The 57,671-nt window shown below is 71.5% G+C and carries 51 protein-coding genes and 1 riboswitch (2 of these 52 running past the window's edge); of the genes, 43 read left to right on the top strand and 8 right to left on the bottom strand.

Translation table 11 applies throughout. The annotated features are described in order from the left end of the window. The 13 genes from alaS to nusB all read left to right on the top strand — a co-directional run. Nucleotides 1-497, top strand: the final stretch of a protein-coding gene (gene alaS, locus ACTMTU_RS22415) for an alanine--tRNA ligase (RefSeq protein WP_441265289.1). It extends 2,173 nt beyond the left edge of the window; 497 of the gene's 2,670 nt are visible here — the last part of the coding sequence; its start codon lies off the left edge, out of view; the stop codon is at nt 495-497. Between the two features lie 17 nt (nt 498-514). Then, a complete protein-coding gene (gene ruvX, locus ACTMTU_RS22410; protein ID WP_441265288.1) occupies nt 515-979 on the top strand; it encodes a Holliday junction resolvase RuvX in 465 nt (154 codons plus the stop codon). Nucleotides 980-1,081: 102 nt separating this feature from the next. Next, nucleotides 1,082-2,890, top strand: coding sequence for an endolytic transglycosylase MltG (gene mltG, locus ACTMTU_RS22405; RefSeq protein WP_441265287.1), 1,809 nt, complete (start codon nt 1,082-1,084; stop codon nt 2,888-2,890). Next, nucleotides 2,890-3,717 (top strand): shikimate dehydrogenase, encoded by an 828-nt coding sequence (locus tag ACTMTU_RS22400; protein WP_441265286.1) that lies wholly within the window; start codon nt 2,890-2,892, stop codon nt 3,715-3,717. Before mltG ends, ACTMTU_RS22400 begins: the two co-directional genes overlap by 1 nt. Nucleotides 3,718-3,768: 51 nt before the next feature. Further along, on the top strand, nt 3,769-4,149 hold the full coding sequence (locus ACTMTU_RS22395) for a hypothetical protein (protein ID WP_441265285.1): 381 nt from the start codon (nt 3,769-3,771) through the stop codon (nt 4,147-4,149). 175 nt (nt 4,150-4,324) lie between these two features. Next, complete coding sequence (aroC, locus tag ACTMTU_RS22390) at nt 4,325-5,509, top strand: chorismate synthase (protein WP_441265284.1); 1,185 nt, start codon at nt 4,325-4,327, stop codon at nt 5,507-5,509. Beyond that, complete coding sequence (locus ACTMTU_RS22385; protein WP_441265283.1) at nt 5,506-6,021, top strand: shikimate kinase; 516 nt, start codon at nt 5,506-5,508, stop codon at nt 6,019-6,021. Before aroC ends, ACTMTU_RS22385 begins: the two co-directional genes overlap by 4 nt. Then, nucleotides 6,018-7,112, top strand: coding sequence for a 3-dehydroquinate synthase (gene aroB, locus ACTMTU_RS22380; RefSeq protein ID WP_441265282.1), 1,095 nt, complete (start codon nt 6,018-6,020; stop codon nt 7,110-7,112). Before ACTMTU_RS22385 ends, aroB begins: the two co-directional genes overlap by 4 nt. Then, on the top strand, nt 7,109-7,549 hold the full coding sequence (locus ACTMTU_RS22375; protein ID WP_441265281.1) for a type II 3-dehydroquinate dehydratase: 441 nt from the start codon (nt 7,109-7,111) through the stop codon (nt 7,547-7,549). The genes aroB and ACTMTU_RS22375 overlap by 4 nt, the downstream gene beginning before the upstream one ends. Before the next feature lie 169 nt (nt 7,550-7,718). Next, a complete protein-coding gene (locus ACTMTU_RS22370) occupies nt 7,719-8,597 on the top strand; it encodes a Pro-rich N-terminal domain-containing protein (protein WP_441265280.1) in 879 nt (292 codons plus the stop codon). A gap of 473 nt (nt 8,598-9,070) precedes the next feature. Further along, nucleotides 9,071-10,177, top strand: coding sequence for an aminopeptidase P family protein (locus ACTMTU_RS22365; protein ID WP_441265279.1), 1,107 nt, complete (start codon nt 9,071-9,073; stop codon nt 10,175-10,177). Between the two features lie 61 nt (nt 10,178-10,238). Beyond that, on the top strand, nt 10,239-10,805 hold the full coding sequence (gene efp, locus ACTMTU_RS22360) for an elongation factor P (protein WP_005319856.1): 567 nt from the start codon (nt 10,239-10,241) through the stop codon (nt 10,803-10,805). A gap of 2 nt (nt 10,806-10,807) precedes the next feature. Next, nucleotides 10,808-11,236 carry a transcription antitermination factor NusB gene (gene nusB, locus ACTMTU_RS22355; protein WP_441265278.1) on the top strand — a complete coding sequence of 143 codons (429 nt, stop codon included), beginning with the start codon at nt 10,808-10,810 and terminating at the stop codon, nt 11,234-11,236. Between the two features lie 360 nt (nt 11,237-11,596). On the opposite strand, the gene bldD is transcribed toward nusB, so the two are convergent. Further along, on the bottom strand, nt 11,597-12,097 hold the full coding sequence (bldD, locus tag ACTMTU_RS22350; protein WP_005319862.1) for a transcriptional regulator BldD: 501 nt from the start codon (nt 12,095-12,097) through the stop codon (nt 11,597-11,599). Between the two features lie 231 nt (nt 12,098-12,328). On the opposite strand from bldD, the gene pyrR reads away from it, so the two are divergent. The 14 genes from pyrR (at nt 12,329) to ACTMTU_RS22280 (ending at nt 29,135) form a co-directional block, all read left to right on the top strand. After that, nucleotides 12,329-12,907: a bifunctional pyr operon transcriptional regulator/uracil phosphoribosyltransferase PyrR gene (pyrR, locus tag ACTMTU_RS22345; protein WP_441265277.1), complete on the top strand. Its 579-nt coding sequence runs from the start codon at nt 12,329-12,331 to the stop codon at nt 12,905-12,907. A gap of 89 nt (nt 12,908-12,996) precedes the next feature. Further along, complete coding sequence (locus ACTMTU_RS22340; protein ID WP_189473620.1) at nt 12,997-13,980, top strand: aspartate carbamoyltransferase catalytic subunit; 984 nt, start codon at nt 12,997-12,999, stop codon at nt 13,978-13,980. Between the two features lie 4 nt (nt 13,981-13,984). Next, on the top strand, nt 13,985-15,271 hold the full coding sequence (locus tag ACTMTU_RS22335) for a dihydroorotase (RefSeq protein ID WP_364594303.1): 1,287 nt from the start codon (nt 13,985-13,987) through the stop codon (nt 15,269-15,271). An 11-nt stretch (nt 15,272-15,282) separates the two neighbouring features. Continuing rightward, on the top strand, nt 15,283-15,834 hold the full coding sequence (locus ACTMTU_RS22330; RefSeq protein WP_441265415.1) for a PH-like domain-containing protein: 552 nt from the start codon (nt 15,283-15,285) through the stop codon (nt 15,832-15,834). Beyond that, nucleotides 15,831-16,979 (top strand): glutamine-hydrolyzing carbamoyl-phosphate synthase small subunit, encoded by a 1,149-nt coding sequence (gene carA, locus ACTMTU_RS22325; RefSeq protein WP_441265276.1) that lies wholly within the window; start codon nt 15,831-15,833, stop codon nt 16,977-16,979. The genes ACTMTU_RS22330 and carA overlap by 4 nt, the downstream gene beginning before the upstream one ends. After that, nucleotides 16,972-20,280 carry a carbamoyl-phosphate synthase large subunit gene (carB, locus tag ACTMTU_RS22320; RefSeq protein ID WP_441265275.1) on the top strand — a complete coding sequence of 1,103 codons (3,309 nt, stop codon included), beginning with the start codon at nt 16,972-16,974 and terminating at the stop codon, nt 20,278-20,280. The genes carA and carB overlap by 8 nt, the downstream gene beginning before the upstream one ends. Before the next feature lie 58 nt (nt 20,281-20,338). Beyond that, on the top strand, nt 20,339-21,448 hold the full coding sequence (locus tag ACTMTU_RS22315; RefSeq protein WP_441265274.1) for a quinone-dependent dihydroorotate dehydrogenase: 1,110 nt from the start codon (nt 20,339-20,341) through the stop codon (nt 21,446-21,448). Further along, nucleotides 21,445-22,287, top strand: coding sequence for an orotidine-5'-phosphate decarboxylase (gene pyrF / locus ACTMTU_RS22310; protein ID WP_441265273.1), 843 nt, complete (start codon nt 21,445-21,447; stop codon nt 22,285-22,287). The genes ACTMTU_RS22315 and pyrF overlap by 4 nt, the downstream gene beginning before the upstream one ends. Nucleotides 22,288-22,684: 397 nt before the next feature. Then, entirely contained in the window at nt 22,685-23,008 is a 324-nt protein-coding gene (locus ACTMTU_RS22305) for an integration host factor (protein ID WP_005319887.1), read from the top strand. A 38-nt stretch (nt 23,009-23,046) separates the two neighbouring features. Then, nucleotides 23,047-23,610, top strand: coding sequence for a guanylate kinase (gmk, locus tag ACTMTU_RS22300; RefSeq protein WP_159693867.1), 564 nt, complete (start codon nt 23,047-23,049; stop codon nt 23,608-23,610). Nucleotides 23,611-23,652: 42 nt separating this feature from the next. Next, nucleotides 23,653-23,925, top strand: a complete 273-nt coding sequence (gene rpoZ / locus ACTMTU_RS22295) for a DNA-directed RNA polymerase subunit omega (protein ID WP_005319902.1) — start codon at nt 23,653-23,655, stop codon at nt 23,923-23,925. A 159-nt stretch (nt 23,926-24,084) separates the two neighbouring features. Then, the gene (gene coaBC / locus ACTMTU_RS22290; protein ID WP_441265272.1) at nt 24,085-25,320 is read left to right on the top strand and encodes a bifunctional phosphopantothenoylcysteine decarboxylase/phosphopantothenate--cysteine ligase CoaBC; all 1,236 of its coding nucleotides are present in this window, start codon (nt 24,085-24,087) and stop codon (nt 25,318-25,320) included. Between the two features lie 291 nt (nt 25,321-25,611). Continuing rightward, nucleotides 25,612-26,820, top strand: coding sequence for a methionine adenosyltransferase (gene metK, locus ACTMTU_RS22285; protein WP_441265271.1), 1,209 nt, complete (start codon nt 25,612-25,614; stop codon nt 26,818-26,820). A gap of 179 nt (nt 26,821-26,999) precedes the next feature. Then, nucleotides 27,000-29,135, top strand: coding sequence for a primosomal protein N' (locus ACTMTU_RS22280; protein WP_441265270.1), 2,136 nt, complete (start codon nt 27,000-27,002; stop codon nt 29,133-29,135). A 612-nt stretch (nt 29,136-29,747) separates the two neighbouring features. On the opposite strand, the gene ACTMTU_RS22275 is transcribed toward ACTMTU_RS22280, so the two are convergent. Continuing rightward, complete coding sequence (locus ACTMTU_RS22275) at nt 29,748-30,245, bottom strand: hypothetical protein (protein ID WP_441265269.1); 498 nt, start codon at nt 30,243-30,245, stop codon at nt 29,748-29,750. A gap of 229 nt (nt 30,246-30,474) precedes the next feature. Here ACTMTU_RS22275 and fmt point away from each other — a divergent pair, with 229 nt between their 5' ends. Next, nucleotides 30,475-31,419 carry a methionyl-tRNA formyltransferase gene (gene fmt / locus ACTMTU_RS22270; RefSeq protein ID WP_441265268.1) on the top strand — a complete coding sequence of 315 codons (945 nt, stop codon included), beginning with the start codon at nt 30,475-30,477 and terminating at the stop codon, nt 31,417-31,419. Between the two features lie 34 nt (nt 31,420-31,453). Continuing rightward, nucleotides 31,454-32,887 (top strand): RsmB/NOP family class I SAM-dependent RNA methyltransferase, encoded by a 1,434-nt coding sequence (locus ACTMTU_RS22265; RefSeq protein ID WP_441265267.1) that lies wholly within the window; start codon nt 31,454-31,456, stop codon nt 32,885-32,887. Between the two features lie 22 nt (nt 32,888-32,909). Here ACTMTU_RS22265 and ACTMTU_RS22260 read toward each other — a convergent pair whose 3' ends face one another. After that, nucleotides 32,910-35,060 carry an MMPL family transporter gene (locus ACTMTU_RS22260; protein ID WP_441265266.1) on the bottom strand — a complete coding sequence of 717 codons (2,151 nt, stop codon included), beginning with the start codon at nt 35,058-35,060 and terminating at the stop codon, nt 32,910-32,912. Between the two features lie 137 nt (nt 35,061-35,197). Here ACTMTU_RS22260 and rpe point away from each other — a divergent pair, with 137 nt between their 5' ends. The 4 genes from rpe to ACTMTU_RS22240 all read left to right on the top strand — a co-directional run bounded on the left by rpe (nt 35,198) and on the right by ACTMTU_RS22240 (nt 39,680). Continuing rightward, the gene (gene rpe, locus ACTMTU_RS22255) at nt 35,198-35,884 is read left to right on the top strand and encodes a ribulose-phosphate 3-epimerase (protein WP_441265265.1); all 687 of its coding nucleotides are present in this window, start codon (nt 35,198-35,200) and stop codon (nt 35,882-35,884) included. Nucleotides 35,885-35,994: 110 nt separating this feature from the next. Next, nucleotides 35,995-37,038, top strand: coding sequence for a sugar-binding transcriptional regulator (locus ACTMTU_RS22250; protein WP_005319937.1), 1,044 nt, complete (start codon nt 35,995-35,997; stop codon nt 37,036-37,038). A gap of 181 nt (nt 37,039-37,219) precedes the next feature. Next, nucleotides 37,220-38,662, top strand: coding sequence for a GuaB1 family IMP dehydrogenase-related protein (locus ACTMTU_RS22245; protein ID WP_189473635.1), 1,443 nt, complete (start codon nt 37,220-37,222; stop codon nt 38,660-38,662). 142 nt (nt 38,663-38,804) lie between these two features. Next, entirely contained in the window at nt 38,805-39,680 is an 876-nt protein-coding gene (locus ACTMTU_RS22240) for an RNA polymerase sigma factor SigF (protein ID WP_441265264.1), read from the top strand. Nucleotides 39,681-39,977: 297 nt separating this feature from the next. On the opposite strand, the gene ACTMTU_RS22235 is transcribed toward ACTMTU_RS22240, so the two are convergent. Beyond that, nucleotides 39,978-40,379: an ATP-binding protein gene (locus ACTMTU_RS22235; protein ID WP_441265263.1), complete on the bottom strand. Its 402-nt coding sequence runs from the start codon at nt 40,377-40,379 to the stop codon at nt 39,978-39,980. A gap of 367 nt (nt 40,380-40,746) precedes the next feature. Between ACTMTU_RS22235 and ACTMTU_RS22230 the strand changes: the two genes are divergently transcribed. The 4 genes from ACTMTU_RS22230 (at nt 40,747) to ACTMTU_RS22215 (ending at nt 45,624) form a co-directional block, all read left to right on the top strand. Next, on the top strand, nt 40,747-42,201 hold the full coding sequence (locus ACTMTU_RS22230; RefSeq protein ID WP_441265262.1) for an amino acid permease: 1,455 nt from the start codon (nt 40,747-40,749) through the stop codon (nt 42,199-42,201). Between the two features lie 94 nt (nt 42,202-42,295). Then, nucleotides 42,296-42,748 (top strand): Lrp/AsnC family transcriptional regulator, encoded by a 453-nt coding sequence (locus tag ACTMTU_RS22225; protein ID WP_005319952.1) that lies wholly within the window; start codon nt 42,296-42,298, stop codon nt 42,746-42,748. A gap of 292 nt (nt 42,749-43,040) precedes the next feature. Beyond that, entirely contained in the window at nt 43,041-43,862 is an 822-nt protein-coding gene (locus tag ACTMTU_RS22220) for a carbon-nitrogen hydrolase family protein (protein WP_441265261.1), read from the top strand. A 64-nt stretch (nt 43,863-43,926) separates the two neighbouring features. Continuing rightward, complete coding sequence (locus ACTMTU_RS22215; RefSeq protein ID WP_441265260.1) at nt 43,927-45,624, top strand: flavin monoamine oxidase family protein; 1,698 nt, start codon at nt 43,927-43,929, stop codon at nt 45,622-45,624. Nucleotides 45,625-45,634: 10 nt separating this feature from the next. Here the strand turns inward: ACTMTU_RS22215 and ACTMTU_RS22210 are convergent, their stop codons facing one another. Continuing rightward, nucleotides 45,635-46,339, bottom strand: coding sequence for a DUF5995 family protein (locus tag ACTMTU_RS22210; protein WP_441265259.1), 705 nt, complete (start codon nt 46,337-46,339; stop codon nt 45,635-45,637). Between the two features lie 82 nt (nt 46,340-46,421). Next, a complete protein-coding gene (locus tag ACTMTU_RS22205) occupies nt 46,422-47,858 on the bottom strand; it encodes a uracil-xanthine permease family protein (RefSeq protein ID WP_441265258.1) in 1,437 nt (478 codons plus the stop codon). Nucleotides 47,859-47,988: 130 nt separating this feature from the next. On the opposite strand from ACTMTU_RS22205, the gene ACTMTU_RS22200 reads away from it, so the two are divergent. After that, complete coding sequence (locus ACTMTU_RS22200) at nt 47,989-48,465, top strand: acyl-CoA thioesterase (protein WP_441265257.1); 477 nt, start codon at nt 47,989-47,991, stop codon at nt 48,463-48,465. On the opposite strand, the gene ACTMTU_RS22195 is transcribed toward ACTMTU_RS22200, so the two are convergent. Then, nucleotides 48,425-49,648 (bottom strand): MFS transporter, encoded by a 1,224-nt coding sequence (locus ACTMTU_RS22195; protein WP_441265256.1) that lies wholly within the window; start codon nt 49,646-49,648, stop codon nt 48,425-48,427. The genes ACTMTU_RS22200 and ACTMTU_RS22195 overlap by 41 nt on opposite strands. A gap of 88 nt (nt 49,649-49,736) precedes the next feature. On the opposite strand from ACTMTU_RS22195, the gene ACTMTU_RS22190 reads away from it, so the two are divergent. Further along, entirely contained in the window at nt 49,737-50,882 is a 1,146-nt protein-coding gene (locus ACTMTU_RS22190; RefSeq protein WP_441265255.1) for an ROK family transcriptional regulator, read from the top strand. 236 nt (nt 50,883-51,118) lie between these two features. On the opposite strand, the gene ACTMTU_RS22185 is transcribed toward ACTMTU_RS22190, so the two are convergent. Further along, nucleotides 51,119-53,488 carry a chitinase C-terminal domain-containing protein gene (locus ACTMTU_RS22185; protein ID WP_441265254.1) on the bottom strand — a complete coding sequence of 790 codons (2,370 nt, stop codon included), beginning with the start codon at nt 53,486-53,488 and terminating at the stop codon, nt 51,119-51,121. Between the two features lie 265 nt (nt 53,489-53,753). Beyond that, nucleotides 53,754-53,884, top strand: a riboswitch (FMN riboswitch). 155 nt (nt 53,885-54,039) lie between these two features. On the opposite strand from ACTMTU_RS22185, the gene ribD reads away from it, so the two are divergent. The 4 genes in view from ribD to ACTMTU_RS22165 are tightly spaced (at most 5 nt apart) and all read left to right on the top strand, a layout consistent with a single transcriptional unit that may run on beyond the window. After that, nucleotides 54,040-55,131: a bifunctional diaminohydroxyphosphoribosylaminopyrimidine deaminase/5-amino-6-(5-phosphoribosylamino)uracil reductase RibD gene (ribD, locus tag ACTMTU_RS22180; protein WP_441265253.1), complete on the top strand. Its 1,092-nt coding sequence runs from the start codon at nt 54,040-54,042 to the stop codon at nt 55,129-55,131. Then, nucleotides 55,132-55,740 (top strand): riboflavin synthase, encoded by a 609-nt coding sequence (locus ACTMTU_RS22175; RefSeq protein ID WP_441265252.1) that lies wholly within the window; start codon nt 55,132-55,134, stop codon nt 55,738-55,740. It abuts the gene before it with no gap. A gap of 5 nt (nt 55,741-55,745) precedes the next feature. Then, nucleotides 55,746-56,390: a nicotinamide mononucleotide transporter family protein gene (locus ACTMTU_RS22170; RefSeq protein ID WP_441265414.1), complete on the top strand. Its 645-nt coding sequence runs from the start codon at nt 55,746-55,748 to the stop codon at nt 56,388-56,390. Beyond that, nucleotides 56,387-57,671, top strand: the 5' portion of a protein-coding gene (locus ACTMTU_RS22165; protein ID WP_441265251.1) for a bifunctional 3,4-dihydroxy-2-butanone-4-phosphate synthase/GTP cyclohydrolase II. The gene runs 56 nt beyond the window's last position; 1,285 of the gene's 1,341 nt are visible here — the first part of the coding sequence; its start codon is at nt 56,387-56,389; its stop codon lies beyond the right edge, outside the window. The genes ACTMTU_RS22170 and ACTMTU_RS22165 overlap by 4 nt, the downstream gene beginning before the upstream one ends.

Raw genomic sequence — 57,671 nt, 5'->3', positions numbered from 1 at the left:
AGCTCCAGGAGCTGGTCAAGGGCCGCTCCGAGGAGCTGCCGGAGAAGATCGCCGCCATGCTCGGCAAGCTGAAGGACGCCGAGAAGGAGATCGAGAAGTTCCGCGCGGAGAAGGTGCTCGGCGCCGCCGCCGGGCTCGCCGAGGGCGCCAAGGACGTCCGCGGCGTCGCCCTCGTCACGGGCACCGTCCCGGACGGCACGTCCGCCGACGACCTGCGCAAGCTGGTCCTCGACGTGCGCGGCCGCATCCCGGGCGACCGTCCGGCCGTCGTGGCCGTCTTCACGACAGCAGGCGGCCGTCCGCTCACGGTCATCGCCACCAACGAAGCCGCCCGCGAGCGCGGCCTCAAGGCCGGCGACCTGGTCCGCGCCGCCGCCAAGACGCTGGGCGGCGGCGGAGGCGGCAAGCCGGACGTCGCCCAGGGCGGCGGCCAGAACCCGGACGCCATCGGTGACGCCGTGGCCGCCGTCGAGCGCCTCGTCGCCGAGACCGCGTGACCGAGGACAGGCCACAGATGCGCCGCGGACGTCGCCTCGCGATCGACGTCGGGGACGCCCGGATCGGGGTCGCCTCGTGCGACCCCGACGGGCTCCTCGCCACGCCGGTGGAGACCGTGCCGGGACGTGACGTCCCGGCCGCCCACCGGCGGCTGCGCCAGCTGGTGGAGGAGTACGAGCCGATCGAGGTCGTGGTCGGCCTGCCCCGCTCGCTCAGCGGACGGGAGGGGCCGGCGGCCAAGAAGATCCGGAGCTTCGCGCAGACACTCGCACAGGGCGTCAATCCGGTGCCCGTCCGGTTGGTCGACGAGAGGATGACCACAGTGACGGCCACTCAGGGACTGCGTGCTTCGGGCGTGAAGTCCAAAAAGGGCAGGTCCGTCATCGATCAGGCTGCCGCTGTGGTGATCCTTCAGAACGCTCTGGAGTCCGAACGGGCGTCAGGCAATGCCCCGGGAGAGGGCGTCGAACCGATTGTCTGATCGCGATACGGTAACGTTCCGCGCGATGCGGCGGTGTTCGAACAGCCGCCGCACAGAAAAGAGGCGGAACGTTCCGCGCCGTCTCGCGGCCCTAGGGGATCGATGACTGAGTATGGCCGGGGCCCCGGCTCCGAACCGTGGCACCCTGAGGACCCTTTGTACGGGGATCAGGGGTGGGGAGGACAGCAGCCCGCGGCCGGTCATGCTCCGCACGCCGGCGATCAGCAGCAGTACCCGCAGGCGCAGCAGGGCCAGTACGACACGGGGCAGGGCCAGTACACCCAGGGCCAGTACGACACCGGGCAGGGCCAGTACGCCCAGGGCCAGTACGACACGGGGCAGGGCCAGTACGACACCGGCCAGGGCCAGTACCACACGGGGCAGGGCCAGTACGCCCAGGGCCAGTACGACACCGGCCAGGGCCAGTACCACGACCCGTACCAGCAGGGCGGTCAGCAGCAGTACCAGGACCCGTACCAGCAGCCACAGCAGCACCACGACGGCGGCGGCTGGGACACCGGTCAGCACTCCGCGGCGCCGTACGGCTCCGACCCGTCGGCCACCTACGGCGGCGAGCCCGCCGGGTACGCCACCCGCCAGGAAGCCGACTACTACGGCACGCCCGACGCCTACCCGCCGCCGCAGCCGCCCGGCCGGCGCCGCGCGGAGCCCGAGCCGGCCACCGACTGGGACGCCGAAGCCGCACAGGAGGAGACCCACCCCTTCTTCACCGGCGACGACAGCCGCGACGAGGACGACGGCCACGACGAAGAGGCGCGGGGCGGCGAAGGCGGCGGGCGCGACCGCCGTGGCAAGGGGACCAAGAAGAAGGGCAGCCGCAACGGCCTGGCATGCCTGGTGGTCGCCGCGGTCCTCGTGGGCGGCCTCGGGACCGTCGGCTACTTCGGCTACCAGTTCCTTCAGGGCCAGTTCGGTGAGCCGGAGGACTTCGAGGGCACCGGTATCGCCGCGACCGTCGAGGTGACGATCCCCCAGGGCGCCACGGGCAGCGAGATCGGGAACATCCTCAAGGAACTCGGCGTGGTCAAGAGCGTCGATGCGTTCGTCTCCGCTCAGGCCAAGAATCCCAAGGGCGGCACCATCCAGGACGGCGTCTACGTCCTGAAGAAGGAGCAGTCGGCCAAGAGCGCGGTCGAGTCGATGCTCAACCCCGCCAGCCGCAACAACCTGACTATCCCCGAGGGCACCCGCAACGCCGCCGTCTACACGTCGATAGACAAGAAACTCAACCTCAAGCCGGGAACGACGGAGTCGGTCGCGGAGGCCAAGGCCGACAGTCTCGGGCTGCCCGACTGGGCGAAGAACCACAAGGACGTCAAGGACCCGCTCGAGGGCTTCCTCTTCCCTGCCGCCTACCCGGTCTCGAAGGGCGACAAGCCGGAGGCGATCCTCAAGAAGATGGTCGCCCGTGCCAACCAGGAGTACGAGAAGGCCGGCCTCGAGTCCAAGGCGAAGGGCCTCGGCCTCGAGAACCCGTGGGAGCTGCTCACGCTGGCCAGCCTGGTCCAGGTCGAGGGCAAGACGCACGACGACTTCCGCAAGATGTCCGAGGTCATCTACAACCGTCTCAAGCCCGAGAACACCGAGACGAACCAACTGCTCCAGTTCGACTCCGCCTTCAACTACCTCAAGGGTCAGAGCAAGATCGACATCTCTGAGGACGAGATCAACAGCAACCAGGACCCGTACAACACGTACACCCAGAGGGGTCTGACCCCGGGGCCCATCAGCAACCCGGGCAACGAGGCCCTGACGGCGGCCCTCAACCCGACGGACGACGGCTGGCTGTACTTCGTGGCCACGGACGGCATGAACAAGACCGAGTTCGCGAAGACGCTCGCCGAGCACCAGAAGCTGGTGGACAAGTTCAACGACTCGCGGGGCAACTGATGGCGCCGCCCCGCCGGGCGGCCGTCCTCGGCTCGCCCATCGCGCACTCGCTGTCCCCGGTGCTGCACCGCGCCGCGTACGCCGAACTCGGCCTCGACGACTGGTCCTACGACCGGTTCGAGGTCGACGAGGCCGCCCTGCCGGACTTCGTCGCGGAGCTCGACGCGTCATGGGCCGGCCTGTCGCTGACGATGCCGCTCAAGCGGGCGATCATCCCGCTGCTCGACGGGATCAGTGACACCGCTGCTTCCGTCGAGGCCGTCAACACCGTGGTGTTCACCGACGACGGCCGCCGGGTCGGCGACAACACCGACATCCCCGGCATGATCGCGGCGCTGCGCGAGCGAGGCGTCGAGACTGTGGACTCCGCCGCGATCCTCGGCGCCGGGGCCACCGCCTCCTCCGCGGTCGCCGCCCTGGCGCGTGTCTGCACCGGCCCGGTGACGGCGTACGTGCGCAGCGAGACGCGGGCCGCCGAGATGCGCGGCTGGGGCGAGCGACTGGGCGTGGACGTCCGCACCGCCGACTGGTCGGCGGCGGCCGAGGCACTGCACGCGCCCCTCGTGATCGCCACCACGCCTGCCGGCACGACCGACGCCCTCGCCGCCGAGGTCCCGAGCGCGCCCGGCACCCTCTTCGACGTGCTGTACGACCCGTGGCCGACGGCCCTGGCGGCTGCCTGGTCGGGCAACGGCGGCGGGGTGGTGGGTGGACTCGACCTCCTGGTGCACCAGGCGGTGTTCCAGGTCGAGCAGATGACGGGCCGTTCACCCGCGCCGCTACGGGCGATGCGTACCGCTGGTGAAGACGCGCTCCGAGCCCGCTAGGATCGGCGCGTTCGATCAGGGGCACGTCAACAGCACAGGGGGAGCCCGGCCATGGAAACCGGTCAGCCGCAGGCGTCGATCGCCAAGAACATCTTCGAGGGCATCGTCTCGTTCCTGCCCGACTGGCTGCAGATCCCGATCATCTGCCTGATCATCCTGCTGGTCCTCCTCGGCTGGGTGTCCTCGATCCGCAAGAAGATCGCCCGGCGCCGCGCCGCGCGCAACCCTCAGCCCGTGCCCGTGGCACCCGGCAACCAGGGCAGCGGTGCTGACTTCCTCGGCCCGTACGCCCCTGCCCAGCAGGCCCCGCAGCAGCCCAGCGGCGCCGCGTTTCTCGGCCCGTACGCCCCTGCCCAGCAGGCCCCGCAGCAGCCCAGCGGTGCCGACTACCTGGGGGCGTACGCGCCCCAGCAGCGCCGCGACGGCGTCTGACCGGCTCGGGACCGGCTGTCCACGGGCGTCCGCCAGGTGGACCGGTGGCCGGGAGCGGGGTGCGGACGTGGGAGGATCGAGGGAGGCGGGCCAGGGCCGCGCCTCCCCGGCCGCTGCCGGGAGGTTTCCCCAGGCCGCGCCGTCGCAGTTCCACGCGCGAGCATGAGGAGCACCGTTGAGCAGGTTGCGTTGGCTGACCGCGGGCGAGTCGCACGGACCCGCACTGGTGGCGACGCTGGAGGGTCTTCCCGCCGGTGTGCCGATCACCACCGACATGGTGGCGGACCACCTCGCGAGGCGGCGCCTCGGTTACGGTCGCGGTGCCCGGATGAAGTTCGAACGCGACGAAGTCACCTTCATCGGCGGCGTGCGCCACGGACTGACCATGGGCTCGCCGGTGGCGGTCATGGTCGGCAACACCGAGTGGCCGAAGTGGGAGAAGGTCATGGCGGCCGACCCCGTCGATCCCGACGAGCTCGCCCAGCTGGCCCGTAACGCACCCCTGACACGGCCCCGGCCCGGTCACGCCGACCTCGCCGGCATGCAGAAGTACGCGCTCGAAGAGGCCCGCCCGATCCTGGAGCGCGCGAGCGCCCGTGAGACCGCGGCGCGGGTCGCCCTGGGCGCGGTGGCCCGTTCGTACCTGAAGGAGACGACGGGCATCGAGATCGTCTCCCACGTGGTCGAGCTGGCCGCGGCCAAGGCCCCGTACGGTGTCGTTCCCGTCCCCGCCGACGAGGAGCGCCTCGACGCCGACCCGGTCCGCTGCCTGGACGCCGACGCGAGCAAGGCGATGGTCGCCGAGATCGACCAGGCCCACAAGGACGGCGACACCCTCGGCGGCGTGGTGGAGGTCCTCGCGTACAACGTGCCGGTCGGCCTCGGCTCGCACGTCCACTGGGACCGCAGGCTCGACGCGCGTCTCGCCGCGGCCCTCATGGGCATCCAGGCCATCAAGGGCGTCGAGGTCGGCGACGGCTTCGAGCTCGCCCGAGTACCCGGCTCCAAGGCGCACGACGAGATCGTGCCCACCGACGAGGGCATCCGCCGCACGTCCGGCCGGTCCGGCGGCACCGAGGGCGGCATGTCCACCGGTGAGCTGCTGCGCGTCCGCGCCGCGATGAAACCCATCGCGACCGTGCCGCGCGCCCTGCGGACCATCGACGTGGAGACCGGCGAGCCCGCGGCCGCCCACCACCAGCGTTCCGATGTCTGCGCGGTGCCCGCCGCGGGGATCGTCGCCGAGGCGATGGTGGCGCTGGTCCTCGCCGACGCCGTCGCCGAGAAGTTCGGTGGCGACAGCGTCACGGAGACCCGCCGCAACGTCCGCTCGTACCTCGACAACCTGCACATCCGATGAGCGCCCCGCTGATCGTCCTCGTCGGGCCGATGGGCTCGGGCAAGTCCACGGTCGGCGAGCTGCTCGCCGGCCGGCTCGGCGTGGCCTTCCGGGACACCGACGCGGACATCGTCGCCGCCGAGGGCCGCGAGATCTCCGACATCTTCGTCGAGGACGGCGAGGACCACTTCCGTGACCTCGAGCGCGCGGCCGTCCGGTCCGCCCTCGCGGAGCACCCGGGCGTGCTCGCCCTCGGGGGCGGCGCGATCCTCGACGAGGGGACCCGCGCGCTGCTCACCGGCCTGCCCGTCGCCTACCTGTCGATGGACGTGGAGGAGGCGGTGAAGCGCGTCGGGCTGAACACGGCCCGCCCGCTGCTCGCCGTCAACCCCCGCCGGCAGTGGCGCGAGCTGATGGACGCCCGCCGGCCTCTCTACAACGAAGTGGCCCGCGTCGTCGTGGCCACCGACGACCGCACGCCCGAAGAGGTCGCGCAGGCGGTCCTCGACGCACTGGAGCTGAAGGACGCATGACTGACCAGGCAGTGACCCGTATCCAGGTCGGCGGAACGGCCGGTACGGACCCGTACGAGGTGCTGGTCGGCCGGCAGCTGCTCGGCGAACTGCCGGGCCTGATCGGGACCAGGGCCCAGCGGGTGGCGGTGCTCCACCCCGAGGCGCTCGCGGAGACCGGTGAGGCGCTGCGCGCGGACCTCGCGGACCAGGGCTACGAGGCCGTCGCGATCCAGGTGCCGAACGCGGAGGAGGCCAAGACCGTCGAGGTCGCGGCGTACTGCTGGAAGGCGCTCGGCCAGACCGGTTTCACCCGCACCGACGTCATCGTCGGCGTCGGCGGCGGCGCCACGACCGACCTCGCCGGGTTCGTCGCGGCGAGCTGGCTGCGCGGCGTGCGCTGGATCGCCGTCCCGACGACCGTGCTCGGCATGGTGGACGCGGCCGTCGGCGGCAAGACCGGTATCAACACCGCGGAGGGCAAGAACCTCGTCGGCGCGTTCCACCCGCCGGCCGGTGTGCTGTGCGACCTGGCGGCGCTCGACTCGCTGCCGGTCAACGACTACGTCAGCGGCATGGCGGAGATCATCAAGGCCGGCTTCATCGCCGACCCGGTCATCCTCGACCTCGTCGAGGCCGACCCGCAGGGCGCCCGCACGCCCGCCGGTCCGCACACGGCCGAGCTGATCGTGCGCTCCATCCAGGTCAAGGCCGACGTCGTCTCCAGCGACCTCAAGGAGTCCGGACTCCGCGAGATCCTGAACTACGGGCACACCCTGGCGCACGCCATCGAGAAGAACGAGCGCTACAAGTGGCGGCACGGCGCGGCCGTCTCCGTCGGCATGGTCTTCGCCGCGGAACTCGGCCGTCTCGCCGGACGGCTGGACGACGCCACCGCCGACCGGCACCGCACGGTCCTCGAGTCCGTCGGGCTCCCACTGACCTACCGCGGCGACCAGTGGCCCAAGCTGCTGGAGACCATGAAGGTCGACAAGAAGTCCCGCGGCAACCTGCTGCGCTTCATCGTCCTCGACGGCCTGGCCAAGCCGACCGTGCTCGAAGGCCCCGACCCGGCCGTCCTGCTCGCCGCCTACGGCGAGGTCTCCGCGTGACCCGCCGGGTGCTCGTGCTCAACGGCCCCAACCTCGGCCGCCTCGGCTCCCGCGAGCCGGACGTCTACGGCGCGACCTCCTACGCCGGTCTGGTGGAAACCTGCCGGGCCCTCGGCAAGGAGCTCGGCTTCGACGTCGACGTACGCGAGACGAACGACGAGGGCGAGATGATCCGCTGGCTGCACGAGGCCGCGGACGGTTCAATTCCGGTCGTTCTGAACCCCGGTGCCTTCACGCACTACTCGTACGGGATGCGCGACGCCGCCGCCCAGCGCACGGCCCCGCTCATCGAGGTGCACATCTCCAACCCGTACACCCGCGAGGCCTTCCGCCACACCTCCGTGGTGGCCGCGGTCGCCAGCGGCACGGTGGCCGGCTTCGGCATCGGCTCCTACCGGCTCGCGCTGCGCGCGCTGGCGGAGGAACTCGACGGCTGACGCGCCGCCGCGTGGAGCAGGGCACTTCGAGCCGCCCTGGGCCGTTGTCGCTACGGCGGCCGGGCCCGGTCGCACATCCGAGCGGCACCGGGAGGGTACCGTTCGGTAGCACGACGGCCGTGTCGGCCGTCCGACAGAGCGTCAGTCGTACGAGACGGAGTGGCACCGGATGCAGCACGCAGTGGGGGCTCCGCTGCCGCCGCCCCACGGACCGGGGCAGGGACCGACCGGATGGATACACGGTGCGCAGCACCCGGGCCCCGGGCTTCCCGCGGGGCCGCCACCGCCGCCGCCCGCGGCGCCCGCCGGCCCTCCGCCGCCACCGCCGCAGGGCTCCCCGGCGGGGCCCTCGGCGCCTCCCGGCCGACCCGGCCCGGCACCGCACGGCGCCCCGCCGCAGCCCTCCCGCGAGACGACGGGCCACATCCAGCTCCCGCCCGGCGGGCCGGTCCCCATACCCGCCCCGCCCCCGGCGGACAGCGGCACGGGCACGGCCATGCTCGCCGTGCTGCTGATCGGCCCGGCCGGCGCCGGAAAGACCACGGTTGCCCGCCACTGGGCCAACCACCGCAGGGTGCCGACGGCGCACATCAGCCTCGACGACGTCCGGGAATGGGTGTGCTCCGGCTTCGCCGACCCCCAGTCCGGCTGGAACGACAACTCCGAGGCCCAGTACCGCCTCGCCCGCCGCACTTGCGGCTTCGCCGCCCGTAACTTCCTGGCCAACGGGATCTCCTGCATCCTCGACGACGCGGTCTTCCCCGACCGCCCCGCCGTCGGCCTCGGCGGCTGGAAACGCCATGTCGGCCCCGGCCTGCTGCCGGTGGTGCTCCTGCCCGGCCTCGAGATCGTCCTCGAACGCAACGCGGAGCGCAGCGGCAACCGACGCCTGTCGGACGAGGAGGTCGCCGGCATCCACGGGCGAATGGCCGGGTGGTACGGATCGGGCCTCCCGATCATCGACAACTCGAAGTACGACGTGGAGACGACGGCGCGCGTCCTCGACGACGTACTGGCACGGGCGATCGCGAGCCCTCCGAGCTGGTAGGCGGGTCGGGGTGCCGCCGCCTGCGGCGGGGCCGTCCCCTACCCTCCCTACGGCCCGGAGGCCATGGGGGCCCGCTCCTTGAAACCGGTGCAGGCCCCGGCGCCCCGTACCGCCCTGCGGGGGGCGTACCGCGCTTCGCGCGGTGCCCTCAATCTCCCCCTACGGCCTGGCGGTCGTGGGAGGTGCCCCCAGGCGGGCTGGAAGCGCCGCTGCGCGGCATCCGGCCCGACCGGCGGCTCAGGCCTCCGCCGGACGGAGGCAATTCCAGCCTCGCCGGCGTTTGAGGCGCGGGGGTGCGGGGGCAGAGCCCCCGAAACACCGCGCGGAGCGCGGTGACGCCTCCGGGCGGAGCCCGGTTCAGGGAAGTGGGGGTTCCCCGGAACGCACGGCAGCAGGGGAACGCGTTCCCGCCGCGCGGACCCGCTCGGCCGCGTCACCGGGCCCTCCGCGCCCCACGCTCGTACGCTCGAAGAATGTCTGAGGTGTATGGGGTCCGTCGTGGCCGACTGCGCGATCGATGCGCCGCGACCGGCAGCGCGGCGGCCCTGATCTCCCGGCCCGCGAACGTCCGCTATCTCGCCGGAGGGGCTCCGCCCGGTGCCGTGCTGCTCCTCGGGCCCGCCGACGACGTGCTCGTCTGTCCCCGCACGCCGACCGGCGATCCCGCCGACGGCCGGCCGGACGAGGGGCTGCGGCTGGTCGTGATGCAGACGTCCACCGGTGACGCGGCGGTCGCCGCCGCCGAGCTGGCGCGTACGGAGGGCGTCGAGTCGCTGGCGGTCGAGGAGCACCATCTGACGGTCGCCCGGCACCGTGCGCTCGGATCGGTCGCGCCCCGGGTGCGCTTCGCCGATCTCGGGCTCGCCGTCGAGCAGCAGCGGATCGTCAAGGACGAGGACGAGATCGCCTGTCTGCGTATCGCCGCGGAGATCACCGACCAGGCCCTCGGTGAGCTGCTCGAGTCCATCCTCGTCGGCCGCACCGAACGGCATCTCGCCCTCGAGCTGGAGCGCCGTCTGGTCGACCACGGCGCCGACGGCCCCGCGTTCCCGACCTCCGTCGCCACCGGCCCCCACTCGGGACGAACAGGACACCGCCCGGGCGACCGGCGTGTGGAGGAGGGTGATTTCCTCTCCGTCTGTCTCGGTGCGAACTACCGCGGCTACCGTTGCGAGATCGGCCGTACCTTCGTGATCGGCACGACCCCCGCCGACTGGCAGATCGAGCTCTACGAGCTCGTCTTCGCCGCTCAGCGGGCCGGCCGGGAGGCCCTGCTGCCCGGCACCGCGTACCGCGACGTCGACCACGCGGCACGGCAGATCCTGGATGTCGCGGGCCACGGGGAGGAGCTCCCGCCCCGCACCGGGCACGGTGTCGGGCTCGAAATCGACGAGGACCCGCAGCTCGCCCCTGCGGCCATGGGTAAACTGGACGCTTGTGTGCCGGTCACCGTCGAACCGGGGGTCCACCTCCCGGGCCGGGGCGGAGTCCGGATCGATGACACGCTCGTCGTGCGCCAGGAGGCGGACGGCGGACCCGAGCTACTCACCATCACGACCAAGGAGCTGCTCGCGCTGTAGCGAGCCGCGGTGCGAAAGACTTGGTCGTCCACCCAGCGTCAGTCCAGGAGATTCCGCAACCGTGGCTTCCACGAACGACCTCAAGAACGGCATGGTGCTCAAGCTCGACGGAGGCCAGCTCTGGTCCGTCGTCGAGTTCCAGCACGTCAAGCCCGGCAAGGGCCCGGCCTTCGTGCGCACCAAGCTCAAGAACGTGCTCTCCGGCAAGGTCGTCGACAAGACCTTCAACGCCGGCGTGAAGGTCGAGACGGCCACCGTCGACCGCCGCGACATGCAGTTCTCTTACATGGACGGCGAGTACTTCGTCTTCATGGACATGCAGACCTACGACCAGCTGATGGTCGACCGTAAGCAGGTCGGCGACGCCGCGAACTTCCTCATCGAGGGCTTCACCGCCAGCGTCGCGCAGCACGAGGGCGAGGTGCTCTACGTGGAGCTGCCGGCCGCCGTCGAGCTGACCGTCCAGCACACCGAGCCCGGCGTGCAGGGCGACCGTTCCACCGGTGGTTCCAAGCCCGCCACCCTGGAGACCGGCTACGAGATCCAGGTCCCGCTCTTCATCACCACTGGTGAGAAGATCAAGGTCGACACCCGCTCGGGCGACTACCTCGGCCGGGTGAACAGCTAACCGTGGCTGCCCGTAACAAGGCCCGCAAGCGCGCCTTCCAGATCCTCTTCGAGGCCGACCAGCGCGGGGCGACCGTGCACACGGTCCTCGCGGACTGGGTCCGGCACGCCCGTACCGACGAGCGGCAGCCGCCGGTCGCCGAGTACACGATGGACCTCGTCGAGGGGTACGCGGAGCACGCGGACCGCATCGACGAGCTCATCGCCACCTACGCCGTCGGCTGGACCCTCGACCGTATGCCGGTCGTGGACCGGAACATCCTCCGGCTCGGCGCGTACGAGCTGGTCTGGAAGGACGAGACCCCCGACGCGGTGGTGATCGACGAGGCGGTGCAGCTCGCCAAGGAGTTCTCCACGGACGAGTCGCCGGCCTTCGTGAACGGCCTGCTGGGCCGTTTCAAGGACCTCAAGCCGAGCCTGCGCCGCGACTGATTCGCGTCCCGGCCGGTTTCACCAGGCCCGGGGCGGAAGACGAAGGTCTTCCGCCCCGGGCCTGGTGTTTTCCCACCGCCCCCGGCAGCCCCGGCCACGCCGGCGCGGGCCGGGTCGGGTGTCCCTGCGTGCCGGCGTGCCCGCCGGGTGCGGTAGCCGGGCGGCTCCGGTGGGGGAGCAGGTCAGGCGGCCCGGCCGGCCCGGCGGGCGGCGGGGCCGCCCCGGCACGGCCCCCGCCGGGGAGCCGCGGGGGAGCGGCCCGAGAATGCCGGGGCCGGGAACGGCGGAGGGCGGGGCCGGTGGAATCCGGCCCCGCCCTCCGGCGTGACGTTTTTTCAAAAGTGCAGGCAGAGCCGGGGATCAGCTCTCCTCGTGCGCCACCGCACGGCGCGCGTCCGCGTCCAGCACACCCCAGCTGATGAGCTGCTCGGTCAGCACCGACGGCGACTGGTCGTAGATCACGGCAAGCGTGCGAAGGTCGTCCTGGCGGATCGACAGCACCTTGCCGTTGTAGTCGCCGCGCTGCGACTGGATCGTCGCCGCGTACCGCTGGAGCGGGCCGGCCTTCTCCTGGGGGACGTGCGCCAGACGCTCCAGGTCCAGGACGAGCTTCGGCGGCGGCTCGGCGGCACCGCCGGGCGTGGTGCCGGGCAGCAGTTCCTGCACCGGGACGCCGTAGAAGTCCGCCAGCTCGGCGAGACGCTGCACCGTGACGGCACGGTCGCCGCGCTCGTAGGAACCCACGACCACGGCCTTCCAGCGGCCCTGGGACTTCTCTTCGACGCCGTGGAGGGACAGCCCCTGCTGGGTGCGGATGGCGCGGAGCTTGGCCCCGAGCTGTTTTGCGTATTCGCTGGACATATAGCTCCCCGGACGCAGTGACGACGTGCGGCTCCGCCGCGTGGCTGGTAACTCACTGTGAGGTTACGCAGCGTTACTTGGATGAGTCAAGCCGAATGGGTCCGGACCGGTTCCGGCCGGTGGCCGGTGGACCCGGATCAGTGCATCCATCAAGCCCTGGTAACGTTGAGCGCGCAATTCCGACGTCCTTTAAGGTCCGTCCCGTGAGGCGGAGAAGGAGGTCCGTTTCCTATGGACGCTTCCAGTAATTCCGATGCCGCCAGGCCCGTTCTCGAAGGCCCCGACATCGCGCGGGTACTGACCCGTATCGCCCATGAGATCGTCGAGCGCGCCAAGGGCGCCGACGACGTGGTACTCCTCGGCATCCCGACCCGCGGTGTGTATCTGGCCCGCCGGCTCGCGCAGAAGCTCGAAGGCATCACCGGCCGCAAGATCCCGGTCGGCTCCCTCGACATCACCATGTACCGCGACGACCTGCGGCTGAAGCCGGCCCGTGCGCTGGCCCGCACCGAGATCCCCGGTGACGGCATCGACGGGCGCCTCGTCGTCCTCGTCGACGACGTGCTCTTCTCCGGCCGCACCATCCGCGCCGCGCTCGACGCCCTCGGCGACCTCGGCCGGCCCCGGGCCGTGCAGCTCGCCGTCCTGGTCGACCGCGGCCACCGCGAGCTGCCCATCCGCGCCGACTACGTCGGCAAGAACCTCCCCACGTCGCTGCGCGAGACGGTCAAGGTCCAGCTCTCGGAGGAGGACGGCCGCGACACCGTCCTGCTCGGTGTGCGGGAGACCGCCCCCGCCGCGGAGCGCTAGCACCCCCGTACGGCCACCCCTTCGTACGGCGTGCCCTTCCGCGCCCCCGCATGCCTCGCAAACCTCCACAGACCTGGAGAAATCCTCCGATGATGCGTCACCTCATCTCGGCCGCCGACCTCACCCGCGACGAAGCCGTCCTCATCCTCGACACCGCGGAGGAGATGGCCCGGGTCGCCGACCGGCCGATCAAGAAGCTTCCCGCCCTGCGCGGCCGTACCGTCTGCAACCTCTTCTTCGAGGACTCCACCCGAACCCGGATCTCGTTCGAGGCCGCCGAGAAGCGCCTCTCCGCCGACGTCATCAACTTCGCGGCCAAGGGCTCGTCCGTCTCCAAGGGCGAGTCGCTGAAGGACACCGCACAGACCCTGGAGGCGATGGGCGTCGACGCCGTCGTCATCCGGCACGGCGCCTCCGGCGCCCCCTACCGCCTCGCCAACTCCGGCTGGATCGACGCCCCCGTCATCAACGCCGGCGACGGCACCCACCAGCACCCGACCCAGGCCCTGCTCGACGCCTTCACCATGCGCCGCCGCCTCGTCGGCAAGGACGACGGGATCGGGCAGGACCTGGCCGGCAGGCGCATCACCATCGTGGGCGACGTACTGCACAGCCGGGTCGCCCGCTCCAACGTGGACCTGCTGCACACCCTCGGCGCCGAGGTCACCCTCGTCGCCCCGCCGACCCTGGTGCCGGTCGGCGTGGAGACCTGGCCCTGCGAGGTCTCCTACGACCTGGACTCGACCCTGACAAAGTCCGACGCGGTGATGATGCTGCGCGTCCAGCGCGAGCGGATGAACGCCGCGTTCTTCCCCACCGAGCGCGAGTACTCCCGGCGCTACGGCCTGGACGGCGAGCGGATGGCGCGGATGCCGGAGCACGCGATCGTGATGCACCCCGGGCCGATGGTCCGCGGCATGGAGATCACCGCCGAGGTCGCCGACTCGCCCCGCTGCACCGTCGTGGAGCAGGTCGCCAACGGCGTGTCGATCCGCATGGCGGTGCTGTACCTGCTGCTCGGCGGCAACGAGTCCGACGCCCCCACCACGAACACCCGTACCGAGGAGAAGTAAGACGATGAGTAAGACCCTGATCCGCGGTGCGAAGGTACTCGGCGGCGAGCCCCAGGACGTGCTGATCGACGGCGCTACCGTCGAGCGCGTCGGCACCGGTCTCGAGGCCGGGGACGCGACGGTGATCGAGGCCCAGGGGCAGATCCTGCTGCCGGGCCTGGTCGACCTGCACACCCATCTGCGCGAGCCGGGCCGTGAGGACTCCGAGACGGTCCTCACCGGCACCCGCGCGGCGGCGAGCGGCGGCTACACGGCCGTGTTCGCCATGGCCAACACCTTCCCCGTCGCCGACACCGCCGGTGTGGTGGAGCAGGTCTACCGGCTCGGCAAGGAGTCCGGTTACTGCGACGTCCAGCCCATCGGCGCGGTCACCGTCGGCCTCGAGGGCAAGAAGCTCGCCGAGCTCGGCGCGATGCACGAGTCCGCGGCCGGCGTCACCGTCTTCTCCGACGACGGCAAGTGCGTCGACGACGCCGTGATGATGCGGCGCGCGCTGGAGTACGTGAAGGCCTTCGGCGGCGTCATCGCCCAGCACGCCCAGGAGCCCCGCCTCACCGAGGGCGCCCAGATGAACGAGGGCATCGTCTCCGCCGAGCTCGGACTCGGCGGCTGGCCGGCCGTCGCGGAGGAGTCGATCATCGCCCGCGACGTCCTCCTCGCCGAGCACGTCGGCTCCCGCGTCCACATCTGCCACCTCTCCACCGCCGGCTCCGTCGAGATCGTGCGCTGGGCCAAGTCCCGCGGCATCGACGTCACCGCCGAGGTCACCCCGCACCACCTGCTGCTGACCGACGAGCTGGTCCGCTCGTACAACCCGGTCTACAAGGTCAACCCGCCGCTGCGCACCGAGCGCGACGTCATGGCGCTGCGCGAGGCGCTCGCCGACGGCACGATCGACATCGTCGCCACCGACCACGCCCCCCACCCGCACGAGGACAAGGACTGCGAGTGGGCCGCCGCAGCCATGGGCATGGTCGGCCTGGAGACCGCGCTGTCCGTCGTCCAGCAGACGATGGTCGAGACGGGACTGCTCGACTGGGCCGGCGTCGCCGACCGGATGTCCTTCAGGCCCGCGGTCATCGGCGGGGCCAAGGGCCACGGACGGCCCGTCTCGGCTGGTGAGCCCGCGAACCTCACGCTGGTCGATCCGGCATACCGTGGAGCGGTGGACCCCGCGGGCTTCGCCTCCCGCAGCCGCAACACCCCGTACGAGGGCCGTGAGCTGCCGGGACGCGTCACGCACACCTTCCTGCGGGGCCGGGCAACGGTTGTGGACGGGAAGCTGGCGTGACACCTGCACTGATGATTCTGGCCGGCGAGCAGAAGTCGGCGGAGGTGACGGACTGGGCCGCCCGCATCGGCTGGGTCGTCGGACTGCTGGCCTTCGTCGCCTTCGTCTACTGGCTGATGCGCCAGGGTTGGAAGTGGCGCGGCAGCCTCCAGTCGGACCTGCCGGAGCTGCCCGGCGTGCCCGCGGAGCCCGGTGACACGAAACTGGCCATGACGGGCCGCTACCACGGCTCCACCACCGCCGGGCAGTGGCTCGACCGGATCGTCGCCCACGGACTCGGCACCCGCAGCCGCGTCGAGCTCACGCTCACCGAGGCGGGACTGGCCGTGGTACGTCCCGGTGCGCAGGACTTCTTCGTACCGGTCCGGGCGCTGCGCGAGGCCCGCCTCGACAAGGGCATCGCCGGCAAGGTCCTCGCGGAGGGCGGTCTGCTGATCGTCACCTGGGCGCACGGCGACAAGCTGATCGACTCCGGTTTCCGCTCGGACCACGCGGCCGGGCAGAGCGAATGGGTCGACACCCTGACACACATGATCAAGACGACGGAAGGCACCGCACGATGACGACCTCCACCCGGGGAGCCGCCAAAGCTCCCGCCGTACTCGTCCTGGAGGACGGCCGCACCTTCCGCGGCCGTGCTTACGGGGCCGTGGGGGAGACCTTCGGCGAGGCGGTGTTCAACACCGGCATGACGGGCTACCAGGAGACGCTGACCGACCCGTCGTACCACCGCCAAGTCGTGGTCATGACCGCGCCGCACGTCGGCAACACCGGCGTCAACGACGAGGACGACGAGTCGAAGAAGATCTGGGTCGCCGGCTATGTCGTGCGCGACCCCGCCCGCATCCCCTCGAACTGGCGCTCCCGCCGCACCCTCGACGACGAACTGGAGGCCCAGGGCGTCGTCGGCATCAGCGGCATCGACACCCGCGCCCTCACCCGTCACCTGCGTGAGCGGGGCGCGATGCGCGTCGGTATCTTCTCCGGTGACGCCCTCGCGGACGACGCGACGCTGCTCGCCCGGGTCCTCGAAGCGCCCGAGATGAAGGGCGCCGACCTGTCCGCGGAGGTCGCCACCACCGAGGCGTACGTCGTCCCGGCGATCGGCGAGAAGAAGTTCACCGTCGCCGCGCTCGACCTGGGCATCAAGGGCATGACGCCGCACCGCATGGCGGAGCGCGGCATCGAGGTCCACGTCCTGCCCGCGACCGCCACCGCCGACGACGTGTACGCGGTGAACCCGGACGGCGTCTTCCTCTCCAACGGCCCCGGCGACCCCGCCACCGCCGACCTGACCGTCATCAAGGCGGTGCTGGAGCGCAGGACGCCGCTGTTCGGCATCTGCTTCGGCAACCAGCTGCTCGGCCGCGCGCTCGGCTTCGGCACCTACAAGCTGAAGTACGGCCACCGGGGCATCAACCAGCCCGTGCAGGACCGGACGACCGGCAAGGTCGAGGTCACCGCGCACAACCACGGCTTCGCCGTCGAGGCCCCCCTCGACAAGGTGTCCGACACCCCCTACGGCCGCGCCGAGGTCTCCCACGTCTGCCTCAACGACAACGTGGTGGAGGGCCTCCAGCTGCTCGACCAGCCGGCCTTCAGCGTCCAGTACCACCCGGAGGCGGCCGCGGGCCCGCACGACGCCGCGTACCTCTTCGACCGCTTCACATCTTTGATGAACACCGCCATGGAGGCCGAGCGTGCCTAAGCGCACCGATATCCAGTCCGTCCTGGTCATCGGCTCCGGCCCGATCGTCATCGGCCAGGCCGCCGAGTTCGACTACTCCGGCACCCAGGCCTGCCGCGTCCTCAAGGCAGAGGGCCTGCGCGTCATCCTGGTGAACTCCAACCCGGCGACGATCATGACCGACCCGGAGATCGCCGACGCCACCTACGTCGAGCCGATCACCCCCGAGTTCGTCGAGAAGATCATCGCCAAGGAGCGCCCCGACGCGCTGCTGCCCACCCTCGGCGGCCAGACCGCGCTCAACACCGCCATCTCCATGCACGAGCAGGGTGTGCTGGAGAAGTACGGCGTCGAGCTGATCGGCGCCAATGTCGAGGCGATCAACAAGGGCGAGGACCGCGACCTGTTCAAGGGCGTCGTCGAGGCCGTCAACGCCAAGATCGGCCACGGCGAGTCGGCCCGCTCGGTCATCTGCCACTCGATGGACGACGTGCTCGAGGGCGTCGACACCCTCGGCGGCTACCCCGTGGTGGTCCGCCCGTCCTTCACCATGGGCGGCGCCGGCTCCGGCTTCGCGCACGACGAGGAGGAGCTGCGCCGTATCGCCGGCCAGGGCCTCACCCTCTCGCCGACCACCGAGGTGCTCCTCGAGGAGTCCATCCTCGGCTGGAAGGAGTACGAGCTGGAGCTGATGCGCGACAAGCACGACAACGTCGTGGTCGTCTGCTCCATCGAGAACTTCGACCCGATGGGCGTGCACACCGGCGACTCGATCACCGTCGCCCCGGCGATGACGCTGACCGACCGCGAGTACCAGCGGCTGCGCGACATCGGCATCGCGATCATCCGCGAGGTCGGCGTCGACACCGGCGGCTGCAACATCCAGTTCGCGGTGAACCCGGACGACGGCCGGATCATCGTCATCGAGATGAACCCGCGTGTCTCCCGGTCCTCCGCCCTCGCGTCCAAGGCCACCGGCTTCCCGATCGCCAAGATCGCCGCGAAGCTCGCCGTCGGCTACACGCTGGACGAGATCCCGAACGACATCACCGAGAAGACCCCGGCCTCCTTCGAGCCGACCCTCGACTACGTCGTCGTCAAGGCGCCGCGATTCGCTTTCGAGAAGTTCCCCTCTGCCGACGCCACCCTCACCACGACCATGAAGTCCGTCGGCGAGGCCATGGCCATCGGCCGTAACTTCACCGAGGCGCTGCAGAAGGCCCTGCGCTCGCTGGAGAAGAAGGGCAGCCAGTTCGCCTTCACCGGTGAGACCGGCGACAAGGACGAGCTGCTGCGGGAGGCGGTCCGTCCCACCGACGGCCGGATCAACACCGTCATGCAGGCCATCCGCGCGGGAGCAACCCCCGAGGAGGTCTTCGACGCGACGAAGATCGACCCGTGGTTCGTCGACCAGCTGTTCCTGATCAAGGAGCACGCGGACGAGCTCGCCGCCGCGGAGAAGCTCGATCCCGAGCTGCTCGCCGACGCCAAGCGCCACGGCTTCTCCGACGCCCAGATCGCCGAGATCCGTGGCCTGCGCGAGGACGTCGTGCGCGAGGTCCGCCACGCGCTCGGCATCCGCCCGGTCTACAAGACGGTCGACACCTGCGCCGCCGAGTTCGCCGCCCGCACCCCGTACTTCTACTCGTCCTACGACGAGGAGTCCGAGGTCGCGCCCCGCTCCAAGCCCGCCGTGATCATCCTCGGCTCCGGTCCGAACCGCATCGGCCAGGGCATCGAGTTCGACTACTCCTGCGTCCACGCCTCCTTCGCGCTGCACGACGCCGGGTACGAGACCGTGATGGTCAACTGCAACCCGGAGACCGTCTCCACGGACTACGACACCTCCGACCGCCTGTACTTCGAGCCGCTGACGCTCGAGGACGTGCTGGAGATCGTGCACGCCGAGTCGCTGGCCGGCCCGATCGCCGGTGTCGTCGTCCAGCTCGGCGGCCAGACCCCGCTGGGCCTCGCCCAGGCGCTCAAGGACAACGGCGTCCCGGTCGTCGGCACCCCGCCGGAGGCCATCCACGCCGCCGAGGACCGCGGCGCCTTCGGCCAGGTGCTCGCCGAGGCCGGGCTGCCCGCGCCGAAGCACGGCACCGCCACCACCTTCGCGGGTGCCAAGGCCATCGCCGACGAGATCGGCTACCCGGTCCTGGTCCGCCCGTCGTACGTGCTCGGCGGCCGCGGCATGGAGATCGTGTACGACGAGGCGCGCCTCGAGGCGTACATCGCCGAGTCCACCGAGATCTCCCCGACCCGCCCGGTGCTGGTCGACCGCTTCCTCGACGACGCCATCGAGATCGACGTCGACGCCCTCTACGACGGCACCGAGCTCTACCTCGGCGGCGTGATGGAGCACATCGAGGAGGCCGGTATCCACTCCGGCGACTCGGCCTGCGCCCTGCCCCCGATCACGCTCGGCGGCTTCGACATCAAGCGGCTGCGCGCCTCCACCGAGGCCATCGCCAAGGGTGTCGGCGTGCGCGGACTGATCAACATCCAGTTCGCGATGGCCGGCGACATCCTCTACGTCCTCGAGGCCAACCCCCGTGCCTCCCGGACCGTGCCCTTCACCTCGAAGGCGACCGCTGTCCCGCTCGCCAAGGCCGCCGCGCGCATCTCGCTCGGCGCCACCGTGGCCGAACTGCGCGAGGAGGGCCTGCTGCCGAAGAACGGCGACGGCGGCACCCTGCCGCTCGACGCGCCGATCTCCGTCAAGGAGGCCGTCATGCCGTGGTCGCGCTTCCGCGACGTGCACGGCCGCGGCGTGGACACCGTCCTCGGCCCGGAGATGCGTTCCACCGGCGAGGTCATGGGCATCGACACGGTCTTCGGCACGGCGTACGCCAAGTCGCAGGCCGGCGCGTACGGCCCGCTGCCCACCAAGGGCCGCGCGTTCGTCTCCGTCGCCAACCGCGACAAGCGCTCGATGATCTTCCCGGCCCGCGAACTGGTCGCCCACGGCTTCGAGCTGCTGGCCACCTCGGGTACCGCGGAGGTCCTCAAGCGCAACGGCATCAACGCGACCGTCGTGCGCAAGCAGTCGGAGGGCGAGGGGCCGGACGGTGAGAAGACCATCGTCCAGCTGATCCACGACGGCGAGGTCGACCTCATCGTCAACACCCCCTACGGCACGGGCGGCCGCCTCGACGGCTACGAGATCCGCACCGCCGCCGTCGCCCGGGGCGTCCCGTGCCTGACGACGGTGCAGGCGCTCGCCGCCGCCGTCCAGGGCATCGACGCGCTCAACCGCGGTGACGTCGGCGTCCGTTCACTGCAGGAACACGCGGAACACCTGACCGCGGCCCGCGACTAGCAACGACGAGGGGGACACCGGAAACGGTGTCCCCCTCCTCATGAGGACACCACTTCCCATGTACAAGTTCTTCTTCGATCTGGTCTTCAAGCGGATGGACCCGGAGCAGGCCCACCATCTGGCCTTCCGCTGGATCCGGCTCGCGGTCCGCGTCCCCGTCCTGCGCACCTTCGCCGCCGCGGCCCTGGCGCCCCGCTACAAGGAACTGCGCACCGAGGCGCTCGGCCTGCGGATGCACGGCCCCTTCGGTCTCGCGGCCGGCTTCGACAAGAACGCCGTCGCCATCGACGGCATGTCGATGCTCGGCTTCGACCACGTCGAGATCGGCACGGTCACCGCGCAGGCCCAGCCCGGCAACCCCAAGAAGCGCCTCTTCCGGCTCGTCGCCGACCGCGCCCTGATCAACCGGATGGGCTTCAACAACGACGGCTCGGCCGCCGTCGCCGAGCGCCTCGCGGCCCGCCGCGAGATCTTCCGCACGGTCGTCGGCGTCAACATCGGCAAGACCAAGGTCGTCCCCGAGGAGGAGGCGGTCGCCGACTACGTGACCTCCACCGAGCGCCTGGCCGCACATGCCGACTACCTCGTCGTCAACGTCTCCTCGCCGAACACCCCCGGCTTGCGCAACCTCCAGGCCACCGAGTCGCTGCGCCCGCTGCTCACCGCCGTGCGCGAGGCCGCCGACCGGACGGTGACGGACCGCCGCGTCCCGCTGCTCGTCAAGATCGCCCCCGACCTCGCGGACGAGGACGTCGACGCCGTCGCCGACCTCGCCCTGGAGCTGGGCCTGGACGGCATCATCGCCACCAACACCACCATCGCGCGGGAGGGCCTCGGCCTGAGGTCCCCGGCCGAGCTGGTCAAGGAGACCGGCGGACTGTCCGGCAGGCCCGTCAAGGAGCGCTCCCTGGAGGTCCTGCGCCGCCTCTACGCCCGTGTGGGCGACCGCATCACCCTCGTCGGCGTCGGCGGCATCGAGAACGCCGAGGACGCCTGGCAGCGCATCCTCGCCGGCGCCACCCTCGTCCAGGGCTACAGCGCCTTCATCTACGAGGGCCCCTGCTACGCCCGCGCCATCCACAAGGGCCTCGCCGCGCGCCTCGCCGCGAGCCCGTACGCCACCCTCGCCGAGGCCGTCGGCGCCGAGACGCGAAAGGCCGCTTCATGACCCTCCCGGAAACCTTCGGCGCACGGCTGCGCCACGCCATGGACACCCGCGGCCCGCTGTGCGTCGGCATCGACCCGCACGCCTCGCTGCTCACCGCGTGGGGACTGAACGACGACGTCGACGGCCTCGAGCGGTTCACCCGCACCACGGTCGAGGCGCTGGCCGACCGGGTCGCCGTCCTCAAGCCGCAGTCCGCGTTCTTCGAGCGCTTCGGCTCGCGCGGCATCGCCGTGCTGGAGAAGGCCGTGGCGGAGGCGCGCGAGGCCGGTGCGCTGGTGCTGATGGACGCCAAGCGGGGCGACATCGGCTCCACCATGGGCGCGTACGCGGAGACCTACCTCCGTAAGGACTCCCCGCTGTTCTCCGACGCCGTCACCGTCTCCCCGTACCTGGGCTTCGGATCGCTGCGCCCGGCCCTGGACCAGGCCGTGCTGAGCGGCTGCGGTGTCTTCGTCCTGGCGCTCACCTCCAACCCGGAGGGCGCGGAGGTACAGCGCTCGACCGCGGCCGGCGGGAAGTCGCTGGCCCAGGTGATGCTCGACCACATGGCCGCGGAGAACGCCGGTGCGCAGCCGCTCGGACCGGTCGGCGCGGTCGTGGGCGCGACGCTCGGCGACGCGGGCGTGGACCTCGACATCAACGGGCCGCTGCTGGCCCCCGGCATCGGCGCCCAGGGCGCGACACCGGCGGACCTTCCCGGTGTCTTCGGCGCGGCCGTCCGCAATGTGGTGCCGAGCGTGAGCCGCGGTGTCCTTCGGCACGGACCGGACGTGCCGGGGCTGCGTGACGCGGCCGCGCGATTCGCCGATGAGATCCGCGCGGCGGTCGCCTCGGTGTGACGGCCGCCGGCGCGCCCGTCGCGGAAGCTCTCCGTGCATACGGCGTCGGCTCTGTGTAACGCCGTCACCAGCGGCGGACGCGCGGAAGGGGTCCTTCAGGGCCGTCGGTCACCCCTCGCGGGGCGGTCGAGGAGCGGCGGCAGGGAGCGTCGGGAAGATTCTTTGACAGTTTCTTCACGCAAATCCCGGTTGTTTTGCCTGAATTGTCCTGGTCGGTCGATGCTGACCAGGACTTTTCGTCTGTTCTCGCTGACTGGAGCGGCCATGGCCGCTAGTCTCCGTCGAAGAGAACGTGCAGGGCAGAAGCGCTGCGTTGCTCGTTGCTCCCCCTGGTGTGGGGCGACTAGGTTCCTCACCGGTCCGTATCCGACAGTTCGACATCCGAGGTGACGTAGGCGTGGCTCTTCCGCCCCTTACCCCTGAACAGCGCGCAGCCGCGCTCGAAAAGGCCGCCGCGGCTCGCCGGGAGCGGGCCGAGGTCAAGAATCGACTCAAGCACTCCGGCGCCTCCCTCCACGAGGTCATCAAGCAGGGCCAGGAGAACGACGTCATCGGCAAGATGAAGGTCTCCGCCCTCCTCGAGTCCCTGCCGGGCGTGGGCAAGGTCCGCGCCAAGCAGATCATGGAGAGGCTCGGCATCTCCGAGAGCCGCCGGGTCCGTGGTCTCGGCTCCAACCAGATCGCCTCCCTCGAGCGCGAGTTCGGCGGCGGCGCCGCCTGACGTCCCGGGCACTCCCGGGAGGCTGGAATAATCGCTGCATGGCAGCAGAGGTACGTCCGCGGCTGACCGTGCTCTCCGGCCCCTCCGGGGTCGGCAAGAGCACGGTCGTCGCTCATATGCGCAAGGTCCACCCCGAGGTCTGGCTCTCGGTGTCGGCAACCACGAGGAAGCCGCGTCCCGGCGAGAAGCACGGCGTCCAGTACTTCTTCGTCAGTGACGAGGAGTTCGACAAGCTGGTCGCCAACGGCGAGCTGCTGGAGTGGGCCGAGTTCGCGGGCAACCGCTACGGCACGCCCCGTCGCGCGGTCCTCGACCGCCTGGAGGCGGGCGAGCCGGTGCTGCTGGAGATCGATCTCCAGGGCGCCCGGCAGGTGAAGGAGTCCATGCCGGACTCCCGGCTGGTCTTCCTCGCGCCGCCGAGCTGGGAGGAGTTGGTCCGCCGCCTCACCGGGCGCGGCACCGAGTCCCCCGAAGTCATCGAGCGCCGGCTCACGGTCGCCAAGGTGGAGCTGGCGGCCGAGTCGGAGTTCGACACCACCCTAGTCAACACCTCCGTCGAGGACGTGGCCCGTGAGCTGCTAGCCTTGATGGCAGTTGTTTGATCTTTTGTCCGATCTTTCTGCAAGTTCTTCGGAAGGCATAGCGTGTCCTCTTCCATCACCGCGCCCGAGGGCATCATCAACCCTCCGATCGACGAGCTGCTCGAGGCGACCGACTCGAAGTACAGCCTCGTGATCTACGCCGCCAAGCGCGCGCGTCAGATCAACGCGTACTACTCGCAGCTCGGTGAGGGCCTGCTCGAGTACGTCGGGCCGCTCGTGGACACCCACGTCCACGAGAAGCCGCTCTCGATCGCCCTGCGTGAGATCAACGCGGGTCTGCTGACCTCCGAGGCCATCGAGGGCCCGGCCCAGTAAGCGCGGCACATCTCTTCCCACAGGCCCGGCGGACTGTCCGCCGGGCCTGTGGTGTGCATCGAGGGCGATGCGAGACGCTCGTGCGTGAGTGATGCAGCATGAGGACGTAACGATCCGGGCCCAACGACCGGTGGGCACCAGTGGAGGGCGGGAGACGCGGTGGTGGACTCAGTGGACGGCTCGGTGGACGCGGCGGTCAGGCCGAAGGTGGTTCTCGGCGTGAGCGGTGGCATCGCCGCCTACAAGGCGTGCGAGCTGCTGCGCAGGCTCACGGAATCCGGCCACGAGGTCCGGGTCGTGCCGACGGCGTCGGCACTGCAGTTCGTCGGTGCGCCGACCTGGTCCGCACTCTCCGGGCAGCCCGTCCACACCGACGTCTGGTCGGACGTCCACGAGGTCCCGCACGTACGCATCGGCCAGCACGCCGACCTCGTCGTCGTCGCGCCCGCCACCGCGGACATGCTCGCCAAGGCCGCCCACGGCCTCGCCGACGACCTCCTCACCAACACCCTGCTCACCGCCCGCTGTCCGGTCGTCTTCGCCCCGGCGATGCACACCGAGATGTGGGAGCACCCCGCCACCCAGGAGAACGTCGCCACCCTGCGCCGCCGCGGCGCCGTCGTGATCGAGCCCGCCGTGGGCCGGCTCACCGGCGTCGACACCGGCAAGGGCCGGCTGCCCGACCCCGGCGAGATCTTCGAGATCTGCCGCCGCGTCCTCGCCCGCGGGGTCGAGAGGCCCGACCTGGCCGGCCGCCACGTCGTCGTCAGCGCGGGCGGCACCCGTGAACCCCTCGACCCGGTCCGCTACCTCGGCAACCGCTCCTCCGGCAAGCAGGGCTACGCGCTCGCCCGCACCGCGGCAGCCCGCGGTGCCCGCGTCACCCTCGTCGAGGCGAACACCGGGATGCCGGACCCGGCAGGCGTCGACGTCGTCCGTGTCGGCACGGCGGTGCAGCTGCGTGAGGCCGTGCTCAAGGCGGCCGCGGACGCCGATGCCGTCGTCATGGCGGCAGCCGTCGCGGACTTCCGCCCCGCCGCCTACGCCGAGGGGAAGATCAAGAAGAAGGACGGCGTGGAGGCCCCGGTCGTCACGCTGGTGCGCAACCCCGACATCCTCGCCGAGATCTCCGCGGACCGGGCCCGCCCCGGTCAGGTGATCGTCGGCTTCGCGGCGGAGACGGACGACGTACTGGCCAACGGCCGCGACAAGCTGCGCCGCAAGGGGTGCGACCTGCTCGTCGTCAACGAGGTAGGGGAGCACAGGACCTTCGGCGCGGAGGTCAACGAGGCCGTCGTGCTGTCCGCCGACGGCGGCGAGACGCCGGTGCCGCACGGCCCCAAGGAAGCCCTCGCCGACACGGTCTGGGACCTCGTCGTGCCACGGCTCGCCTGACGTCCTTCCCGCACCGTCAGGCAGGCGTCGCGAAGCCCCCGTGAACACCGGGCGACACGGGGGCGACGGGCCGACCACGGAAACCTGCGAAATGTGGCGAATCGCTCACCACCAGGCGCTATCGTCGTACCGTCTCGGTCGTGATCCCAGGTCAGCGGACTCCCAGCCTGCGAGACGGGTTGTCCGGTCCCGGAGCGCGACCGATAAACTGGTCGCGGAACGTCGCGGGGCGCAGCCCCCTGCCGGTCCGTCAATGATCAGCCAGCAGCCGCTGCAACCCCAGGGAGCGATGTGTCCCGCCGTCTCTTCACCTCGGAGTCCGTGACCGAGGGTCACCCCGACAAGATCGCCGACCAGATCAGCGACACGATTCTCGACGCCCTCCTTCGGGAGGACCCCACTTCCCGGGTAGCCGTGGAGACCTTGATCACCACCGGCCTGGTGCACGTCGCCGGCGAAGTGACCACCAAGGCGTACGCCGACATCCCCACGCTCGTGCGCAGCAAGATCCTCGAGATCGGCTACGACTCCTCGAAGAAGGGCTTCGACGGGGCCTCCTGTGGCGTCTCCGTCTCCATCGGCGCACAGTCCCCCGACATCGCGCAGGGCGTCGACACCGCGTACGAGAAGCGCGTCGAGGGCGACGAGGACGAGCTCGACAAGCAGGGCGCCGGCGACCAGGGCCTGATGTTCGGTTACGCCTGCGACGAGACGCCCGAGCTGATGCCGCTGCCGATCCACCTGGCGCACCGGCTCTCCCGCCGCCTCTCCGAGGTCCGCAAGAACGGCACCATCCCCTACCTGCGCCCGGACGGGAAGACCCAGGTCACCATCGAGTACGACGGCGACAAGGCCGTCCGCCTCGACACCGTGGTCGTCTCCTCGCAGCACGCCTCGGACATCGACCTGGACTCGCTGCTCGCCCCGGACATCCGTGAGTTCGTCGTCGAGCACGTCCTGAAGCAGCTCGTCGAGGACGGCATCAAGCTCGACACCGACGGCTACCGCCTGCTGGTGAACCCGACCGGCCGCTTCGAGATCGGCGGCCCGATGGGCGACGCCGGTCTGACCGGCCGCAAGATCATCATCGACACGTACGGCGGCATGGCCCGTCACGGCGGCGGCGCCTTCTCGGGCAAGGACCCGTCCAAGGTCGACCGCTCCGCCGCCTACGCCATGCGCTGGGTCGCCAAGAACGTCGTGGCCGCCGGTCTCGCCGCGCGCTGCGAGGTCCAGGTCGCCTACGCCATCGGCAAGGCCGAGCCCGTCGGTCTGTTCGTCGAGACGTTCGGCACCGCGACCGTCGACGTCGAGAAGATCGAGCAGGCCATCGCCCAGGTCTTCGACCTGCGCCCCGCCGCGATCATCCGCGACCTCGACCTGCTGCGCCCGATCTACGCCCAGACCGCGGCGTACGGGCACTTCGGGCGCGAGCTGCCCGACTTCACGTGGGAGCGGACGGACCGCGTGGACGCGCTGCGCACGGCGGCGGGCCTGTAAAGCGGCCCGTACACGGCTCGACGAAGGGCCCCGGACCGTTCTCGGTCCGGGGCTCCTCTCGTGCCATGTGTCTCCTGCCCCGGGGCTCGTGCCGTGTGTGCGCCGCATGACTCCCGCCGCGTGGACAGGTGCGGTGCCGGGCCCGCGGCGCTGTCAGTGGTCTCTGGCAGGATTTGGCTGTGAGCAGCGAGGACAAGCAGCCTTCCGAGCCCGTCGGTGACGGGCCGGAGCAGCTTGCGCTCATCCGCGAGAGCGTCCGCAAGGCCAAGGTTCCCAAGGCGAAACCACGCACCTGGCGCGGAGCCGCGCTCGCCAAGGACCTCCCCGTCGCCCGCGTCATGGTCAACAAGGGCGCCCTCCACCTCGACCAGTTCTTCGACTACGCCGTCCCCGAGGAGCTCGACGCCGAGGCCAGGCCCGGAGTGCGGGTGCGGGTGCGCTTCGGTGCCGGAGCACACCGCGTCCGCGGCGGACGCCGCGAAGGCGGCGGCCTGATCGACGGCTTCCTCATCGAGCGGCGCGCCGAATCCGACTACCAGGGAGCGCTCGCCGCACTCGCCTACGTCGTCTCTCCCGAGCCGGTCCTCAGCCCCGAGATCCTCGCCCTCGCCCGCGCCGTCGCCGACCGGTACGCGGGCAGCCTCGCCGACGTGCTCCAGCTCGCCGTGCCCCCGAGGAACGGCCGGGCCGAGGCCGCCCCCTCCCCGGAGCCGCTGCCGCCGCCCCCCGCGCCCGCCCCCGCCACCTGGCAGCGGTACGCGCGGGGCCCGGCGTTCATCGAGTCCCTCGCGGCCGGCGGATCGCCACGCGCCGTGTGGACCGCACTGCCCGGACCGCACTGGCCCGACGAACTCGCCCGCGCCGTCGCCGCGACCCTCGCGTCCGGGCGCGGCGCCCTCGTCGTCGTCCCCGACGGCCGGCGCGCCGCCCGCGTGGACACCGCGCTCACCGCCCTGCTCGGCGAAGGGCGCCACGCACTCCTGACCGCCGAATCCGGCCCCGAGAAGCGGTACCGGCAATGGCTCGCCGTCCGCCGCGGCTCCGTCCGCGCGGCCGTCGGCACCCGGGCCGCCATGTTCGCCCCCGTGCAGGACCTCGGGCTCGTCGTGGTCTGGGACGACGGCGACTCCAGCCACAGCGACGACCGCGCCCCCTTCCCCCACGTCCGCGAAGTCCTCGAACTGCGGGCCGGCCACGACCGGTGCGGATTCCTGCTCGGCAGCACCAGCTGCACCGTCGAAGCCGCCCAGCTCGTCGAGAGCGGCTGGGCGGCGCCGCTCGTCGCCGACCGGGCCCAGGTCCGGGCCGTCGCCCCCGCCGTACGGACGGTCGGCGACCACGACCTGGCCCGGGACGAGGCCGCCCGCGCGGCACGCCTGCCGAGCATCGCCTGGCAGGCGGTCAGGGACGGGCTCGCCGACGGGCCCGTCCTCGTCCAGGTCCCGCGGCGCGGCTACGTCCCGAGGCTCGCCTGCGAGCGCTGCCGCACGCCCGCCCGCTGCCGCCACTGCGCCGGACCCCTCGAAGCGCCCGACGAACGCGACCTGCGGTGCGGCTGGTGCGGACGCACGGAGTCCCAATGGCACTGCGGCGCCTGCGGGGCCACCCGGCTGCGGGCGCAGATCGTCGGCGCCCGGCGCACCGCCGAAGAACTCGGCCGCGCGTTTCCGGCCGTGCCGGTCCGGACCTCCGGACGCGACCACATCCTCGACAGCGTCCCCGCGCGTCCTGCGCTCGTCGTCTCCACGCCCGGCGCGGAGCCCGTCGCCGACGGCGGATACGCGGCAGCGGCGCTCCTGGACGGCTGGGCCATGCTCGGCCGGCCCGACCTGCGCGCCGGTGAGGAAGCGCTGCGCCGCTGGATCGCCGCGGCCGCGCTCGTACGGCCCCGGACGGACGGCGGAGTGGTCGTCGTCGTCGCAGAACCGACGCTGCGGCCCGTGCAGGCACTCGTCCGCTGGGACCCGGCGGGGCACGCGCTGCGAGAACTCGCGGAACGGGCCGAGCTCGGCTTTCCGCCGGTGTCGCGGATGGCGGAGGTCGTCGGCGCGACGCCGGCCGTGACGGCGTTCCTCGCGGACGTGGACCTGCCCCCGGACGCGGAGATCCTCGGGCCCGTCCCGCTGCCGGTCCCGGAGCGCCCCGGTGCGCGCCGGCCCGACACTCCTGCGGGGACCGCCCGGGCGCTGCTCCGGGTGCCGCCGGGCAGCGGGGCGGCGCTGGCGGCCGCGCTCAAGTCGGCGCAGGCGGCGCGCCTGGCACGGGGCGGCCAGGACCAGGTCCGCATCCGCATCGACCCGCCGGACATCGGCTGACGCCGGCAGGGGCCGCGTCTCGGGCGTGGCCCGGTGCGGGTACGTGTCGCCCCTGGCGGAGCTTCGGCCCGGTGTCGCTGCGTGTCGCCCTGCGTGGTGCGGGGCCGACTCGGGGCGCCCCTTGCGGGGCGGGGCTGCGCCGGTGGTGGGTGCCGGGTGTCGGGGCCTCCGGAAGGGGTGTCCGGGATGGCTGTCCTCACCGCGCTTCGCGCGAGTTGCGACGCTTTACTTCCGGACACCCCCTCCTCCGACCCCGCCCTCTCGCGTCCGGTGGGGCCGCTTCAGGCCGATGGGCGCTTGCATGCGGGGCGACGGTCCGGCCTCTGGGCGGGAGCCCGTGGACTGCTCGCGGCGCGAAGCTGGCGTCCTTGGGGTGCGGGGGCGTCAGCCCCCACCAAACCATCCCCCTACCCGGAGGGGGGCTGGGGGCAGCTGCCCCCAATGGGGTCCGGGGCTTGTCCCGGTTCGGGAAGGGGCGGGTGGGGAAGGGTCCCGCGCAGCGGCATGGCGCCGGGCCGCGCAGGGGGCTGATGCGAACCCCACGGGGGGCGGGGCTTGGCCCGCGAGGGGAGGGCCCGGGGCCAGGGGCGCGTGGCCCCGGGCCCCGGGGTGTCAGCCGTTGCGGGGACCCGGGAAGGCGCTCGGGCGGGCGTCGCTCGGCTGCGGCGGCATCGAGCGGGCCGCCGGCACCGCCGGGACGGCGGACAGGCCCGGCGGCGGCAGCGTGCCCGTCGCGGCGCCCTCCGCCTGTGCCGCGGCAGCCTGCCGCCGCGAGCCGTAACGGCGGTGCACCGCCTGCTTGGTGACGCCGAGCGCCGAGCCGACCGCGTCCCAGGAGAAGCCGAGGGAGCGGTCGAAGTCCACGGCCGCGGTCACGAGGGTTTCGACGCTGTCCCGCAGTTCCTGCGCGAGGCGGACGGTCGGGGCGGGGGCCCTGCCGTAGACGACGAAGCCCGTGGAAGGGCCGGAGCGGCGGGGGCGGTAGACGTTCCCCAGCTGGGCGGTGAGCGTGCGCAAGGCGTCCACCTGCCGGCGGACCCGCTCGATGTCCCGCACCAACAGATGCAGGCTGGCCCGGGCTTGGGCGTCGTGGGTTGCGTGGTCGGCCATTGACAAGCCTCTCGAACCGGCGGTTAAAAGGGGTCGGGTCGCGTCCGGGGCGGCCCGCTTCGGTCAATCTCTCTTGACCAACGCGCCGGTGGGGGGTCTGGTCACGCTTCGGGGCGTATGTGCCTGTGCGTGGGGCGCACGGGCTCCCGTACGCCCCCTGCCGCCACGGCTCATAGACTGGTGTGCTGCTCGTCACCGCACGCCCAGTCTGAGAGGCAGTCAGCCACCGATGAAGCTCGTCTTCGCAGGTACTCCCGAGGTCGCCGTCCCCGCCCTGGACGCCCTGATCGCCTCCGACCGGCACGAGGTCGCCGCCGTCGTCACCCGGCCCGACGCGCCCGCGGGCCGCGGGCGGCGGCTGGTCGCCAGCCCAGTCGCGCAGCGCGCCGCCGAGGCGGGGATCGAGGTGCTCAAGCCGGCGAGGCCGCGCGACGAGGAGTTCCTCGCGCGGCTGCGGGAGATCGCCCCCGACTGCTGTCCCGTCGTGGCCTACGGTGCCCTGCTGCCCAAGGCGGCCCTCGACGTGCCCGTGCACGGCTGGGTGAACCTGCACTTCTCGCTGCTGCCTGCCTGGCGCGGCGCCGCCCCGGTGCAGCACGCGATCCTCGCCGGTGACGAGATGACCGGCGCGGCGACGTTCCGGATCGAGGAAGGGCTCGACACCGGGCCCGTCTACGGAGTGATCACCGAGCCGGTGCGTCCCACGGACACCAGCGGTGATCTGCTGACGCGGCTGGCCTTCGCCGGTGCGGGGCTGCTCGTGGCGACGATGGACGGCATCGAGGACGGCACCCTGCGGCCCGTGCCGCAGCCCGCGGACGGCGTCACGCTGGCCCCGAAGATCACCGTCGAGGACGCTCACGTCGACTGGACCGCTCCCGCACTGCGCGTCGACCGGGTCGTGCGGGGCTGCACTCCCGCGCCGGGGGCGTGGACGGCCTTCCGCGGCGAGCGCCTCAAGCTCGTCCAGGTTGCGTTGCTGCCGGACCGCAAGGACCTCGCACCGGGCGAGCTCGACGCGGGCAAGAACCATGTGCACGTGGGCACCGGGTCCCATGCCGTGGAGCTCCTGTGGGTCCAGCCGCAGGGCAAGAAGCCGATGCGTGCGGCGGACTGGGCGCGGGGTGTGCGGATCGCTCCTGGCGAGAGGGTCGGCGCACCGGTCGTAGGCTGAGAGGGATCACGTTTCATCGAACGCGGAGCACCTTTTGAGTGAGCAGTCCCGTCACCGTCCCGCCAAGCCGTACCGCCGCCCCAAGAAGGACCCCGTGCGGATCCTCGCCTTCGAGGCGCTGCGGGCCGTCGACGAGAGGGACGCGTACGCCAACCTCGTCCTGCCGCCGCTGCTGAAGAAGGCGCGCGAGAAGGACGACTTCGACGGGCGGGACGCGGCGCTCGCGACGGAGCTCGTCTACGGGACGCTGCGCCGCCAGGGCACCTACGACGCGATTATCGCGGCCTGTATCGACCGGCCGCTGCGCGAGGTCGACCCGCCGGTGCTGGACGTCCTCGCGCTCGGCGCGCACCAGCTGCTGGGAACGCGCATCCCCACGCACGCGGCCGTCTCCGCGAGCGTGGAACTGGCGAGGGTGGTCCTCGGCGACGGGCGGGCGAAGTTCGTGAACGCCGTGCTCCGCAAGATCTCGCAGCACGACATGGACGCCTGGCTCGAGCGGGTCGCCCCGCCCTACGACGAGGACGCGGAGGACCATCTGGCGGTCGTCCACTCGCACCCCCGGTGGATCGTCTCCGCCCTGTGGGACTCGCTCGGCGGCGGCCGCGCCGGCATCGAGGACCTGCTGGAGGCCGACAACGAGCGGCCCGAGGTGACGCTCGTGGCGCGGCCGGGGCGTTCGACCACCGGCGAGCTGACGGACGTGCTGGGCGCGGACTCCGTCCTGCCCGGCCGCTGGTCCCCGTACGCCGTCCGGCTGGCCGAGGGCGGCGAGCCCGGCGCCATCGAAGCCGTGCGGGACGGCCGCGCGGGCGTCCAGGACGAAGGCAGCCAGCTGGTGGCGATCGCCCTCGCCGACGCGCCGCTGGAAGGCAGCGACGAGCGCTGGCTCGACGGGTGCGCGGGGCCCGGCGGCAAGGCGGCGCTCCTCGGTGCGCTCGCCGCCGGCCGTGGCGCGTCCCTGCTGGCCGCCGAGAAGCAGCCGCACCGCGCCCGGCTGGTGGAGCGGGCACTCGCCGGCAATCCGGGGCCGTACCAGGTGGTCGCGGCCGACGGCACGCGCCCGCCGTGGCGTGAGGGCGTGTTCGACCGGGTGCTGGTCGACGTCCCGTGCTCGGGGCTCGGCGCGCTGCGCCGCCGTCCCGAAGCCCGCTGGCGCCGCCGCCCGTCGGACCTCGAGGGCTTCGCCCCGCTCCAACGGGAGCTGCTGCGTGAGGCACTGAAGGCCGTACGGGTCGGCGGAGTGGTGGGGTACGCGACCTGTTCGCCGCATCTCGCCGAGACACGTGTCGTCGTGGACGACGTCCTGCGCGGCCGCGGCGGCCCGGCCGTCGAGGCGGAGTGGGTGGACGCCCGCCCGCTGATGCCCGGAGTCCCGGCTCTCGGCGACGGCCCCGACGTCCAGCTGTGGCCGCATCTGCACGGCACGGACGCGATGTACCTGGCGCTGCTGCGGCGCACCGCCTAGCCTTCCCCGGCCGCGGCCCGGCTCACGACCGCGGGGCCGCGTGTCGGGCGTCCTCGCGGGACAGCCCGTGGGGCCACCACACCTTCGGGCCCACGTCCAGGAAAAGCGACGTGACCAGGACGGAGCGGACGACGAAGGTGTCCAGCAGGACGCCCAGGGCCACCGCGAAGCCGATCTCGGCGAACGCGACCATGGGCAGCGTCCCGAGGGCGGCGAACGTACCCGCGAGGACCAGACCGGCCGAGGTGATCACCGCGCCGGTCGCGGCGAGGCCGGTGACCACGCCGGGCGCGGTGCCCTGCCGCCGGGCCTCCTCACGGATACGGGTCGTGAGGAAGATGTTGTAGTCGATGCCCAGTGCCACCAGGAACACGAAGACGAACAGCGGGAAGTCCGTCGACTCGCCCGTAAAGTCGAAGAGGTACCGGAAGGCGAGTGCGCTCAGCCCGAGCGCGGCGGCGAACGACAGAACCACGGTGCCGATCAGCAGCAGCGGCGCGACCAGGGCTCTCAGCAGCACCATCAGGATCAGCAGCACCACCAGCAGCACCAGCGGGATGATCAGGATGTTGTCGTGGGTCGTCGCGGCGTCCATGTCGAGCAGCGCCGCCGTGCCACCGCCCACCTGCGCGTCCGCGGCGGGGACGGCGTGCACGGCGTCCCTGACCTGCTCGACGGTGTCCTTGGCGGCCTGGCTGTCGGCGGGATCCTCCAGCGTGGCCTCGAACAGCACCCGGCCCTCGTGCACGGGAGCGGTGCCGGGCGGCAGCCCGAGCGACGTGGGCACCACACCGGGCGTCGCGGCCACCGCCTCGCCCACCTGACGGGCCTGCCCCGCGTTGCTGATGACCACCAGGGGGTCGCCGCTGCCCGCCGGGAAGTACCTGGCCTGAACCTCCTGGCCGGTGATCGAGTCGGGCTTGCCGGTGAAGGAATCGGCGTTGCTGATGCCCTCCGCCCGCAGCTGCGTGAGACCCAGGGCGCACACCGCGAGAGCGACCGCCGTGGCGCCCCACACCGCCCGCGGCCGACGGGAGATCGACCGTCCCGTCCGGGCCCAGAAGCCGCGCTCGGTGGGCTCGGGGGAGCCCAGGTGCGGGACCACCGGCCAGAAGATCCAGCGGCCGAAGATCACCAGGAGTGCGGGGAACAGCGTCAGCATGGCGACGAGGGCGACGGCGACGCCGATCGCGGCGACGGGACCGAGACCGCGCGTGGAGTTCATCTCCGCCACCACCAGTACGAGCATGCCGAGGATCACCGTCGCACCGCTGGCGAGCACCGCCGGCCCCGCCCGGTGCAGGGCCAGCGCCATCGCCTCGTGCCGGTCCTCGTGGCGGCGCAGCTCCTCCCGGTAGCGGGCCACCAGCAACAGGGCGTAGTCGGTGCCCGCTCCGAACACGAGGACGGTCAGGATGCCCGCGCTCTGGCCGTTGACCGTCAGATCGGCATGCTCGGCCATCAGGTAGATCACGGCCTGAGCGGCGCCGAGGGCCGCGATCACCGAGAAGAGCGGGACCAGCAGAAGCGTCGGACTGCGGTAGGTGATCAGCAGCATCACGATCACGACGGCCATCGCCGAGAACAGCAGCGTCGAATCGATGCCCTCGAAAACCTCGGAGAAGTCGGCCGCGGTGCCGCCGGGCCCGGTGACGTGCACCGACAGGCCGTCGCCGCCGGTGCCCGTCTCCGCGCGGATCGAGTCGACGGCCGGGGCGATCCGCTCCCAGCCCTCCTCGTCCATGGTGATCGGTACGAAGACCTGGGCGGCCCGCGGATCCGCCGGCCGGTCGAAGACCGGGCCGCGGGTCTCGGCGCCGCGCACCCCGTGGTCGCGCAACTCCTTGACGGCCGCGATGTCCGCGCTGATCCGCTCGCGGTCGGCGGCGGTGAGACCGTCCTCGCGCGCGTAGACGACGATCGCGGGGATCACCTCGGGCCGGAAGTCCTCCGCCTCGGTCAGGACCTGGGTGGACTCGGCGCGACCCGGCAGCCAGGAGGAAGCGTCGTTGTCCTGTGCGTCCGAGAGCTTCTGCGCCAGGGGGAAGGCCAGCACGATGACCGCGAGCCACAGGACCAGCACGATCCACTTGCTGCGCCGTCCGCAGACGAGGTGCGCGAATCCCTTTCCGGCCGCCCCCGGGGATGCCGTGTCGTGTTGCGCGTCCGCCATGACGCTCCCGTATCTGCCGCTGCGGGGGACCGAATCGCCGGGATTGCGGGGGGCTGGGCCGGTCCGGTGTGTCGTTGGTCCATACCGAGTGCCGTCCCGGGGAGGGGAACTGCCCGGGGACATGGCAGTCTTGGCGCATGGCCGTTCAGATCAACCCCAGTATCCTCTCCGCGGACTTCTCGCGCCTGGCGGAAGAGGCCAAGGCCGTCGAGGGTGCCGACTGGCTCCACGTCGACGTGATGGACAACCACTTCGTGCCCAACCTCACCCTGGGCGTGCCGGTCGTCGAGTCGCTCGCCAGGGCGACGGACACCCCGCTGGACTGCCACCTGATGATCGAGGATCCCGACCGATGGGCTCCCCAGTACATCGAGGCGGGGGCCGGGTCCGTCACCTTCCACGTCGAGGCCGCCGCCGCGCCCGTGCGCCTGGCCCGCGAGATCCGGGCGAAGGGCGCGCGGGCCTCGATGGCCCTCCGGCCCGCCACCCCGATCGAGCCGTACGAGGATCTGCTCCCCGAACTCGACATGCTCCTGATCATGACCGTGGAGCCGGGCTTCGGCGGTCAGGCGTTCCTCGACATCATGCTGCCGAAGATCCGCCGCACCCGGGAGCTCATCTCCAAGCACGGCCTCCAGCTGTGGCTGCAGGTCGACGGAGGGGTGTCGGCGTCGACCATCGAGCAGTGCGCGGAGGCGGGCGCCGACGTGTTCGTGGCGGGCTCCGCGGTCTACGGCGCGGACGATCCGGCGGCGGCGGTGCGGAAACTTCGTGACCAGGCGGCGGCGGTGACCGCTTCCGCCGCCTGGGCGTGCGGGCACTGAACCGTGCCCGCGCTTGTTCAACCGATGTTGGCCCGGCAGGGCTGATCAAGGGCGCACGGATCTGACAGGATGGCGGATCCGGAGTGTGTACAGCGGCAAGTTTGTACGGCATGAACAGCAGTGAGGAGATCGCGGTGTCTGCTAGGTCGGCGGGACGGTCTGCCCTGCGGATGGGGCCCGCTGAGCTTGTGCAGGCGGCGGCCATGGCCCGTCGCTTCTACCTCGAGGGCAAGTCCAAGATCCAGATCGCCGAGGAGTTCGGCGTCAGCCGCTTCAAGGTCGCCAGGGTCCTGGAGACCGCTCTCGAGCGTGATCTCGTGCGCATCGAGATTCGCGTGCCCGCCGAGCTGGACGCCGAGCGCTCCGACGCGCTGCGCGCCCACTTCGGGCTCCGGCACGCGGTCGTCGTGGAGTCGCCCGCGGAGGGCGCGGACGAGTCGCCCGACCCGGAGAACCTGGGCGAGGTCGCCGCCGATCTGCTCGGCGAGCTGGTGGCCGAGGGCGACGTGCTGGGCCTCGCGTGGGGCCGGTCCACCATTCACATGGCCGCGGCCCTCGACCGGCTGCCGCCGTGCACGGTCGTCCAGCTCACCGGTGTGTACGACGCGGGCACCGCGGAGCGCGGCTCCGTCGAGGCGGTACGAAGAGCGGCCCAGGTGTCCGGCGGCGAGGCGCACCCCATCTACGCCCCGATGCTGCTGCCCGACCCCGCGACGGCCGCGGCGCTGCGCCATCAGACGGGCATCGCGCGGGCCTTCGACTACTTCGACAAGGTCACCGTCGCCTGTGTCTCGATCGGCTCCTGGGAGCCCGGCATCTCCACCGTCCACGACATGCTCTCCGACGAGGAGCGCGCCCACTACGCCTCCCTCGGTGTGGCCGCCGAGATGTCCGCCCACCTCTTCGACACCCAGGGCCGCAGGGTCGGCCGCGACCTGGGAGAGCGCTGCATCACCGTCGAGGCCGACCGGCTGCGCCGCATTCCCGAGGTGGTGGCCATCGCGGGCGGCCCGCGCAAGGCGGAGGCGATCGGGGCCGTGCTCCGCTCAGGACTGGTCACCAGCCTTGTGACGGACACGGCGGCGGCCGACCTGCTGCTGACCGCGGCGCCCGGCCCGCGCCCGGCGCTGGAGCGCGCCGACCCGGACGACTGAGCGGCAGCGGGCCCGGGTCCGCTGCCGAACGCCTTGGTGCGATCACACCAAGGCACCCCTTCTGACCTGGACGATTGTCCTGAGCGGTTCCGGGGTGCCGGCATGGGAGAATGAAGTACGTGCGATTTCCTCCGGCTGCATCGCCGGGGGGCCGACTCCGATCGACTGGGATGTTAAGCACGTGCGTTTCCTCAACGACATCAAGCCGCCGTACGACCTGACGTACGACGATGTGTTCATGGTGCCGAGCCGCTCGGCCGTCGGTTCGCGGCAGGGCGTGGACCTCTCCTCCCCTGACGGGACCGGCACGACGGTGCCGCTGGTCGTGGCCAACATGACCGCCATCGCCGGCCGCCGGATGGCCGAGACCGTCGCCCGCCGCGGCGGACTCGTCGTCATCCCCCAGGACATCCCGATCGACGTCGTCACCGACGTCATCTCCTGGGTGAAGACCCGCCACCACGTGCTGGACACCCCGATCGTGCTGGTCCCGCACCAGACCGTCGCCGATGCCCTGTCGCTGCTGCCGAAGCGGGCACACGGCGCGGGCGTCGTCGTGGACGAGGAGCGCCGGCCCGTCGGCATCGTCACCGACCACGACCTGGCCGGGGTCGACCGGTTCACCCAGCTGTCCGAGGTCATGTCCAAGGACCTGCTGCTCCTCGACGCGGACATCGACCCCCGCGAGGCGTTCAACACCCTCGACGGCGCCAACCGGCGCTACGCGCCCGCCGTGGACGGCTCCGGCAGGCTCGCCGGTGTGCTTACCCGCAAGGGCGCACTGCGCGCGACGCTGTACACCCCCGCGGTCGACGCCGCCGGCCGGCTGCGGATCGCCGCGGCCGTCGGCATCAACGGTGATGTGGCGGGCAAGGCCAAGCAGCTGCTCGACGCGGGCGTCGACACGCTGGTCGTCGACACCGCGCACGGCCACCAGGAGTCGATGATCAGCGCCGTCAAGGCCGTTCGCGCCCTCGACCCGCAGGTGCCGATCGTCGCCGGCAACGTCGTCGCGGCGGAAGGCGTGCGCGACCTGATCGAGGCCGGCGCGGACATCGTCAAGGTCGGTGTGGGCCCCGGCGCCATGTGCACCACCCGCATGATGACCGGTGTGGGCCGGCCGCAGTTCTCGGCCGTCCTGGAATGCGCCGCGGAGGCGAAGAAGTTCGGCAAGCACGTCTGGGCGGACGGCGGCGTCCGCCACCCGCGCGACGTGGCGATGGCGCTGGCCGCGGGTGCGTCCAACGTCATGATCGGCTCATGGTTCGCCGGCACGTACGAGTCCCCGGGCGACCTTCAGCAGGCCCCCGACGGTCGGTTCTACAAGGAGTCCTTCGGCATGGCGTCGAAGCGCGCCGTGCGCAACCGCACCAGCGAGGAGTCTGCGTACGACCGTGCCCGTAAGGGCCTGTTCGAAGAGGGGATCTCGCACTCGCGGATGTTCCTCGACGCGAGCCGTCCCGGTGTCGAGGACCTGATCGACTCGATCATCGCGGGCGTCCGGTCCTCGTGCACGTACGCCGGCGCGGGCTCCCTGGAGGAGTTCGCGGAGAAGGCGATCGTCGGCATTCAGAGCGCGGCCGGTTACGCGGAGGGCAAGCCCCTGCACGCCAGCTGGAACTGACCCGCAGTCAAGTGGTCCGGCCCTCCCAGGACGTGGGGGGCCGGACCTTGTCGGTTTTCGGCCAACTCGACTTTGTACGCATGCGGCACGGCGTCGCGGGTAGGCGCGCTGTCGCACTGACATCGGAGCAGGGGAGGACGAAGTGTCCACGGCGAGCACGGTCCCGACCGAACTCACGCGGCCTGAAGCGCAGCGCCCGGAAATCGTGGAGCTGGGGCTTCCGGAAGTGGAGAACCCGGGGGAGGTTGCACCCAAGGACGCACGTGAGATCTCGAAGACCTTCTTCGTGCGGCTGGCCTCACTTGAGGAGGGCACCCACGAATACCAATACGTGCGCAACACCCTGATCGAGCTCAACCTGGCCCTCGTGAAGTACGCCGCGGGCCGGTTCCGCAACCGCGCGGAGCAGATGGAGGACATCATCCAGGTCGGCACGATCGGCCTGATCAAGGCGATCGACCGCTTCGAGCTGAGCCGGGAGGTGGAGTTCGCGACGTTCGCCGTCCCGTACATCATCGGTGAGATCAAGCGCTTCTTCCGTGACACCAGTTGGGCCGTGCACGTCCCGCGGCGGCTGCAGGAACTGAGGATCGACCTCGCCAAGGCCGTCGACGAGCTCTCGCAGAAGCTCGACCACACACCCACCACGGCCGAACTCGCGGAACACCTCGGGATGGACGAGGAAGAGATCATCGAGGGCGTGGTCGCGAGCAACGGTTACACGGCCGGCTCGATCGACATGCCGATGGACGACGCCTCCGACCACGGGGCCGTGCCGCTGTCCGACCGGCTGGGCGCACCGGACGCCGAGCTGGAGATCGCGGAGAACGTGCAGGCGCTCAAGCCGCTGATCGAGGAGCTCGACGAGCGCGACCGGCGCATCCTTCAGATGCGGTTCGGTGAGGAGATGACGCAGTCGGAGATCGGCGCGGAGCTCGGCGTCTCCCAGATGCATGTCTCCCGGCTGCTGTCGCGGATCACCGGACGGCTGCGTGAAGGACTCCTCGTCGTGGAGTGACCTCTGCGGTACACGGCGGGCGGCCACGGCCGCCCGCCGTGTACCGCGCCAGGGTCAGGGTCCCTCGAAGGCCCGGACCCTCAGGAGATCGGAGCCCCCCACGGGAGAAGCGGCGTCCTGTCCGCCAGGACGCCGCTTTCCGGCCCGTCGTGCGCATCGGGTCCGCCGTGGCGTCCGGCCCGTCGTGCGCATCCGGTCCGTCCTGTACGCGTCCGCTCCGTCGTGCGCGTCGGATCCGTGCTGTGCGAGGGCCTCAGGTCGCCGGTGGCGGGTGCGGGAGGGAAGAGGGAGCGGCGGTCAGCAGCCGGCCGTGGCGGGGCGCGCCCATGTCGCCCGGATGCTCTTGCCGTGGGGGACCTGACGGACCTCCACGCAGCCGGCGAGCCGCTGCACCATGTGCCATCCGAAGCCGCCGCCGCCAGCGAGGTCCGGCTGCCGGGGGACCGGTGGCAGCGGGCTGGAGTCGTCCATCTGGACGACCAGGGTGTCGTGTCCGACCGTCAGACGCAGCCGCCACCAGCCGGCGGTGTGGCGCACGGCGTTGGTGACCAGTTCGGAGACGACGAGCAGCACCGCGTCGGCGTCGGCCCACGCGCAGTGCTGCAGCAGGAACTCCGCGGTGGCCGTACGGGCGCCCGCGCTGTGCCTGCTCTCCTGATGGGGCGATTCCTCGATCACCACCTGCGGCTGTGCGTTCATCACCGCTCGCATACCCAGAAGTCGCGCGAGTATCAACCCCGCGCACCGGTATCTCACACAACGACGGGAGCGCCAGGGTTTCCGGCGGTTCGGGCGTGGCCGGGCCGAGGTCGGTCATGACACTCCTGTTTCACCGGAGCGCAATGTTTCCCCGCGGCTCCCGTCAGCGCGCAATGATCGTCCGCCGATGCGCAACAACGGTGCATTACGGCTGTGAGCAGCGGACTCGTAGGCTCGACCCCCGTACCAGGAGTGGCGGTGACCGTCTGCTCGGCGGTTCCCCCACCCATGCGCGGGCTTCTTCTGCCTGCCCGCGGGCCGCCGTCGGGCCGCCCCGCCGAGCCGCAGCGATGAAGGAGCCGACGACGTGCTGGACCAAGGCGCAGCGCCACCGACGACCGAGCCGTCGAACGGAAGGAGCCGGGGGACCGGCGCCCGGCTGATGAGAAGGAAGCCGGTCGAGCGGCTGGTCGCGGAGGGCGGGCAGGGCGAGGGCGGTGCGCTGCGCCGTTCGCTGTCCATGTGGCAGCTGACCATGATCAGCATTGGTGCCACGCTCGGCACCGGCATCTTCGTCGTGCTCGGCGAGGCGGTCCCCGAGGCGGGCCCCGCCGTCACCGTCTCGTTCGTGATCGCCGGTCTGACGGCGCTCTTCTCGGCCCTCTCGTACGCGGAGCTGGCCGGCACCATCCCGGTCTCCGGATCGTCCTACTCGTACGCCTACGCCACGATGGGCGAGCTCGTCGCCTGGGTCTGCGGCTGGTGTCTCATCCTCGAGTACGGGGTCTCCGTCGCCGCCGTGGCGGTCGGCTGGGGCGAGTACCTCAACGAACTCCTCGCAGGCACCATCGGCGTCACCATCCCGGAGGCCCTGTCGGCGCCGCCCGGCGACGGCGGGTTCTTCAACCTGCCCGCCCTCCTCGTCGTGCTGCTCGCCATGGTGTTCCTGCTCGGCGGGGCCCGCGAGAGCGCCCGCGCCAACACCGTCATGGTCGTGGTGAAGATCGCCGCACTCGTGCTGTTCTGCGCCGTCGGCGTCCAGGGCTTCCGCAGCGGGAACTACGAGAACTTCATGCCGCTGGGCATGGCGGGCGTCAGCGCCGCCGGAGCGTCGCTGTTCTTCTCGTACATCGGCTTCGACGCCGCCTCCACGGCCGGCGAGGAGGCCAAGAACCCTCAGCGTGACCTGCCGCGCGCCATCATGCTGTCCCTCCTGATCGTCACCGCGCTGTACGTGCTGGTCGCCGCCGTCGCCGTCGGCGCCCGCCCCTGGAAGGGCTTCGGCGAGTCCGAGGCCGCGCTCGCCGGGATCATGGAGGACGTCACCGGGCAGAGCTTCTGGGCCGTGCTGCTCGCCGCGGGCGCCGTCATCGCCATCGCCAGCGTCGTGCTGACGGTGCTGTACGGGCAGACCCGCATCCTGTTCGCCATGTCGCGCGACGGTCTGGTGCCCAAGGTGTTCTCCCGGGTGCACGCCAAGAGCGGTGCTCCCCGGGCCAACACGGTGATCGTCTCGCTGTTCTGCGGCGTGCTCGCCGCCGCCGTGCCGCTGGGCCGGCTGGCCGACGCCACGAGCATCGGCACCCTGTTCGCGTTCGCGCTCGTCAACGTGGCCGTCGTCGTGCTGCGCCGGACCCGCCCGGACATGAAGCGGACCTTCCGGGTGCCGCTGTCGCCGCTCTTCCCGGTGATCGGCTTCGGGTTCTGCGTGTGGATGATGTTCAGCCTCGACACCATCACCTGGATCGTGTTCGGCGTCTGGATGGCGGTGGGCCTGGCCGTCTACTTCGGCTACGGCATGCGCAGGTCCGCACTGCGGTGAGGCCGCGCCGGGGACCCGCGCCCGTATCCCTGATGGATACTGTCTTGACCAGGGAGCCGCTGCTCCCCGGCACGGACCGAGCATGGTGTGAAAGTTGCTGAACGACCTCGACGAGCGCATCGTCCATGCCCTGGCGGAGGACGCCCGCCGCTCCTACGCGGACATCGGCTCGATGGTGGGGCTCTCCGCCCCGGCGGTGAAACGACGGGTGGACCGGCTGCGCGCGGAAGGCGCCATCACCGGTTTCACCGTGCGGGTCGACCCGAAGGCGCTCGGCTGGGCGACCGAGGGGTTCATCGAGATCTTCTGCAGCCGCAACACCTCTCCCGAGGCGATCGAGCGCGGCCTCAAGCGCTACCCGGAGATCGCGTCCGCCTCCACCGTCACCGGTGAGGCGGACGCGATCGTCCAGGTCTTCGCCTCCGACATGCGCCACTTCGAGCGGGTGCTCGAACGCATCGCGGGCGAGCCCTTCGTGGAGCGCACCAAGTCGGTCCTGGTGCTCTCCCCGCTGCTGCGGCGGTTCTCCTCCGGCGCTCCCGCGTAACGCCCGCGGCTCCCCGGGGCGGCCCGGCTTCCCGGGGCCGCCCCGAGGAGCGATCCCGCTGGTGAGCGCGGTGCCGGGGACAGCCGGAGGTGACCGGAGCGCGACGCACGGTGGCCTGTCGGGGTGTCCCGCAGCACCGGCTGTCGGGCCGCGCAACGAATCGCCGGATCAGGCCGGAACGACGCAACACATCGACCGTCCGCGCGCAACGCTCGCGCCTTGTCCCGGCCGATCGCCGGACCGTACCTTCGTAGACGTCTCCCGTTCACCCGTCCCATGCCCGAGGTCACCCATGCCCCTGCGCACCGCCCTGCTCCAGAGTTCCGGCCGTCCGGGCTCGGTCGCGGAGAACCTGAAGGTGCTCGACGAGGCCGCGGGCCGGGCCGCGGAGGCCGGTGCGGGGCTGCTCGTCTGCCCCGAGATGTTCCTCACCGGATACGCGATCGGGGACGACGTGCCGATGCTGGCCGAGCGGGCTGACGGGCCCGGCGCGCTCGCCGTCGCCGACATCGCCGTACGCCACGGCATCGCGGTGCTCTACGGCTACCCCGAGCGGGCGGACGAGGGCAGCGGCACGGCCGGCGACACGGGCACGATCCACAACTCCGCCCAGCTGATCGACGCGTCCGGGCAGCGTCTCGCGAACTACCGCAAGACGCACCTCTTCGGCTGCTTCGAGCAGCGATGGTTCACACCGGGCGAGGAGACCGTCGTCCAGGCCGAACTCGACGGCATCCGCGTCGGCATGCTGATCTGCTACGACGTGGAGTTCCCCGAGAACGTCCGCGCCCACGCCCTGGCCGGCACCGACCTGCTGCTGGTCCCCACCGCGCAGATGCACCCCTTCCAGTTCGTCGCCGAATCCCTGGTCCCGGTCCGCGCCTTCGAGAGCCAGATGTACGTCGCGTACGTCAACAGGACCGGCCCGGAAGGCGAGTTCGAGTTCGTCGGCCTCAGCTGCCTCGCCGCCCCCGACGGGACGGTGCGCACCCGCGCCGGCCGCGGGGAGGAGCTCGTCATCGGCGAGGTCGACCCCGAGCTGCTCACCGCGTCGCGCGAGAACAACCCGTACCTGCGTGACCGGCGGCCCGGCCTGTACGGCTCGCTGACCTGACGCCCGCCGGCCCCCGCCCCACCGCCCCACCGCTTCGCCTTTCCCCGCAAGGAGTCCGTACCCCATGACGTCCACGGTGCCCACCACCGCCGTCCAGCACAGCGACGCGCAGCCGCCGATCACCATGTTCGGTCCGGACTTCCCCTACGCCTACGACGACTTCCTCGCGCACCCCGCGGGCCTGGGTCAGATACCGGCGACCGAGCACGGCGCCGAGGTCGCGGTCATCGGCGGCGGTCTCTCCGGCATCGTCGCCGCGTACGAGCTGATGAAGATGGGCCTGAGGCCCGTCGTCTACGAGGCCGACCAGATCGGCGGCCGGCTGCGCACCGTCGGCTTCGAGGGCACCGGCACGGACGAGCTGACCGCCGAGATGGGCGCGATGCGCTTCCCGCCCTCCTCCACGGCGCTTCAGCACTACATCGACCTCGTGGGCCTGACCACCCGGCCGTTCCCCAACCCGCTCGCCCCCTCCACCCCGTCGACCGTCGTCGACCTCAAGGGCGAGTCGCACTACGCGGAGACCATCGACGACCTGCCGCAGGTCTACCGCGACGTGATGAACGCCTGGAACGCCTGCCTGGAGGAGGGCGCCGACTTCTCCGACATGAACCAGGCCATGCGCGAGCGCGACGTCCCGCGCATCCGCGAGATCTGGGCCAAGCTCGTCGAGAAGCTCGACAACCAGACCTTCTACGGCTTCCTGTGCGACTCGGAGGCCTTCAAGTCCTTCCGGCACCGGGAGATCTTCGGCCAGGTCGGCTTCGGCACCGGCGGCTGGGACACCGATTTCCCCAACTCCATCCTGGAGATCCTGCGGGTCGTCTACTCGGAGGCCGACGACCACCACCGCGGCATCGTCGAGGGCAGCCAGCAGCTGCCGCTGCGCCTGTGGGAGCGCGAGCCGCAGAAGATCGTCCACTGGCCGCTCGGCACGTCGCTGTCGTCGCTGCACGACGGCGCCCCCCGCCCGGCGGTGACCCGGCTGTCCCGCACGGCGGGCAACCGCATCACGGTCACCGACGCGGCCGGCGACATCCGCACCTACCGGGCGGCGATCTTCACCGCCCAGTCCTGGATGCTGCTGTCCAAGATCGCCTGTGACGACGCGCTGTTCCCCATCGACCACTGGACGGCGATGGAGCGCACCCACTACATGGAGTCCTCCAAGCTGTTCGTGCCGGTGGACCGGCCGTTCTGGCTGGACAAGGACGAGATCACCGGACGCGACCGCATGTCGATGACGCTGACCGACCGGATGACCCGCGGCACGTACCTGCTGGACAACGGCCCGGACAAGCCGGCCGTCATCTGCTTGTCGTACACCTGGTGCGACGACAGCCTGAAGTGGCTGCCGCTGTCCGCGAACGAGCGGATGGAGGTCATGCTGAAGTCGCTGGGAGAGATCTACCCGAACGTCGACATCCGCAGCCACATCATCGGCAACCCGGTGACCGTGTCGTGGGAGAACGAGCCGTACTTCATGGGCGCGTTCAAGGCCAACCTGCCGGGCCACTACCGCTACCAGCGCCGGCTGTTCACCCACTTCATGCAGGACCGGCTGCCCGAGGACAAGCGCGGCATCTTCCTCGCCGGTGACGACATCTCGTGGACGGCCGGCTGGGCCGAGGGCGCCGTGCAGACTGCGCTCAACGCCGTGTGGGGCGTGATGGCCCACTTCGGCGGCGCGACCGACCCGTCCAACCCGGGCCCGGGCGACCTCTACGACGAGATCGCGCCGGTCGAACTGCCGGAGGACTGAGGCCCGGGCCTCAGCGCCAGGGCGTCAGCAGACAGCGCCCGACCAGGCCGACACCGGCGTCCAGACGCTCGGTGAACTCCTCGGCCAGGTCGGGCAGGTCCCGCAGTCCCCACAGCAGCCGTGCCGCCGACCAGGCGCTGTCGCGGGCCCGTTCGAGGCTCCACGCGCCGACCAGGTGGGTCAGCGGATCGGCGATCTCGAGCAGGTCGGGGCCGGGCATCAGATCCTCGCGAATGTGCTCCTCCAGGTGCACGAGGATGTCGCCGACACGGTCGAACCCGCTTTCCAGGTCGGCCGGTTCACGGCCGAGCGCACGACAGGTGTCCACGACGGCGAGGGCCAGGTCGTGCCCGATGTGGGCGTTGATCCCGGCGAGCGCGAACTGCAGCGGCCGTACACCGGGATGGCGGCGGTACTGGAACAACGGCCGCCAGCACGCGGGCGGCCGCCGGCCCTCTGCCGAGTCCTCCACGGCCGCCAGATAGCGGCGGGCGAAGAGCACGGCGAGCGCGTCGGCGGCCGCCCGGTCGGTGAAGTGCCCGGCCTCGGCGTGCCGGCCGAACTCCTCCGTGACCGCGAGATAGACCCGGTTGAACACCGCGATCCCGTCGCCCGGGGGCAGGGTGGAACGCAGCGAGCGCATCCGCTCCACCACGGACCCGACCGGGGAAGGACCGTGGGCCGCCCGCACCGCGAACTGTTCCGTCTGCGCCATGGGGGCCAGGGTCCCAGCCCCGGGCGCGTCCGCGCGGTGACGGGCCGGGGCTTCCCCGGAAAGAGGGACGTTTCCGCAGTGACTACCGGCCGGTCGTCGGACCGTCCGGCGTCCCCGCGGCCTCGGGGGCCCCGGAACCGGCGTCGTACGAGGAAGTGCCGGAGTCCAGCAGCGGCTCCTCGTCCTTCATCCGCTCCTTCATGTGGGCGGGGGCGAAGGCGCGCAGCACGTGGTAGCCGGTGATGACGACGATCGTGCCGAGCGCGATGCCGCCGAGCTCGAACGTGTCGGTGATCTTCAGGCTGACGCCGCCGACGCCGATGATGATGCCCGCCGCGGCCGGCACCAGGTTCAGCGGATTGCGCAGATCCACCTTCGCGTTGATCCAGATCTGCGCGCCGAGCAGGCCGATCATGCCGTAGAGGATCACGGTGATCCCGCCGAGGACTCCCCCGGGGATCGCCGCGACCACCGCGCCGAACTTGGGGCACAGGCCGAAGAGCAGGGCGAAGCCCGCGGCGGCCCAGTAGGCGGCCGTGGAGTAGACGCGGGTCGCGGCCATGACGCCGATGTTCTCGGAGTACGTGGTGTTCGGGGGCCCGCCGACGGCGGTGGACAGCATGGAGGCGGCGCCGTCGGCGGCGATCGCGGTGCCCAGCTTGTCGTCGAGGGGCTCGCCGGTCATCTCGCCGACGGCCTTGACGTGTCCCGCGTTCTCCGCGATGAGCGCGATCACCACGGGCAGGGCGACCAGGATCGCCGACCACTCGAAGCTCGGCGCGTGGAACGACGGCAGGCCGATCCAGTCGGCCTTGGCGACGCCGGACAGGTCGAGCCGCCAGTGGTCCACGGCCTCCGCGCCGCCGGCGGGGGAGTGGATCTTCCCGAAGACCCGGTCCAGCGCCCAGGACAGGACGTAACCGAAGATCAGGCCGAGGAAGATCGCGATGCGGGAGAAGAACCCGCGCAGGCACACCACGGCGAGGCCGGTGAAGAGCATGACCAGCAGCGCGGTCCACTGGTCCTGCGGCCAGTACGTCGACGCGGTCACCGGTGCGAGGTTGAACCCGATCAGCATGACGACCGCGCCGGTGACGATCGGAGGCATCGCGGCGTGGATGATCCGCGCCCCGAAGCGCTGCACCGCCAGGCCGGCGAGGAAGAGAGCGGCGCCGACGACCAGCACCGCGCCGGTCACGGTGGCGCTGTCGCCGCCGGAGGCCCGGATGGTGGCGGCCACACCGACGAAGGAGAGGGAGCAGCCGAGGTAGCTGGGCACCTTGCCGCGGGTCGCGAGCAGGAAGATCACGGTCGCGACGCCGGACATCATGATCGCGAGATTGGGGTCAAGGCCCATCAGCACCGGAGCGACGAAGCTCGCCCCGAACATGGCCACCACATGCTGGGCGCCGAGGCCCGCCGTACGCGGCCAGGACAGCCGCTCGTCGGGACGTACGACGGCACCGGGAGCGGGTGTCCGCCCGTCGCCGTGCAGGGTCCAGCGCACGCCGAGGTTCACGGGCCGCTCCACTTCGTGTAGACGTCAACGATCGGCGTAATGGTAGTGCCCCTTCCGGGCGGTCCTGACAGCCATGAGCGGGCGCTTAGGATGAGATGTTTTCGGCCAGCACTGCACAGGAGCCCCGACCGTGACCACGCAAGCCCCTCCGACCCCCGCCGCCCCGCTCGCCTCCGGCGTCGAGCACGGCGTGCTCGTCCCGGCGATCGTGCACTTCGACGACCTCGACGCGCTCGGGCTGCTCCACAACGCCCGGTACCCGCTGATGGTGGAGCGCGCCTGGGTGACGTACTGGCAGGAGCGCGGCTTCGCCTTCGAGGGCGACTGGGCAGCGGCCGGGGACGCCTGCAACGCCGTCAAGGAGCTGCGCATCGGCTACGAGCGCCCCGTGAACCGGACCGGCGACTACGCCGTTCACCTGTGGCTGGAAAGGCTCGGCCGTACCGGCCTCACCTACGGCTTCCGTTTCTGTTCCGCGGACGGCGCCGTGACCTACGCACAGGGTTTCCGGGTCCTCGTCAGGCTGGACCCGGAAACCATGCGGCCCGCGCCGTGGAGCGAGCGGTTCAGGGCCGCGGGTCGTGCACTGCTGGCGCCGGCGGAGTGACCTTCACGCTCTCCCGCCCGGCCGAGCGCAGCACACCGGCGCCCAGGACCAGACCGAGCGCGAGCGCCGTCACCAGGCCGAATGACACGACCAGGCTCGTCGCGTCGGCGACCGCGCCGATCGCCGACGGGGCGATCAGCCCCGAGGTGTAGGTGATGGTGGCGACACCGGCGATCGCCTGGCTCGGGTTCGGCCCGCTGCGTCCGGCCGCGGCGAAGGCCAGCGGCACGACCACGGCGACGCCGAAGCCGATCAGCGCGAAGCCGCACATCGCGACGGCCGGATGCGGTGCCAGGACCACGAGCAGTCCGCCGATCGTCGCGAGCACCCCGCCGACCCGCACGGTCCGCACAGGTCCGAAACGGTCGACGATCCGGTCGCCCGCCAGCCGTGCCACCGCCATCGTCAGCGCGAACGCCGTGGTCGACGCGGCCGCGAGACCCGGCGAGGTGTCCAGCACGTCACGCAGATAGACGGCCGACCAGTCCAGGCTTGCTCCCTCCGCGAACACCGCGCAGAACCCGATCGCGCCGATGATCAGCGCCGACTTCGGCGGCAGGGCGAACCGCGGCGGCGGCTCCTCGTCGGCGGAACTGCGCAGGTCCAGCACGCCCTGACAGGCGATCAGCCCGAGCACGGTCAGCGTCAGGGCCGCCAGGGTGTGGTGCAGGCGTGCGTCACTGCCCAGGTGGGCGGCGAGGGTGCCGCCTGCCGAGCCGATCAGCGCACCGGCGCTCCACATGCCGTGCAGCCCCGACATGATCGACCGGTCGAGACGGTTCTCCACTTCCACGCCCAGGGCGTTCATCGCCACGTCGGACATGCCGGCGGTGGCGCCGTAGACGAACAGTGCCGCGCACAGGGTGAGCAGGTTCGGGGCGAACGCCGGCAGGACCAGGCTCAGGGTCCACAGTGCCAGCAGTCCGCGTAGCGCCGTGCGCGCGCCGAAGCGGTGGGTGACGGCTCCGGCCAGCGGCATGGCCACGGACGCCCCGAGTGCCGGGAACGCCAGGGCGAGGCCCAGCTGACCGGCACTGACCCCGGCGTGGTCCTGAATCCAGGGGATCCGGGTCGCGAAGCTGCCGGTCACCGCGCCGTGCACACAGAAGACGGCGGCCACCGCGAAGCGGGCCCGCCGCAACTGGGGCAGCCCGACGGCCGTTCGGCTCGATGCGCTGGACATGCGTGTACCCCTCCCCGAGAACGTGAGCGGTAAACTATCAGGAACCCTGCCTGATAAATAGGCGTTATGCGTCTGGAAGGATTCCGGCATGCGCGCTTCACCGAGCACCGCCCGGGCCATCAACGATCGGCTCGCCCTGGAACTTCTCCAGCAAGAGGGCCCGTTGACGGCAGGACAGCTGAAGACGATGACCGGCCTCTCCCGGCCCACCGTCGCCGACCTCGTGGAGCGGTTGCAGGGCTCGGGGCTCATCCGGGTGGTCGGCGAGGCGGGCGCCGAACGGCGCGGACCGAACGCCCGCCTGTACGGGATCGTCGCCGACCGCGCACACCTCGCGGCGCTCGACGTGCGCACCGAGAGCGTGTCGGTCGTCGTCGCGGACCTGCTCGGGACGCGTCTCGCCGAAGCGTCCCTTCCGATCGGCGGCGACAGCGAACCCGGTCCCGTCGTGCAGCGTGCCGCGGCGCTGGTGGAGCGCACGTCCCGGAACGCCGGAGCCGCCGCGCTGCACAGCGTCTGCGTCGGCGCGCCCGGTCTCATCGACCCGGCGACCGGTGAACTCCGCGACACGACCGGCCTGCCGGCCTGGCACCGCATGCTGGTGGCGGCGCTCCAGCAGCGGCTGCCCGCCCGGGTGATCGTCGAGAACGAGACCAACCTCGCGGCCGTGGCCGAACAGCGCCTCGGCGCCGCGGGCGACCGCGACTCCTTCGCGTTCCTCTGGCTGGGGCAAGGGGTCGGCGCGGGGATCTTCCTCGACGGCCGGCTGAGGAGAGGGGCGTCCGGCGGGGCGGGCGAGATCGGCTTCCTGCCGGTGCCGGGCACGGCGGGCATACCCTCCGCCGTCGACTGCGCCGGCGGCTTCCACTCGCTGGCCGGGGCGGCGGCGATCCGTGAACTGGGGGAGCGCTACGGGCTCGTGGGGCCTACGGCGGCACGCATGGTGGCGGCGGCCGTCGCCGAGGACCGCGGCGACTTCCTCGACGCCCTCGCCGACCGCCTCGCCCTCGGCGCGGCGGCGGTCGCCGCGGTCCTGGACCCCGGATGCGTGGTCCTCGGCGGCGAGACCGGCCACGCGGGCGGCGAGGCGCTGGCATCGCGCGTCGAGTCGAGGGTGGCCACCCTGTCCCCGCTGCCCACTCAGGTCCGTGCCGGCGTCCTCGGCGACGACGCGGTCCTGAGCGGCGCGCTGCTGACGGCGGGGGATTCGGCGCGGGGGGAACTGTTCGGCTGACCGCCACCATGACCCGCACGGCCCTCGAGGCCGTTGCCGGTGGTGGTGGTGGTGGCGTCCCGGACCCCCCCGGGTCCGACGGCGGCAGCCGCAGCTCCCACCGCTGCATCCGGCCGGCCCCGAACTCGACCTCATGTCTCAGCCGGCCGGATCCGAAAGGAAGCAGCCAGGCGGCGGCAAGGGCCCGGCGGCGGCAAGGGCCGGTGACCGCCGCCGGGCTGCTCTGCGAGGGGTGATCAGCAGGTGCCGAGGTCCTGCCAGACACCCCACTCCCCGGTCGTACCGGGCTCCTCGCCCTTCGTCCACCACTTCGACTTCCACTGGTGCGACTTGTGGGAGACGGTCACCCCGCCCCCGTACTCGGACGTCGCGTTCCACGCCGGCGCGGTGCACGCCCCGGGCGTGCCCGGCTCCGAGGGGGACGGGGACGGCGAGGGGGAGGAGCCGGAACCGGGCTCGACCAGCTTCGTGCCGCGGCCCAGGTCACCGGCGAGGGCGTACGCCGTGCCGGCGATGTTCACGGTCCAGTTCGACGGGGTCGAGACCGGCAGGTAGTAGTTGAAGGACAGCTCGACCGAGCCGCCGGGGGCCAGCGACTGCCAGGCCGGGAGCTTCAGCGACACCCGGTGGAAGTCGCCCTTCAGGCCGCCGATGTTGCCGCCGGTGTGATCGCTCTTGATCACCTTGGTGCCGAAGCCGGACTGGTCGGAGGCATTGGCCGGGGCGGCGGTCGCGTAGTCGAACTGGAACTCCGTGCCGCCGGGCAGCGTGGCCGAGGTGTTGTTGGTGATCTTCAGCTTGGGCGTGATCGGGTAGTTGGAGTCGCCCAGCTTGAACTCGGTGAAGTCCACCGCGATGTCGACCGCGTCGGTGGGCAGCGGTGTGTTGGACTTCTTCGCCCCGTACGGAGCGGCCGACTTGAACTTCTCGTACATCGACGTGGTCAGCGTGTCGCCGATCTCGTACTGGCCCTTCGCCGCGTTCCAGTCGTAGTCGCCCGCGAGTTCCCAGACCATCGTGCCGCCGATGCCCCGGTCGACCACGTAGTCCGCCTTCGCGGCCACCGACTGCTCGTCCTCGGTGGAGAGGAAGACCTTCTTCTCGGCGTTCCACAGCCAGGGCGCGACCAGCGTGGAGTCGTACTTGCGAACGTAGGCGCCGGTCAGCCGGGTGTCCGCGGGGAAGCCGTACTGCGTGACGTAGTCGCCGACGATCCCCTTCTCCAGGTTCTTGGCGTGCCACATCGGGTTGGAACCCGCCGGGGACTCCTTGCCGTTGTCGTCCTTGTCGTGCCACAGGTTGTCGATGCCGACGGCGCCGTCACCACACTTGGTGAGGCCGGAGCCGGCCGGGCAGGAGACCGCGGCGGCCTTGCCCCACAGGCCGTCCGTGCCGCCCTGCACGTTCTTGTGGCCGCGGGTGTAGTACGGCAGGCCGATGTTGATGCGGCCGGCCGGCATGGAGCCCCGGAAGTAGTGGTAGGCCCAGTCGGTGTTGAGGTAGCCGATGCCGCCGTACTGCGCGCTGCCGTAGACGTTCGCCGAGGCCAGTTCGGCGTCCTTGCCGTCGTCGAAGAGCGAGGCGTTCGGGCCGACGTACTCGTTCCACGCGCCGTGCAGGTCGTACGACATGATGTTGACGTAGTCCAGGTACTTCTGGACCTGGAAGGTCTCCATGCCGCGCAGCAGGTAGCCGGACGAGGGCGCCGCGACGGTGAGCATGTAGTGCTTGCCGTCCGCCGCGCCGGCCCGGTCGAGCTTCTCGCGCAGGGTCTTCATCAGCGCCGCGTAGCCCTTGTTGAGCCCGCCCCGGCGGGCGTTGGAGACGGGGAAGTCGGCAGGGTGGCCGGCGTCCTTCATCGAGGTCGGGTACTCGTAGTCGATGTCGACGCCGTTGAAGCCGTACTTCTTGATGAAGGCGACGGCGGAGTCGGCGAAGGTGTTGATCCCCGCCTGGTTGACCGAGCCGTCGGCGTTGGTGGCCATCGAGTAGAAGCCGCCCGAGTTCACCCGCACGCCGTTGTCGTCGAAGTAGCCGCCGGTCTCCGCCCAGCCGCCGACGGAGATCAGCGTCTTCACGTCCGGGTGCTGCTTCTTGAACTTGTTGAGCAGGTTGAAGTGGCCCTTGTACGGCAGAGCCGGGTCCATCTCCGCCCCGGCCACTCCCGGCCAGGTCATCCCCGTTGCGGCGTTCTTCTCCCCGTCCGTGCCGACCGAGAGCTTGTTGGACGCGTCGATGTGGCCGAAGGCGTAGTTGATGTGGGTGACCTTGTCCCACGGGATGTCGGACGCGAGGTAGGCAGGCTGACCGTTCTTGCCGGTGCGCCAGCCTGTGAAGTAGCCGATGACCCGGCGCTGGTGGTCCGCGCCCATCTTCTCGCGGCCCTCGGTGTCGTAGACCGAGCAGTACGGGACGTCGACGCCGGGGGTGGCTTGGAGCCCGTCGGGCCGGCAGTTCTCCTGCGACGCGGCGTGGGAGACGCCGGGGGAGAGCGTGCCGGCCAGCAGCGCGGCTGCGGCGGCGCCGGCTGCGAGCAGGGACGCCCCGGCTCTGGTACGGGTGGGGGACTGCACGATCAGTTCCTCCTGGTGGGGATCCCCCTGCATGGCCCGCCAGGAGCGCAGGGGGGTTCGGCCTCGCACAACTGACAGATGGGGCAAAGGGGTTGGCCCTGGTGTGCGCACACCGGTGGGCCTGGTCCGCGGAGGTGTCGCAGACATTAAGAGGACTAGACCAGTGCGTCAATAGGTCTGGACCATTAAGGTTCGGGCATGACGGCGGGTGACGCCGTGTGCCCGTATGTGAGCGAGTCCACAGGCATCACCCGCATGGCTCACCGCCGGCCGTGGCACACTGGCCCTGTATCAGCAGCAGCGCACTCCGGGGTCGGTGCAATTCCGAACCGGCGGTTACAGTCCGCGACCCGTCCGCAGCCAGCGGCCGGTTGACCAGGTGAGATTCCTGGACCGACGGTTAAAGTCCGGATGGGAGGCAGTGCGCGGCGGATGGCACCGTCAGGTGCGTCGGCCGTCTGTCGATCGCCGTGCACGACGCGGCGATCGCCGTTCAGGCATCGGCGTCCCCCTGTGGTGTTCCTCCGCTCTCTGTCGTCATCGACAGGCCCCGGAGTCCGTGCCCGAAGAGGCAGGAGGACCCGGTGGCCACCGCAGCCGAAGCAGACGCCATGCGTCGGGCGATCACGCTCGCCGCCCGCGGACTCGGCTCCACCAGCCCCAACCCGGTCGTCGGGTGCGTCATCACCGACGCCTCCGGACACGTGGTCGGCGAAGGCTTCCACCAGCGCGCCGGCGGACCGCACGCCGAGATCCACGCCCTGCGCGCCGCCGGGGTCCTCGCCCGCGGCGGCACCGCGTACGTCACCCTCGAGCCCTGCAACCACACCGGTCGCACCGGCCCCTGTGCGCAGGCGCTCGCCGAGGCCGGCGTCGCCCGCGTCGTCTACGCGGTCGCCGATCCGAACCCGGAGGCCACCGGAGGCGCCGAGACCCTGAGTGCGGCCGGCATCGAGGTCGAACAGGGACTCCTCGCCGACGAGGCGGCCGCGGGCAACGCCGGCTGGCTCACCTCCGTACGCCTCGGCCGCCCCCACGTCACCTGGAAGTACGCGGCCACACTCGACGGCCGCGTCGCCGCCGCCGACGGCACCAGCCGCTGGATCAGCTCCCCCGAGTCCCGCGCCGACGTCCACCGGCTGCGCGCCGAGGCCGACGCCGTCCTCGTCGGCTCAGGCACCGCCCGCGCCGACGACCCCCACCTCGCCGTCCGCGGCATCGCGGGCGCCACCCAGCCGCTGCGTGTCGTGATCGACACCGAGGCGGTCGCCGTGAAGCCCGGGGCACGGGTCCTCGACGACGCCGCGCCCACCGCCGTCGCGGTGGCCGAGGACGTCCTGCCCGACGCGACCGCGCATCTCGGCGAGGTCTGGCGGCTGCCCCGCGCGTCCGGCAGCGGCCTGGACATCGCCGCACTGCTGGCCACGCTCCACGCGCGCGGCGTGCGGTCCGTGCTCCTCGAAGGCGGCCCGACGCTCGCCGGCGCCTTCGTCGCCGCCGGAGCCGTCGACCGTGTCATCGGCTATCTCGCCCCCGTCCTCCTCGGTGCGGGCCCCGCGGCCCTCGCCGGCGCAGGAATCACCACCATCACCGACGCGTTGCGGCTCGATGTCACAGAGACCGTCCGTATCGGAACCGACCTGCGCGTCACCGCCACCGTCCCCAAGGGAGCTTGAGTGTTCACCGGAATCGTCGAAGAGCTGGGCGAGGTCACCGCCGTCGAGGACCTCGGCGACGCGTCCCGCTTCCGTCTGCGCGGCCCGATCGTCACCGAGGACGCGAAGCACGGCGACTCCATCGCCGTCAACGGCGTCTGCCTGACCGTCGTCGAGACCGGCGACGGGGAGTTCACCGCCGACGTGATGGCCGAGACGCTGAAGCGCTCCAGCCTCGGTGTGCTCCGGGCCGGTTCCCGCGTCAACCTCGAGCGGCCCACCGCGGTCGGCGCCCGGCTCGGCGGCCACATCGTCCAGGGCCACGTCGACGGCACCGGCACCGTCATCGGGCGCACACCGTCCGAGAACTGGGAGATCGTCAAGATCTCGCTGCCCTCCGGTCTCGCTCGATACGTTGTCGAGAAGGGCTCGATCACGGTTGACGGTGTGAGCCTTACCGTGGTCGACGCGGGCACCGACCACTTCACGATCAGCCTCATCCCCACCACCCTCGCCCTGACCACGCTCGGGATCAAGCAGCCCGGCGACCCGGTCAACCTCGAGGTGGACGTCATCGCCAAGTACGTCGAGCGGCTGCTCGGCACACAGGCCGAGGAGAGTGCCGAGTGAGCGCCATTGACTGGCTGAACGGCGAGGCCTTCACGGCCTTCGGACAGCACATCAAGTGGTCGGACATGATCGGCAACACGATCGGGCTGATCGCCCTCGCCCTCGGCTGGCGGCGCTCGATATGGACCTGGCCCGCCCAGTTCCTCTCCGGTGTCATCCTCTTCGCCGCCTTCGCCACGTCCCACCTCACCGGCAGCGCCGGCAAGCAGATCGTGGTCATGGCCGTGGCCGCATGGGGCTACTGGCAGTGGACCCGCGGCCGGCAGCAGGCGCAGGACGGGTCGATCGCCGTCCGGTTCGCGACCTGGCGCGAGCGGGCCTACCTGTTCGGCGGCGCGGTGCTCGGCACCGCCGCCGTCGGCGGACTGTTCACCCTGTACCCGTCCCTGTCGTGGGACCCGTGGCCCGACGCGTACATCTTCGTCGGGACCCTCGTGGCGATGATCGCCCAGGCCCGCGGCATGGTCGAGTTCTGGTTCGCCTGGCTCCTCGTCGACCTGGTCGGCGTCCCGCTCAACTTCGCCAACGGCTTCGCCTTCTCCGGCTTCGTCTACGTCCTCTACGGCGCGCTCGTCCTGTGGGGCCTGCGTGACTGGTGGCTGCGCTCGCGGACGAGCGGCCGGCCCGCACTGGAAGGAGCGGCAGCATGACCGCGCGCCCGTCACCCACCACCACCCTGCCCGAGGCCCTTCGGGCCGCCCCCACGACTCGAACCTGGTTCGCCGCCGACAGCATCGAGGACCTCTCCCTCGACCCGGTCGAGCAGGCCGTCCGCGACATCGCCGCGGGCCGCCCCGTCGTGGTCGTCGACGACGAGGACCGCGAGAACGAGGGCGACCTCGTCATCGCCGCGGAGAAGGCCACGCCCGAGGTCGTCGCCTTCATGATGAGCGAGTGCCGCGGCCTGATCTGCGCCCCCATGGAGGGCGACGAGCTGGAGCGGCTCGACCTGCCCCAGATGGTCGGCGACAACACCGAGTCGATGCAGACCGCCTTCACCGTCTCCGTCGACGCGGGCCCCGCCTACGGGGTGACCACCGGTATCTCCGCCGCCGACCGCGCCATGACCCTCCAGCTGCTGGCCGGCGGCGAGGCCGGACCCGCCGACTTCGTACGCCCGGGGCACGTCTTCCCGCTGCGCGCCAAGCCCGGCGGCGTCCTCACCCGCCCGGGCCACACGGAGGCCGCCGTGGACCTCGCCCGGCTCGCGGGCCTGCGCCCCGCCGGCGCGATCGTCGAGATCGCCGGCGAGGACGGCGTGATGCTGCGGCTGCCCGAGCTCGTGCCGTTCGCCCGCAAGCACGGCCTGACGATCATCTCCATCGAGGACCTGATCGCCTACCGCCGCAGCGAGGAGCCCACCGTCAAGCGCGAGGCGGAGGTCCATCTGCCCACCGCTGCCGGTGAGTTCACCGCGTACGGCTACCGCTCCACCGTCGACGGCGTCGAGCACGTCGCCTTGGTGCACGGCGACATCGGCGACGGCGAGGACGTCCTCGTGCGCGTCCACTCCGAATGCCTCACCGGCGACATCTTCCACTCGCTGCGCTGCGACTGCGGTCCCCAGCTCAACGCCTCCATGGAGAGCATCACGCGGGCCGGGCGGGGTGTCGTCGTCTATCTGCGCGGGCACGAGGGCCGTGGCATCGGGCTGCTGTCCAAGCTGCGCGCGTACGAACTCCAGGAGCGGGGGAGGGACACCCTCGACGCCAACCTCGAGCTCGGCCTGCCCGCCGACGCCCGCGACTACGCGGCGGGCGCCCAGATCCTCGCCGACCTCGGCGTGCGCAGCGTGCGGCTGATGACCAACAACCCGGACAAGTCGACCGCGCTCGTCAGGTACGGGATCACCGTCCTCGGACGCGAACCGATGCCCGTCCAGGCGGGCGAGCACAACCTGACGTACCTGCGCACCAAGCGCGACCGGATGG

It is taken from the genome of Streptomyces sp. OZ13 (assembly GCF_052068155.1).
Lineage (GTDB): Bacteria > Actinomycetota > Actinomycetes > Streptomycetales > Streptomycetaceae > Streptomyces.
This window is presented reverse-complemented; position numbering and strand designations above follow the sequence as displayed.

What these genes read in the sequence shown, in the direction of transcription:
- ruvX (WP_441265288.1), top strand. Translation starts at nt 515, where the DNA reads ATGCGCCGCGGACGTCGCCTCGCGATCGACGTCGGGGACGCCCGGATC.
- mltG (WP_441265287.1), top strand. Translation starts at nt 1,082, where the DNA reads ATGACTGAGTATGGCCGGGGCCCCGGCTCCGAACCGTGGCACCCTGAG.
- ACTMTU_RS22400 (WP_441265286.1), top strand. Translation starts at nt 2,890, where the DNA reads ATGGCGCCGCCCCGCCGGGCGGCCGTCCTCGGCTCGCCCATCGCGCAC.
- ACTMTU_RS22395 (WP_441265285.1), top strand. Translation starts at nt 3,769, where the DNA reads ATGGAAACCGGTCAGCCGCAGGCGTCGATCGCCAAGAACATCTTCGAG.
- ACTMTU_RS22385 (WP_441265283.1), top strand. Translation starts at nt 5,506, where the DNA reads ATGAGCGCCCCGCTGATCGTCCTCGTCGGGCCGATGGGCTCGGGCAAG.
- aroB (WP_441265282.1), top strand. Translation starts at nt 6,018, where the DNA reads ATGACTGACCAGGCAGTGACCCGTATCCAGGTCGGCGGAACGGCCGGT.
- ACTMTU_RS22370 (WP_441265280.1), top strand. Translation starts at nt 7,719, where the DNA reads ATGCAGCACGCAGTGGGGGCTCCGCTGCCGCCGCCCCACGGACCGGGG.
- ACTMTU_RS22365 (WP_441265279.1), top strand. Translation starts at nt 9,071, where the DNA reads ATGTCTGAGGTGTATGGGGTCCGTCGTGGCCGACTGCGCGATCGATGC.
- bldD (WP_005319862.1), bottom strand. Translation starts at nt 12,097, where the DNA reads ATGTCCAGCGAATACGCAAAACAGCTCGGGGCCAAGCTCCGCGCCATC.
- pyrR (WP_441265277.1), top strand. Translation starts at nt 12,329, where the DNA reads ATGGACGCTTCCAGTAATTCCGATGCCGCCAGGCCCGTTCTCGAAGGC.
- ACTMTU_RS22340 (WP_189473620.1), top strand. Translation starts at nt 12,997, where the DNA reads ATGATGCGTCACCTCATCTCGGCCGCCGACCTCACCCGCGACGAAGCC.
- ACTMTU_RS22335 (WP_364594303.1), top strand. Translation starts at nt 13,985, where the DNA reads ATGAGTAAGACCCTGATCCGCGGTGCGAAGGTACTCGGCGGCGAGCCC.
- ACTMTU_RS22330 (WP_441265415.1), top strand. Translation starts at nt 15,283, where the DNA reads ATGATTCTGGCCGGCGAGCAGAAGTCGGCGGAGGTGACGGACTGGGCC.
- carA (WP_441265276.1), top strand. Translation starts at nt 15,831, where the DNA reads ATGACGACCTCCACCCGGGGAGCCGCCAAAGCTCCCGCCGTACTCGTC.
- ACTMTU_RS22315 (WP_441265274.1), top strand. Translation starts at nt 20,339, where the DNA reads ATGTACAAGTTCTTCTTCGATCTGGTCTTCAAGCGGATGGACCCGGAG.
- pyrF (WP_441265273.1), top strand. Translation starts at nt 21,445, where the DNA reads ATGACCCTCCCGGAAACCTTCGGCGCACGGCTGCGCCACGCCATGGAC.
- gmk (WP_159693867.1), top strand. Translation starts at nt 23,047, where the DNA reads ATGGCAGCAGAGGTACGTCCGCGGCTGACCGTGCTCTCCGGCCCCTCC.
- ACTMTU_RS22275 (WP_441265269.1), bottom strand. Translation starts at nt 30,245, where the DNA reads ATGGCCGACCACGCAACCCACGACGCCCAAGCCCGGGCCAGCCTGCAT.
- fmt (WP_441265268.1), top strand. Translation starts at nt 30,475, where the DNA reads ATGAAGCTCGTCTTCGCAGGTACTCCCGAGGTCGCCGTCCCCGCCCTG.
- ACTMTU_RS22260 (WP_441265266.1), bottom strand. Translation starts at nt 35,060, where the DNA reads ATGGCGGACGCGCAACACGACACGGCATCCCCGGGGGCGGCCGGAAAG.
- rpe (WP_441265265.1), top strand. Translation starts at nt 35,198, where the DNA reads ATGGCCGTTCAGATCAACCCCAGTATCCTCTCCGCGGACTTCTCGCGC.
- ACTMTU_RS22250 (WP_005319937.1), top strand. Translation starts at nt 35,995, where the DNA reads ATGAACAGCAGTGAGGAGATCGCGGTGTCTGCTAGGTCGGCGGGACGG.
- ACTMTU_RS22235 (WP_441265263.1), bottom strand. Translation starts at nt 40,379, where the DNA reads ATGAACGCACAGCCGCAGGTGGTGATCGAGGAATCGCCCCATCAGGAG.
- ACTMTU_RS22220 (WP_441265261.1), top strand. Translation starts at nt 43,041, where the DNA reads ATGCCCCTGCGCACCGCCCTGCTCCAGAGTTCCGGCCGTCCGGGCTCG.
- ACTMTU_RS22215 (WP_441265260.1), top strand. Translation starts at nt 43,927, where the DNA reads ATGACGTCCACGGTGCCCACCACCGCCGTCCAGCACAGCGACGCGCAG.
- ACTMTU_RS22210 (WP_441265259.1), bottom strand. Translation starts at nt 46,339, where the DNA reads ATGGCGCAGACGGAACAGTTCGCGGTGCGGGCGGCCCACGGTCCTTCC.
- ACTMTU_RS22195 (WP_441265256.1), bottom strand. Translation starts at nt 49,648, where the DNA reads ATGTCCAGCGCATCGAGCCGAACGGCCGTCGGGCTGCCCCAGTTGCGG.
- ACTMTU_RS22190 (WP_441265255.1), top strand. Translation starts at nt 49,737, where the DNA reads ATGCGCGCTTCACCGAGCACCGCCCGGGCCATCAACGATCGGCTCGCC.
- ACTMTU_RS22185 (WP_441265254.1), bottom strand. Translation starts at nt 53,488, where the DNA reads ATGCAGGGGGATCCCCACCAGGAGGAACTGATCGTGCAGTCCCCCACC.